Below are 57,671 nucleotides of genomic sequence, written 5' to 3'. Positions count from 1 at the left end.
TTCGACCCCTGTCTGCCCTGCGGCGTCCACATGTACGTCGGCGGCGGCAAGACCGTGAAGTCGATGCACGTGCCCACCGGCCTGAGCGGACTGGGCGGATGAGCGCGATGACGGAAACGGCACCCATCAACGCGGAGCGGACCGGACGACGGGTCGAGGAGATCCTGGACCGCATGGCCACGAGCGGCGACCCGGCCGTCACCGTGGCGGCGGAGGAACTCGTCCGGACCCTCATGGACTTCTACGGCGCCGGCCTCGCCCGTATGCTCCACCTGCTGTCCTCCGCCCCCGGCGAACCGACGGCGAAACTGCTCGGCGACGAACTGGTCGCGAGCCTGCTCGTCCTGCACGACCTGCACCCCGAGGACCGCGACACCCGGATCGCCAGGGCCCTCGACAGCGTCCGCGACCTCACGCTGGAGCTGGTGGAGTTCGAGGAGTTCAGCAGCACGCTGAGGGTGCGCGCCCGGGCCGACAGCGGCTGCTGCGGCGCCGGCACGGACCCCCGGCAAGCGGTTGAGGCGGCGCTCGCCTGCTTCGCACCCGAGGTCGTGACCGTCGAGGTGGAGACCGCACCGGCGGGACCCACGCTCCTGCAGATCGGTACGGCGCCGACGGGGACCCGATGAACACGACCACCGTCGGGGACCAACTGAGCACGACCACCGACGGGAACCCGATGAGCACGACCACCGCCGGACTGCGCAGATTCCGCACCGAACGCCCGCCGCGGCCGGAGCGTTGCGAACTGTGCGCGGTCGCGGTGCCGGAGGACCACCGCCACCTCGTCGACGCCGAGCAACGCGCCCTCGTCTGCGCCTGCACCGCCTGCGCGCTGCTGATGGAACAGCCGGGCGCCGCCGCGGGCCGCTTCCGCGCGGTCCCGGCCCGCTATCTCACGGACCCCGCCCACCGCCTCGACGAGCGGGCGTGGGAGGCGCTGCAGATCCCGGTCGGCGTCGCCTTCTTCTTCCGCAACGCCGCCCTCGACCGGCTGGTCGCCCTCTACCCGAGCCCGGCCGGAGCCACCGAGAGCGAACTCGACCCCGACACCTGGACGACGGTCCTCGGCGGCAGCCGACTCGCCCGCCTCCTCGAACCCGACGTGGAGGCACTGCTGCTGCGCCGCACCGACCACCGCGTCGACTGCCATCTCGTACCGATCGACATCGCTTACGAACTCGTCGGCCGTATGCGTCTGTTGTGGCAGGGCTTCGACGGCGGAGCCGAGGCGCGTGCCGCGCTGGAGGCGTTCTTCGCGGACGTCGCGCGCCGCGTCCGACCCATCGACATGGCGGACGACATGGCGGACGATACGGCGGACGAAGGGGTGCGGTCGTGACGGAGTTCTCCTTCGCCTGCATCGGCGCCCGCGCCGACCGGTACGCCGCCGGACCGACCCTCGTCCTCCGGCTGCGCGTCACCGCCGCCGACAACGCGCGCGTGCACGCCCTCGCGCTGCGCTGCCAGCTCCGTATCGAACCCGCCCGCCGCGGCTACGAGCCCGCCGAGGCCGACGCGCTGGCGGACCTCTTCGGCGAGCGCTCACGCTGGGGCAGCACCCTGCAACCGGTGCAGTTCGCCCAGGTCCCGCTGATGGTCCCGAGCTTCACCGGAGAGATCGAGGCCGACCTCGTCGTGCCCTGCACCTACGACATGGACATCGCCGCCGCCCGCTATCTGAACGCCCTCACCGACGGCGAGGTCCCCCTGCTGATGCTCTTCTCCGGCACGGCCTTCACCGGCGACGGAGGCTTCCGGGTCGAGCCGGTGCCCTGGGACCGCGAGGCGACGTTCCGGCTGCCGGTCGCCACCTGGCGGGAGATGATCGAGCAGCACTTCCCCGGCTGCGGCTGGATTCGGCTGCCCCGCGACACCATGGACGCCCTCCTCGCCCACCGCTCCCGGCACGCCCTGCCGTCCTGGGAGGCGACCATCGAGGCCCTGCTCGGCGACGGCGGTGGCGGTGGCGGTGACGTCCCGGGCCCGCCCGCGAGGGACCCGTTCCGCGCGCTCACCGGCACCACCGGAAGGAACGAACCGTGACCACGACCGCGTTCGCCCCCGAGACCGAGGAGCGGTTCGCCCTCGCCCGGCAGGTGGCCGACGCCGTCCTCTTCGAGGGCTATGTGCTCTACCCGTACCGTGCCTCGGCGGCCAAGAACCGGCTGCGCTGGCAGTTCGGGGTGCTGGTGCCGCCCGCCTGGGGCGCCGAGTGCGAGGAGTACGACTTCCAGCACACCGAATGCCTGATGGAACCGAAAGCGGGCGCGACCCTCTCCGTCGAGGTGCGCTTCCTGCACGCTCGACGGCGCACGGTGCAACGGGCCCGCCCCGACGGCGACTACGAAACCGTCCCCGAACTCCGCCTGGACGACCGGGTGTTGGTGCCCTGGGACGAGGGGAGCGAGGAACGCGTCGAGGTGGTCGCCCCGGTGGACCGACTCCTCGACGACGGTGTCACCCATCCCTTCCGGCTCCCCGCCCGGGAGGACACCGCACCGGTCCTCGACGCGGCCGGCCGCACCGTCGGCCGGCTGCTCCGGCGGCGCGAGGAGATCAACGGGACGATCCGGCTGACCGCCCGTGAACTCGACGGCCCCTACCGGGCTGTGCGGCTGACCGCCGTCGTCGAGAACACCAGCGACTGGACCCCGCCGGAAGGACAGGGCGCCGACCGCGACGTGGCGCTGCCGCACTCCCTGGTCGCCACCCACCTCCTCATGGCCCTCAGCGCCGGATCGTTCCTGTCCATGACCGATCCCCCCGAGTGGGCGAAGGGCGCGGTCGCCGCCTGCCGCAATCTGCACACCTGGCCCGTGCTCGCCGGCGAACCCGGCCGCGCCGATCTCGTGCTGTCCTCGCCGATCATCCTGGAGGACCATCCGGCCATCGCACCGGAGAGCCCCGGAGCGCTCTACGACGCCACCGAGATCGACGAGATCCTCGCCCTGCGCACCGCCGCCCTCACCGACGAGGAGAAACGCGAGGCCAGGGGCACCGACGAACGGGCCGCCGCCGTGATCGACCTCGCGGACTCGATGCCGCCCGAGGTCCTGGAGCGACTGCACGGCGCGGTGCGCGGCCTGCGCGAGGCGACCGGCCCCGGCCCCGCCGCTCCCGACCTCACGGCTCCTGACCTCACGGCTCCCGACCCCACCGCTCCCGCCCCCACCGCCCCGGACCTCGCCTTCCCCGACGAGCACGGCGTGCCACGGCCGGACACCCCCTGGTGGGACCCCGCGAGCGACGCGGGCTTCGACCCTTCGCGGGACCACGTGGTCGTGGACGGCCGCGCCCTCGCCAAGGGAAGCCGCGTCGAACTGCGCCCCGGCAGGCGGCGCACCGACGCGCAGGACATCTTCCTGCGGGGCCGCACCGCGAAGGTCGAGGCGGTGCTGCACGACGTCGACGGCGGCGTCCACATCGCGGTCACGGTCGACGGAGACCCGGGCGCCGACATCCGCCGCGAGCAGGGACGGTTCCTGTACTTCCAGCCCGACGAGATCACCCCGCTGGAGGACGGCACATGAACCTCCCCGCACAACCGGGCGTCCGGACCCTCGTGGCGGGCATCGGCAACGTCTTCCTCGGCGACGACGGCTTCGGCGTGGAGACCGCCCGCCGACTCGCGACACGCGAACTGCCCGCGCACATCGAGGTTGTGGACATCGGAGTGCGCGGCGTCCACCTCGCCTACCAACTCCTCGACGGCTACGACACCGTCGTCCTCGTGGACGCCACCGCACGCGGTGGAGCCCCCGGCACGCTGTACGTGATCGAACACGACCTCGCCGGCGCGAGCCCGGCGCCCGCCGCCCCCGCGCTGGACGGCCACCGGATGACCCCCGACACCGTACTGGCGCTGCTGGGCACCCTCTGCGCCGGGACCGGCGGCGAACCACCACGCCGGGTGCTGGTCGTCGGCTGCGAACCGGCCCTGCTGGACGAGGGCGTCGGCCTCAGCGCGCCGGTGTCCGACGCCGTACCGGAGGCCGTCCGGCTCATCGAGGAACTGATCGAGGAGCTGGTCGAAGAACTGTTGGAGAACGGTGAGCCGGGAGAGTCCGCGCCGCGGGCCACGGCCCGTGGGATCTCGACATGAGGAGAGACCGGATGAAGAAGATCGTCATCGCTGGAGCGTCCGCGGCCGCCGTGGTCGCCGTCTTCGCCGAGATGCTTCCCGACATCAGGCGCTACTTGCGCATCCGACGTATGTGACGTGTGCCCGACGGTCGGCGGCCGACGGTCGTCGACCGTCGGCTCCGTGCGATTGCGTCGAACGGCGTACCCCGCCACCGGTGACGGCGTGCCGGGCCGCACGGCCCGGTTGCGCGCGCCTGTAATGAACCCCGGCGTGAGGCAGGCTGCGGAAGGACGAAGAACCGATGCACGAGATGTCCGTCGCGCTCGCCGTCGTCGACCAGGTCGCCGAGGCCGCCACCCGCAGCGGAGACATCACGGCGGTGCGCACGGTACGGCTCCGGATCGGCGAACTCGCCGGCGTCGTACCCGACTCACTCGCCTTCTGCTTCGAACTGGCCTGCGCCGGAACCCTGTTGGAAGGTGCCGAACTCATCACCGAAGCGGTGCCGGGGCGGGCCCGCTGCACGCCCTGCGCCCATGAATGGGCGGTCGGCATGCCGCCCCGGCTGACCTGCCCCGAGTGCGGCGGGACCCGTACCGACCTGCTCGCGGGCCGGGAACTGCAGATCCTCGACGTGCGCTGGGAAGACGGCGACCCCGCGCACCCACCCACCCGCGAACCGATCCCCGAGGAGCGCTGAACCATGTGTCGTGTCGCCGACCTGCGGCAGGCGGTACTCGCGAAGAACGACGCGAGCGCCCACGAACTGCGCGACCGTCTCGCCTCCCGGGGCATCGCGGTCGTCAATCTGCTGTCCAGCCCGGGCAGCGGCAAGACCGCGTTGCTGGAGCAGGAACTGCTCAGAGCACGGGAGCGTGCCGTCCCGGTCGCGGCGCTGAGCGCCGATCTCGCCACCGAGAACGACGCGGTACGCCTGGCGCGTTCGGGCGTCCCCGTCAAACAGGTGCTCACCGACGGACTCTGCCATCTGGAGGCGGGGATGCTCGCCGGGCACCTCGACGGATGGCTCCCCGACGAGACCCGGCTGCTGTTCGTGGAGAACGTCGGCAATCTCGTCTGCCCGGCCTCCTACGACCTGGGGGAGACCCTCAGGGTCACCCTCGCCTCCGTGACGGAGGGCGAGGACAAGCCGCTGAAGTACCCCACCGCCTTCGGCCTCGCCCACCTCGTCGTCGTCACCAAGACCGACATCGCGGACGCCGTCGAGTTCGACGTCGGCGCGTTCCACGCCAACGTGGAGCAGGTCAATCCGGGGGTCGAGGTGATCATGACCTCGGCACGCCATGGACAGGGCGTCGGCGCGCTGCTCGACCGAGCGCTGGCCGCCGCGGACGGCGCACCCGTCCACGCGCCGGTCATGGCCCGCCGGCAGCCCCACCATCACGGCCACACCCACGCCCACGCCGATTCGGAGGCCACCGGCGCCATGGCCCACACCCACCCGTGAGCGCACCGCAGGCCCCGGCCGAGGTCGCGAAGGACACCCCGCAGGCCCCGGCCACCGTCGCCGAGGACGCCCCGCTACGCCGTCTGGTCACCGTCCGGGGAGTGGTCCAGGGCGTCGGCTTCCGCCCCTACCTGTACGGACTCGCCACCGAACTCGCCCTGGTCGGCCATGTGACGAACACGGCGGAGGGAGTCGTCGCCGAGGTCGAGGGCGCCGCCTCGGCCGTGACCCGGTTCTGCGACCGGATCGCCGCCCAGGCACCCCCACTGGCCCGCGTCGAGTCCGTCCACCACCGGGAGTTGCCCCCCGCCGGCGGCACCGGGTTCACCATCCTCCCCTCCCGCGCCGACGGACCGGCCCGCACCCTCGTCTCCCCGGACACCGCCACCTGCGCCGACTGCCTCGCGGAACTGGCCGACCCGGCGGACCGCCGCCACCGCCACCCCTTCGTCAACTGCACCCACTGCGGCCCCCGCTTCACGATCGTCACCGACGTGCCGTACGACCGGGCCAACACCACCATGGCCGGTTTCGCGATGTGCCCCGACTGCGCCCGGGAGTACGCGGACCCGGCCGACCGGCGTTTCCACGCGCAGCCCGTCGCCTGCCCGGCCTGCGGGCCACGTCTACGACTGGTCGCCGCCCGGGAGCCGGGGCCCGCCGGTGCCGCCGGGGCGGACCCGGTCACCGAGGCGCGCGCACTGCTGACGCGGGGCGCGATCCTCGCCGTCAAGGGCCTGGGCGGCTACCACCTGGCCTGCGACGCCACGAACCAGGAGGCCGTCGCCCGGCTGCGACGCAGGAAGGCACGCGGGGACAAGCCGTTCGCCGTCATGGCCAGGACCGCCGACGACATCCGGCACCTCGTCCGGCCGGCACCCGAGGAACAGAACCTCCTCGAAGGCCGGGCCAGGCCGGTCGTCCTGATGAGGCGGCACCCGCACCCGTCGTACGCCGCCGGGCAGCCGCGCCCCGCAGAGGCCGTCGCGCCCGGCAGCCCCGACCTCGGCGTCATGCTGCCGTACACCCCCCTGCACCATCTGCTGTTCGGCCTGCCCGGGGACGCGGACGGCCCCCGGCTGCTCGTCATGACCAGCGGCAACCTCTCCGGCGAGCCCATCGTCACCGACGACACCGAGGCGCTGGAGCGGCTCGGGCACCTGGCCGACGCCTGGCTCATCCACGACCGGGCGATCCATGTACCGTGCGACGACTCCGTGGTCCGCGTCTGCGACGGACGGCCCCTGGTGATCCGCCGTTCGCGTGGCTACGCCCCGCTGCCGGTCACCCTTCCCCTGACCGTGCGCCCCGCCCTGGCCGTCGGCGGAGACCTGAAGAACGCCTTCTGCCTGGGAGCGGGCCGCAGCGCCTGGCTGTCGGCGCACATCGGCGACATGGACGACCTCACGACACAGCGGGCCTTCGAGCGTGCGGTGGAGCAACTGGAGTCCATCACGGGGGTGCGGCCCGAGACCCTGGTGTCCGACCGGCATCCCGGCTACCGCTCCACCGGTTGGGCCGCCCGCGACGCGGCGCACCGGCCCGTCGTCCGCGTCCAGCACCACCACGCGCACATCGCCGCCGCGATGGCCGAGCACGGCCTGGACGGGACCCGGCAGGTGATCGGCGTCGCCTTCGACGGGACGGGGCACGGGGACGACGGGGCCGTGTGGGGAGGGGAGTTCCTGCTCGCGGACTACGACCGGTTCACCCGCTTCGGGCACCTCGCGTACGTCCCGCTGCCCGGTGGCGACGCGGCGGTGCGTCGGCCGTACCGCATGGCGCTCTCCCATCTGAGGGCGGCCGGCCTCGACCGGTCCGCCGACCTCGCCTGCACGGCCGCCTGCCCGCCCGAAGAACTCCGCCTCCTGGAGCGGCAGTTGGAGCGGGGGCTGAACTGTGTGCCCACCTCCAGCATGGGGCGGCTCTTCGACGCGGTGTCCTCGCTGGCCGGTGTGTGTCACCGGGCCGGATACGAGGCACAGGCCGCCGTCGAGCTGGAGGGCGCGGCTCTGCGCGCACCCGCCGAGGACACCGTCGCGTACACCTTCGCCCTGCACACGTCGCAGGAGGGGGTGGGCGACGGTGTCGTACGGGCCGATCCGGCGCCCGTACTCGCGGCGATCGTCGACGACCTGCGCGCGGGTGTCGGTCCCGCCGCGGTCGCCGCTCGCTTCCACCGGGGCGTGACCGGGATGGTGCGCCGGATCTGCGGACGGGCGCGGGAGCGGCACGGGGTGGAGACGGTCGCCCTGACAGGAGGCGTGTTCGCCAACACGCTGCTCTCCTCGGCCTGCGCCGCCGCCCTGCGCGAGGACGGGTTCACGGTTCTGCGCCACCACCTGGTGCCACCCAATGACGGCGGCCTCGCGCTGGGCCAGCTGATGGTGGCCGCCCGCGCCACACCCCACGACTGACCGACGCGCGACCCACAGCGAGGAGAGGCTCATGTGCCTGGCGGTACCCGGCAGAGTGCTGGACATCGAGGAACGGGACGGCACCCGGATGGCCACCGTCGACTTCGGCGGTGTGGTCAAGGAGGTGTGCCTGGAGTATCTGCCCGACCTCACGGTCGGTGAGTACGCCATCGTCCACGTCGGATTCGCCCTGCAACGGCTGGACGAGGAGTCGGCACGGCAGACGCTCGAACTCTTCGCCGAACTCGGCATGTTGCAGGAGGAGTTCGGCGACGCCTGGGAGATGGCGGCGGCGGAGGCCGGCCGGGAGCCGGTGGAAGGGGTGCGCGACCGGTGAAGTACATCGACGAGTTCCAGGACCCGGAGCTGGCACGCCGGCTCCTCGACGACATCCACGCCACGGTGACCCGGCCGTGGGCCCTGATGGAGGTCTGCGGAGGACAGACGCACAGCATCATCCGGCATGGACTCGACCAACTCCTGCCGGACCAGGTCGAGTTGATCCACGGTCCCGGCTGCCCCGTCTGTGTGACCCCCTTGGAGGTCATCGACAAGGCGCTGGAGATCGCCTCCCGACCGGAGGTGATCTTCTGCTCCTTCGGCGACATGCTGCGCGTGCCGGGCACCGGACGGGACCTGTTCCAGGTGCGCGGCGAGGGCGGCGATGTGCGTGTGGTGTACTCGCCGCTCGACGCGCTGAGGACCGCCCGGCAGAACCCGGACCGCGAGGTGGTGTTCTTCGGCATCGGCTTCGAGACGACGGCACCCCCCAACGCCATGACGGTCCATCAGGCCCGCGAGCTGGGCATCCCGAACTTCAGCATGCTGGTCTCCCACGTCCGGGTACCCCCGGCCATCGAGGCCATCATGTCCTCGCCGAGCTGCCGAGTGCAGGGCTTCCTCGCGGCCGGGCACGTGTGCAGCGTGATGGGCGTGGACGAGTACCCGGAGCTGGCGGAACGCTTCCGGGTGCCGATCGTCGTGACGGGCTTCGAGCCGCTGGACATCCTCGAAGGCGTACGCCGGACCGTACGGCAGCTGGAACGGGGCGAGCACACCGTCGACAACGCCTACGCCCGTGCCGTTCGCCCGGAGGGCAACCCGGCCGCCCGGGCCATGCTGGAGGACGTCTTCGAGGTCACCGACCGCGCCTGGCGCGGCATCGGGGTGATCCCCGACAGCGGCTGGCGACTGTCGCCCAAGTACCGCGAGTACGACGCCGAGTACCGCTTCTCGGTCGACGGAATCCGGACGGTCGAGCCCGCCGAGTGCCGTAGCGGCGAGGTGCTGCAGGGGCTGCTCAAGCCGCACGAGTGCGAGGCCTTCGGCACGCTGTGCACACCGCGTACACCCCTGGGGGCGACCATGGTCTCCAGTGAGGGGGCCTGCGCGGCGTACTACCTCTACCGGCGGCTGGACATGCCCGACGTGCCCACTACCACGAAGGTTCGGGAGGCGAGCCCCGTTGTCTGACACCACCGACCTCCCCGCCGCCCTCGACATCGAGGCGTGGACGTGTCCGGCGCCCCTGCGTGACCGGCCGCGTGTCGTGATGGGCCACGGCGGAGGAGGAGTCCTCTCCGCCGAACTGGTCCAGCAGATCTTCGCCCCGGCCTTCGGCGGCGAGACACTGGCCCAGATGGGCGATGCCGCCGTCGTCCCGCTCGGCGGCGCCCGGCTGGCGTTCTCCACGGACTCCTACGTCGTACGGCCGCTGTTCTTCCCCGGTGGCAGCATCGGCGACCTGGCGGTCAACGGCACGGTCAACGACCTGGCGATGAGCGGGGCACGGGCCGCCTATCTCTCCTGCGGGTTCATCCTGGAGGAGGGCGTCGAGCTGGACGTGGTCGGCCGGGTGTCCCGGGCGCTGGGCGCGGCCGCGCGTACCGCCGGGGTGGAGGTGGCCACCGGTGACACCAAGGTGGTGGAGGCCGGGCACGGCGACGGGATCTTCATCAACACGGCGGGCATCGGTGTCGTCCCGGCGGGCGTCGATCTGCGGGCCCAGCGGGTGGTGCCCGGCGATGTCGTGATCGTCAGCGGGGCCATCGGCGTCCACGGGGTGGCGATCATGAGCGTGCGTGAGGGACTGGAATTCGGGGTGGAGATCGCCAGCGACTGCGCGGCGCTCGGCGGCCTGGTCGAGGCGATGCTCGCCGTCACCCCGGATCTGCACGTGCTGCGCGATCCCACCCGGGGCGGTCTGGCGGCGGCGCTCAACGAGATCGCCGCAGCCTCCGGCGCGGGGGTGGCCATCCGGGAACGAGACGTTCCCGTCCCGCCCGCCGTGGCCAATGCCTGCGCCATCCTCGGCCTCGACCCCCTGTACATCGCCAACGAAGGCAAACTGGTGGCCTTCGTCCCGCGCGAGCACGCCGACGCCGTCCTGGAGGCCATGCGGGCCCATCCCCTCGGCGCGGACTCCGTGATCATCGGGGAGGCCGTCGAGGAGCATCCCGGCATGGTCGTGGCCCGGACCGGGCTGGGCGGAACACGGGTGGTCGACCAGCCGATCGGGGAGCAACTGCCGCGGATCTGCTGAGCGGAGCCAGGCACTGACCCGGCCGGGGGGCCCTAACCCGGGCGGCGGCGGGAGGGCGGGTCCTGTGGGTCCACGCCGGTCGTGGCTTGGGCGTCCTTGGTGCCGCTGGGGCGCTGGGAGCGCCCCCTGCGTCCGGTGTCGCGCATGCCCTTCTCGCCCGCGTCGCCGTACTCCTCGCCGCTCGTACCGTGACTCTCCACGGTGTCACCCGGTACGGACTTCTTCTCCTCGGCGGACTTCGAGCGGCCCCGGCCCTTCTCGCCCGCCCGCTCGGCATGGAACGAACGGTGGGCGCTCGGGTTCTCCTGCTGACGCGTCTCATCCACATCGGGCGCCCAGCCGTGCTGCCCGGTGCCCTCATGGCGACCGGGCCCCTTTCCGCGCTCCGGCCCGGACGAACGTGATTGCTTCGACATGGTCCGACCTGCCTGTTCCTTGTCGGTGTCGGTGTCGGTGTGGGTTTGCTGTCGTCGATGGTCGATGGGGGCGCCGCTCACACGGGCGCCGCGACAAGAGAAGTATCTCTTCTTATGAAATGTCGGGCATTGTGGGGCCGAGATGGGGTGTCCTACCGGTCCGATCCATCGGGCGCGTGAGCCGGATGCGCGGCGCCGTCGGTGAGGTGGGCGTGGATGATCGACCGGAAGTCCGGGTCGGGGTGCAGGCCCAGTGCGGTGGCGCGTCGGTTGTCGAAGACGGCCGGCCATGAGCCGACGATGGCCTCGACGGCGGGGTCGGGCTCGACGGTGACGAGATCGGCGACGGCATCGCCGGCCACCTGCCGGAGCGTGCTGAGGATCTCGGCGACGGAGACGGTCAGGGCGGGGAGGTTGACGGGCAGTCGGCCGTCGAGTCGGCCGGGACCGGGCCCCCGTTCGACCTGTGCGATGCGGAGGAGACCGTGGACGGTGCGCCGTGGTGAGGCCAGGGCCACCCGCAGGCCGGGGCGTACCGGGCAGACGGCCGGGAGCCCGGCGAGGGGCTCGCGGACGATCGAGGACAGAAAACCGGAGGCCGCCTTGTTGGGCCTGCCGGGCCGTACGGTGACGGTCATCAGCCGGGCGACGCGTCCGTCGATGAAACCACGGCGGGTCTGATCGGCGATCAACTGCTCGCAGACGAGCTTCTGCGCGCCGTAGCTGGACTGCGGCATGGCGAGGGTCGCTTCGCTGATCACGGGTGGGAGGGGAAGCGCGGCGTCGGAACCGTAGACGGCGAGGCTGCTGGCGAACACCAGTCGCGGCACCGCGCCACCGGCGGCCGACTGGGCGCGGGCGGCTTCCAGCAGGGCGCGGGTGGTGTCCACGTTGGCGCTCATACCGAGGTCGAAGTCGACCTCGCACTCCGCGGAGACGGCGGCGGCGAGGTGGAACACCACATCGACCGGCTCGGCGAACATCTCGTCGAGCCGGTCGGTCAACTCGCCGTGAACGACCTCCACCAGCGGATCACCGGCCACCGGATCGGGCGGGGCGACTCGGTCGGCGAGGACCAGCCGCCGGATCGGTGCGCCGTCGAACGTCCGGGTCCGGAGCAGAGCCGAGGCCAGCAGGCGTCCCAGGAATCCGGACGCGCCCGTGATGACGACCCTCACGGCCCTCTCCTCCCGCAAGCACCCCGACACCGGCTCTCGGCCGGCCGGAGCGACGACATACAGGTCTCGACGGAACAGTGTGGCATCCGGTCCGATCAGCCCGAGGACCGCTGGGCTTGTCGCCGGGCGTGTGGCGGGGGGCGATATCCAGAGCCTCGCCGCACCGCTCATCGGTGTGGCTCCGCGAGGGATGATCGGGGTATGACCCAGCGTGCCGATGACGGTTATCTCTTGGACAACCAGCAGGTCGAGGCGGGGGAGCGCTTCGATGCCCTGGCCTCCCTCTTCGACGCCTCCACCTTCCGTCACTTCGATGACCTCGGGGTCTCGGAGGGCTGGCGCTGCTGGGAGGTCGGCGCCGGTGGGCCCTCGGTGGTACGGGGCCTGGCCGAGCGGGTGGGCCCCACGGGCCATGTTCTGGCGACGGACATCGACACGTCGTGGCTCGCGACCTGGGACGGGGCGCCGCAGGTCGAGATACGCCACCATGACGTCGGGCGCGACGAGCCGCCGCCGGGGCCCTACGACCTCGTCCACGCCCGCCTGGTCCTCGTCCACATCGCCGACCGTGAGCGGGCGCTGCGTGCGATGGCGGGTTCCCTGCGCCCCGGTGGATGGCTGCTGCTGGAGGACGCCGACCCGGCGCTCCAGCCCCTGATCTGCCCCGATGAGTTCGGCCCGCCACAACGTCTGGCCAACAAACTCCGCCATGCCTTCCGCGCGCTCCTCGCCGAGCGGGGCGCCGACCTGTCGTACGGGCGCCGGCTGCCGAGGCTGCTGCGGGAGGCGGGCCTGGTCGATGTGCGAGCGGACGCCTACTTCCCGGTCACGGGTCCGGCCTGCGATGCACTGGAGGCGGCCACCGTGCGGCAGGTCCGCGACCGGCTGGTGGAAAGGGGGTACGCGACGCGGGCGGAGATCGACACCCATCTCGCCGACATCGCCGCGGGCGGCCTGGATCTGGCGACCTCCCCGATGATCTCGGCGTGGGGGCGCAAGCCCGGCCCCGGCCCCGACGCTGTCCGGCAGCGCCCGTCGTAGGAGGCCGGAAGCCGGCTGAGAAGCCCCCCGCCTCCGCCGGTTCCCTAGCGGGTGACCAGGCCGAACACCGGATAGATCTTCGGCTGGGGATCGGGGACACCGAGCTGGCGCGGGATCGGGAGGAGGGTCTCGCCGAACTGCTGGAACGGCCTCCTCCGACTCCCACTGAGCCGAACGGGGGCCCGCCTCGTGCCGGAGCGGATCGTCGCCGGCCACCAGCAGGGCGATACCGGTGGCCGGGACGGCGAACGCGGCGGTGTACGGCGGGGCCCCGGCGCCGGGGTCAGAGGTGGAGGCGTTCGGTGTAGGCCTCGGTCGGGGGATACGGGGTGGGGCTCGTCATGCCGGCCGACCAGAAGCCCGTGGTGCCGGGGATGGGTGTGACGTCGTTGAGGTACGGCGCCGGGGCCGTACCGGCCGGGCCCCGGACCATGGTCCAGGTGTCGCCGTCCCGGCGCAGATACGTACTGCGGGTCTGGTCCTGGTAGTTCCAGCCGGATATCCACGCGGCGCGGCCCTGCGCGTCGGCCGCGATTCCGGTCAGCGACCCGACGACGAAGCCCGCCTCCAGCCGGGTCCACGTGGTGCCGTCCCAGTGGCCGAGGGCGGGGTTTCCGGGACGGCCCGGCGGTCCCCCGGCGCCGGCCTCGGTGCCCACCGCCCATACGTCGTCCGGGCCGGCCGGGTGGAGATCGGCGATGCCCAGCCGCAGCCCCGTGATCGGCGGGAGGACCGTCCACGCGCCGTCCCAGCGGGCCACGAGCCCGGACCAGCCCCCGCCGTTCGACTGGTCTCCGCCCACCCAGACCTCACCGGTCGGGCGCACCACCACCCGGTACAGATACGCGCTCGCCACGGGCAGCGGGTCCAGCCACCGCCATCGACGCCCGTCACCGTGCAGCAGACCTGCGGCGCCGCCCCGGCTGCCGCAGATCCACACCTGTCGGCCGGGGCCGACCGCCACCGAGTAGAGCTGGACGTCCGGTTCGCCCATGCCGGGGAACGTGGCTTCCTGCCAGGTGGTGCCGTTCCAGCGCAGCAGGGGGCTGCCGTCGCCGGTGGGCCGGCCCACGCTCCACGCCGTGCCGGAGCAGTCTCCGGCGACGTCGGTCAGCCGTGTGTGAGTGAGGTGCGACAGATCGGTCTTCGTCCAGGCGCTGCCGTTCCAGAGCATGGCCAGCCCCCGGGCCCCGGACGGCCCGGCGAGGTTCTCCTCGCCCACGGCCCAGGCCAGTCGGGGGCCGGCGGCGGAGATACGGCGCAGTTGCGCGGCGGGGATGCTGCCGGGGGCGGCCACGGCCTGCCAACCCTGCGTACGGGCCGTCTCCTGCGTGCGGGGTGTCGGCGCGTCGGCCCGTGACTGAGCCGGGCCGAGCGCGAGCCCCGAGAGCGCGCCGAGCGTCCCTGCCACAAGTCGTCTTCGTCTCACAGCTGATCCTTCCGGGCGAATCGGTCGGTCGGGAGGGACCACCGTGGACCAGCGGGCCGGAGAGGTCCAGACATTCACACGACGAACCGCGTGATTCCTCTCCGGGAGGCGCAGCATCTCCCTGATGTCCTTGCTCGTTGACCCGCTGAGCCGCCGCACGACCATCGCGTCACCGTGGTGACTCCGTCCCGGCCCCGCCGAGCCGGGACGCAGCCGATCGGCCGTTTTCCGTGGCTCCTTGACCCCTTCACCGATGGAAAGCAGGGAAGAACGATGCGAGTTCCGATGACGATCGCCGACTTTCTGGACCGCGCGGAGCTGGGGTTCGCGGGCAGTCCGGGAGTGATCGACGAGCCCCGACAGCCCGCGACCCCGGTGGCGACAGCCACCTACGGGCAGTTGGCGCAACGCGTCCGGGCCTGGCAGGCGGGCCTGGACCGGCTGGGCGTGGGGGAGGGGGAGCGCGTCGCCGTGGTCGGCCACAACTCGGCGCGCTTGCTGGAGCTGCTGTTCGCCGTGCCGATGAGTGGCCGGATCTGTGTGCCCGTCAACTTCCGGTTGAAGCGGGAGGAGATCGACTACGTGGTGCGGCAGAGCGGTTCCTCGGTGCTGCTCGTCGACCCGGAGCTGCGGGACACGGTCGCCGATACCGAGGTGGCCCACCGGTTCGTCCTGGGGGAGGAGACGGAGACGGAGCTGATGCGTTTCGGTGTCGAGCCCCGCCCGTGGACGGACCCGGACGAGGACGCCACCGCGACGATCAACTACACCTCGGGAACGACCGCGCGCCCCAAGGGAGTTCAGCTCACCCACCGCAACATCTGGGTCAACGGGCTCACCTTCGGCCTGCACACCCGGGCGTGGGAGGGGGACGTGTACCTCCACACGCTCCCGATGTTCCACTGCAACGGCTGGGGGATGCCGTTCGTGATGGCCGGGCTCGGCGCCAAGCAGGTCGTCCTGCGCAAGGTCGAAGGGGCGGAGATCCTGCGCCGCGTCGAGGAGCACGGGGTCACCCTGATGTGCGGTGCGCCGGCGGTGTGGAACACGGTCGTGAACGCGGCGGCGGACTGGAAGGGCGAGATCCCGGGGCGTGACCGGGTCAGGATCGTGTGCGCCGGAGCCCCGCCGCCGAGCCGTCTGATCCAGCGGGTCGAGGAGGAACTGGGCTGGGAGTTCACCCAGATCTACGGTCTGACCGAGACCTCCCCGCTGCTGACGTTCAACCGCGCCCGGCCCGAGGACGCGGCCCTTCCGGCGGCGGAGCGGGCCCGGAAACTGTCACGAGCGGGGCTCCCCGCGCTCGGCGTGAAACTCGGACTCGCCGACTCCGGCGAGGTGCTGGCACGGTCGAACGTCGTCCTCGACGGCTACTGGAACAAGCCGGAGGAGACGGCGGACGCACTCGCGGACGGCTGGTTCCACACCGGCGACGGCGGGGCCATCGATGACGAGGACGGGCATCTGACGATCTCGGACCGCAAGAAGGACGTGATCATCACCGGTGGCGAGAACGTGTCGTCGATCGAGGTGGAGGACATCATCTTCAGCCATCCGGCGGTGGCGGAGGTGGCGGTCATCGGAGTACCGGACGACGCGCGGTGGGGGGAGACCGTCAAAGCCCTGGTGGTGAGGGCGGAGGGCGCCGAGGTGAGCGAGACGGAGATCATCGCGCACTGCAAGGAGCACCTGGCGGGATACAAGGCTCCGACGAGTGTCGAGTTCCGCGACACGATCCCGAGGACGGCGACGGGAAAGATCCAGAAGTTCAAGCTGCGGGCGCCCTACTGGGACGGACGCGACCGCCGCGTCAACTGACGTGGGGGCGGCGGCTCTTCCGGGGGAGTGCCTTCAGCCGGCGGGCCGTGGATCGATCCACAACGACTCGGAGGCGGCGCACAGTTCACCCTCGGCCGTGGCGAGCGCCACGCCCATCGTGTGCTTGCGGCCGGACTCCGACAGCAGCCACGCGTACACGATGTACGGCTCGCCCACGGTGACCGGCCGCAGAAGCGTGCCCGTCAGGGACGCGGTGACCGCGCCCGGTCGCAGGGTGCCCAGGAAGCGGCCCGCCCAGTGTCCCGGGCAGTCCAGGGCGCCCCACACCAGATGGGGCGGGAGCAGCCCGTCCGGGTCGGCGAACGCCCCCGGCGGGACCCAGGCGGAGGCCACGAGGTCGAGATCCGGTACCGGCGCGCAGTGCAGCCGCAGTCCGCGGCCCTCGGTGCGCAGGCCGCAGCCGAAGCAGTCGACCACCCCCGGCGGGGGCGCCGCCCGGAACCTCTCGGCCGCGTCGGCCGCCTCGTCCCAGGAAGGCGCGGGCGGCACGTCGAGCGGCAACTCGCCGGGTCGCGCGGCGGCGAGCGGCCGCCCGGCCTCGCCCAACTCCACGCCGCCGCCCGCCGTTTCCGCGATCCGTACGGGCACCCCGACCGGCACCGGCCCACGGAAGTCCACCCGTACCGCCGGCGCCCCGGACCTCCGCGCCAACACTCCGGCGACGTAGCCGCCGAAGGCCACCCCGGGGTAGCCGATGTACAGCTCCGGAACCACGATCGCGTCACTCGTCGTCATGATCCCCACTTCACCACACCAGGGACCGCGCGCCGCCGACCGACCGGCCGCCCCGGTGGCGCCCGGCTCCGGCCGGTTCCTGGTCCGCCGAGGTCAGCGGGGGCGGCGGTCGTACGTGCGGAAGGCGGCTCCGCCGGGGAGGACGGTGTGGTCGGTGAGGCTTCAGGACCCAGGGGAGGGGGAGGCGACCTCCAGGGCACGCAGTCGGCCGGTGTTGTCGAACGAACCGAAGCCGATCCTGCCGGAGGCGAGGGTGGTGTCGACGGCGGTCATCAGTGGCCGTTTCGAGCCGTCGACGTAGACCGCGATCTCGCCCGTGCTCGCGCAGCGCACCACCCGCACCTTGTGCCAGGCGGTGTCGGTGATGGCCGGCGCAGCGCCCGTCGTCCCGTTCCACTGGTCGTCGACGCGCAGCCGGTCGGCGTCGTCCACGACGAAGACGCCGTTGTGGGGGTAGACCGTGTTGTCCTGCGACAGGTGGACGTAGGAGAACCTCGTGTCCGACTGATGGCCGAAGACGATGATCACGTCCCGGTTGGTGATCTCGACGGGGGTGTCGATGCGGACCTCGGCGTCGATCCGTACGTCGCCGTACTCCTGGCCCGCCGTCAGCACCGCGTACTCGAAGGGGCGGCGCGGGCCGGGGCGCTGGACCCCGGCCTCGGCGAGGACGGCCTCGCGGCCCGGGAACCGCCACTTGGACGGGGTGACGGGAGCCCAGTTCCGGCCGTCCATCACATGGGTGAGCCGGGAGCCGTCGGTGTCGCAGGAGGCGAACGTCCGGGTGCCGGTGACCTTCCAGATCCTGCCGTTGGCCTTCGACAGCAGATACAGCTCGCCCTCGGCGTCCTGTCCGAAGTGCAGGTCCACCCGGGCGTTCTGGGCCAGGTCCCGCATGGTGACGCGCCTGCCGCCCGCGTCGTACAGCATCAGGTCGTACAGCTGCGCCAGTTCCTCGCCGCCGCGCCGCATGTCCTTGGTGTCGGCGAACAGCAGACGTCCGTCGACGATGTCCCCGAAGACGTACGCGCCGCGCAGCGCGGGCAGGTCACGGCCTCGGTAGACGAAGCCGCCGACGACGGCCCGGCCCACGTCGGAGGTGCAGTCCCAGTCGGCGGGCGGGTCGTGGTCGTAGGCGGCGACGGGATAGGTGTAGCCGTACTTCTCGTCGTCCTCGGGCAGGGGGAGGATCTGGTCGCAGGGGTCGGCGGCCGTCCTGTCGAAGACGAAGGGGCCCTCGCGTTCGCTCCAGCCGAAGTTGTCGCCCGCGCGCACCTCGTAGACCGACTCGACGGCGTGCTGGCCGATGTTGCCGAGGTACATGCGGTGGCCGGCCGCCGGGTCCCAGCTGAAGCGGTGCGGGTCGCGCAGACCGTACGCGTAGATCTCGCCGAGCGCGCCGGGGGTGTCGGTGAACGGGTTGCCGGCCGGGATTCCGTACCCGCCGTTGGCGCTGTTCGTGCCGCGTGGGTCGATGCGCAGGATCTTGCCGTGCGGCAGGGAGAGGTCCTGCGGCTCGGTGTTCCTGACGCCCTGGCCGCCGTCGCCGACGGCGAGGTAGAGCAGCCCTCGGTCGCGGTCGTGGGGACCGGCCGTCGGGTTGAAGTCGATCTGCTGGATGCCGTGGATCGGGCCGGCGAAGCCGATGCGCAGGACCTCCCGGCGGGTGCCGGCGAAGGTGTCGGCCGAGGGGTTGCCGGCGGTCCACTCGGTGACGATGCCGTGGTAGACGGTGGCCGCCTGCTGCCGGTAATCAGGTACGGCCGTGGCGGCGGAGGCCAGTTCGGTGTGCACGGTGTAGAAGCGGCCGTTGCGCCGGAAGCCGGGGTCGAAGGTGACGAACCCGAAGCCCTGGCCGAGACCCCGGCTGGCGAAGAACGCGGGGGAGAAGGTGGCGGCGATGTCCAGGTAGAGCTGGGGGCTGGCGCCGTCCTCGACCAGGTAGAGCTTGCCGTTGAGGTCGGGTACGGCCTTCCGGCCGGAGCGGTCGGGGAGTTCGCTGAGGTGGTTGATACGGGCGTGCCGCATCAGCCGGGGGTCGGTGACCGGGCCGGGCGGCGGATCGGTCTTCGGGAAGGAGGCGTACTCCTCGACGGTCAGCCCGATGCCGGACGCGGCGGGCCGCTCGGGGATGGGGTCGGTGAGGGGGCCGGAAGCCGCCGCGAGCGCCGTGCCGGGGAGGGCGACCAGGGCCGACAGCAACAGCGCCAGGACGACCGGGGGGATCAAGGGGATCAAGGGGATCAGTGAGCGGGCTCGGGGTCCGGCGCCGGGGGATGCGGACATGTGAAGGGCACTCCTTTGTCGACGTGGGGTGTCGGTGGGCTGTCGACCTGGGTCGTCAGCGGGGGGCCACCAGCCGGTACTGGGCCCGTATCCGGTCGCCGCCGACCGCGCTGTCCAGGAACATCAGACTGTCCACGCGGCAGTCGCAGGGATTGCGCTCGGCGGTGTTCTGCGGAAAACTGCCGCCGATCTTGATGCCCCGGGGATCGGTGGGCGAGGCGCGGTGCGGGCCCGGCCCCGAGAGGTCCCAGGGATCTCCGGGAACGGTGTGGAAGCCCTCCAGCCGCCGCCCATCGCGGTACAGCGCCATCGCTCCCGTGTCGAAGTCGAAGGTGGCGGCGAGGAAGACCCACTCGCCGACCGGCAGCAGGGCCCGCCAGTCCCGCGAGGCGGCGAACGTCTGCGAAGCCGCCCCGTCGACGCGCCTGCCGAGGGCGACGAGCCGCAGTTCGCCGTTCACCTCGATGATCTCCAGCAGGCCCCGCACCGCGTGTCCGTCGGAGTCCCCCGACAGCACCCCGGCCAGGCCCACGGCACCGTAACGGTCGTCCGGGGCCGCCGTGTTGCTGTTGAGCCCCGGGTTCGGGCCGGTCATCTTGAACCAGCCCATCACAGTCATCCCCTCGACCGCGTTGAACGCCCGGAGCGTCGGCACGCCCGAAGGCCCGTACACCCCCGCCTTCCAGTCGTCGTCGCCCTTGGATTCCGGATCGATCTGCCGCACCTGGAGCGAGGCCCGGCTGCCCCGGTGCGCTCCGTCCTTCGCGCGCATCGCCGCTCCGCCGCCGACCAAGTCGATGTCGGTGCGGGAGAAGCCCAGGTCACGTTCCCTCGCTGGGTTGCCGTGGACCGGGTGCTCGAAGTCGTAGTACGCCGCCAGGTGGGGGCGGAGGGAGGGGTGTACGGCTCCGGCTCCGGCTCCGGCTGCGGGAGGTGCTGCTGCCGTGGTGGTGAGGGCGGTCAGCAGTGCGGCGACTCCCGCGAGCGTGTTCTGTCCGCTGCGCATCAGCATTCTCCTCGGAGTCATCGGCGCGCGGGCCGGCCGCCCAGATACAGTTCGCCGAGCCGAGGGTCGGCGAGCAACTCACGTGCCGGGCCCGCGACATGGACCCGGCCGAGGTCGAGGACACAGCCGGTGTCGGCGGTCTCCAGGGCGCGTCGCGCGTTCTGTTCGACCAGCAGGACGGCGATCCCCGCGTCCCGCATCCGCACGATCTGCTCGAAGACCACCCCGGTCGCCCTGGGATCGAGACCCATGGACGGCTCGTCGAGGAGCACGACCCGGGGTTCGACCATCAGTGAGCGCGCGAACTCCACCTGCTTCTGCTGTCCGCCGGAGAGCAGCCCGGCCAGGCTCGTCCACCGCTCGGCCACGACCGGGAACAGCGCCCGTACGAAGTCGGCCCGCTCGGCGAGGAGCGCCTTGTCCCGCAGGGTGTAGCCGCCGAGCAGGACGTTCTCGGCGACCGTCATCTCCCGGAACACACTGTGACCTTGGAGGACATGGGCGACTCCGGCGGCGAGCATCCGCTGCGGTCCATGGCCGGTGACGTCCTCGCCGTCGACGAGAATCCGGCCCGAGCGGGGCGAGAGGAGACCGCTGGCCACTTTCAGGACGGTGGACTTGCCCGCGCCGTTGGGGCCGACGAGGCAGACGATCGCCCCGGCCGGCACGCGGACCGTCAGCCCGCGCAGGACCAGTGCCGCCCGGCCGTATCCGGCGCGGATGTCGTCGAGTTCGAGAAGGTACGCCGGGTCGGTGCCGGTGTTGGTGGCCGAGTGGCTGCCGGTTCCGGTCGCGGTGTCGGTCTCGGAGTGGGTGTGAGAGTCAGACGCCAAGGTATGCCCCGAGGACTCGTTCGTCGGACTGGATCAGTGCGGGCGGGCCCTGTGCGATCGGCCGGCCGCGGTCGAACACGACGACGTGGTCACTGAGACTCATGACCATGTCCATGTTGTGCTCGACGATCAGGAACGTCCGCCCCTCGGCGTTGAGTTCGCGGACCAGATCGCCGATGCGGTCGATGAGCGCCGGGTTGACCCCGCCCGCGGGTTCGTCCAGCAGGATCAGCTCCGGATCGCTCGTCAGGACGCCCGCCAGCTCCAGCAACTTCTGCTGGCCCCAGGAGAGTTGGCGGGCCTCCGCCCGCTCCAGGTGCTCGATGCCCATCCGGGTCAGCCAGTACCGGGCCCGCTCGGTCTCCGCACGCGTGCCCGAGCGCGCGAGCTGTCCGGTGAGACCGCGCGGGCGGACGGCGGCCAGGAGGTTGTCCAGCACGGTCATCCGGGGGAAGACCCGGCAGAGCTGGAAGGAACGCCCGACGCCGGCGCGGGCGATCCGGTGCGGGGGTCTGCCCGTGAGGTCGAGGCCGCGGTAGGTGACGCGACCGGAGTCCGGGCGGATCATCCCGGTGACACAGTTGAAGAAGGTCGTCTTGCCCGAACCATTGGGCCCGATCAGGGCGTTGACCTTGCCGTGGTGGAAGGTCACGGTGGCCGAGTCGAGCGCGGTGACGCCACCGAAGGCCTTGGTGAGCCCGGTGGTCGAGAGGCTCGGCTCGGGCTCCGCCTCAGGTGCTGATTCAGGTGCCGCTTCGCTCACCGTTCCTCACCTCCGTTCCATCGCGTCCGTCACGCCCGTCGATCTCCCCGCGCCCGTCGATCTCCTCACGCCCGTCGGTCCCTTCGCGCCGCTCCCGCAGCTCGGCCGCGGTCACCTCCCGGATGGAGGCGTCACCGGTCGGGCGGAACCGGCGGAGCAGGGCGCCGGCGGCCGGGATGACGCCGTCCGGCATGAACGTCACGACGACGCCGAGGAGCAGCCCCGCCACGACCAGGTGCAACGGTGTGTCCCCGTACTCGACCTTGGAGTACTCCAGGGCGTACCCGACGATCAGCGCCCCCAGCAGCGGCCCGTACAACTGGCGTACGCCGCCGAGCAGGGCCATCAGCACCATGTACGCCCCGCTGAGGATGGAGAACTGGAAGACCGGGTCGAGGTCGCCGAACCACAGGGCGTACAGCCCGCCGGCCAGCGCGGTGAAGGCGGCGGAGACGACGAAGACCACCAGCTTGTAGGCGAAGGTGGGGATGCCGAGGGACTGGGCCTTGTCCTCGTCCTCGCGGATCGCCTTCAGCCCCATGCCGAACCGTGAGCGGTCGATGACCCACCAGACCAGCAGCGCCGTCGCGAGCAGCGCCAGGAAGAGGAAGTAGAAGGTCCGGTGGTGCTCGGCGCGCGGCATGCCCGGGAACGGGCGCGGTACGACCAGGCCTCGGGAACCGCCGGTGAGGGAAGCCCAGCTCTGGAAGACCAGCAGCAGGATGAGGACGAGGGCGATGGAGACGATGACGAAGGAGGCGCCGCGCACCCGCAGGGCGGCGTACCCGACCGGAACGGCGAGTGCCGCCACCATCGCCGCCGCGACGAACAGCGCGACGAAGGGCGGGAGTTCGCCCTTGGCGGCCAGCAGTCCGGTCCCGTAGGCGCCGAGTCCGGCGAACGCCCCGTGTCCGAGGGAGACATAGCCGGTGAAGCCGCCGACGAAGTTCCAGGAGGTGGAGAGCACCGCGTAGTTGAGGATGGCGATGCCCACGGTGATCTCGTAGGGGCTCGGGGCCATGGACGGGAAGGAGAGGGCGACGAACGCCGCCACGAGGAGGGCGCCGAGATGGACGAACCCGCCTGGATGCACGAACCCGCCTGGACGTACGACCCTGAGGTCAGAACCTCTGCGCAAGCCGCCCCCCGAAGAATCCCTGCGGCCTGACGGCCAGCGTGGCGAAGAGCGCGACGTAGAACACGGTCTGCGCCCAGGTGGTGGACAGCTCCAGTTGCAGCAGGCTCTGGAGGATGCCCAGTGTCATGGCGGCGATGGCGGCGCCCGGCACACTGCCGAGTCCGCCGACGACGATGATGGCCATCAGCGGGCCGATCCAGTGCCAGTGCAGCGACGGGTAGATGGTGGTGTCGAGGGCGAGGGCCGTGCCGCCGACGGCCGCCGTGGCGAGACCGAGCCCGAACCCGTAGCCGGCGATCCGGTCGGTGTCGATGCCGAGCAGCCGGGCGGCGTCCGGGTGCTGGATGGTGGCGCGCAGGGCCTGGCCGAACCGGCTGTGCTTCATGAGGAGGTACAGGCCGAGCAGGGCGAGTGCGGCCAGACCGAAGGCGATCAGCTTCACCACCGCCACGCGTGCCCCGAGGAACTCGATGCTCGCCGAGCTGTAGCCGAGCCGGATACGGCGCTGGGTGCCGCTGAACGCGTACCCGAGCAGCCCCTCGATGACCAGGGCCACCGCGAACGTGAGCAGCACGGACATCATGGTGAGCGTCGCCGGGCGGAGCCGGGTCAGCAGCAGCCGTTGCATGGCGACGCCCGCGGCGAAGAACAGGGGCACGGTGACGACCAGGGTGAGCAGAGGGTCGACGCCGGTCTCCCGGTGCGCGAACCAGGCGAGGTAGGCGGCGAGGATCAGGAAGGCGGAGTGGGCGATCATCACGACGCGCATCACACCGAAGTAGAGGGTGAGGCCCGCCGCCAGCAGGGCGTACAGCCCGCCCAGCAGCACACCGAGGACGACGCTCTGGAAGACGAGGCTCGCGGAGGGCATCCCCGCCTCACCACTTCGGCTTCGGATAGATCAGCTCGGCTTCCTTCTGCGCCTCGGGAAGCACGATCTGTATCTCACCGCCGACCCACTGCTGGATCATGTGCGCGCTCTGCGGACGCCCCTTGTCGTCCCACTTCAGCGGCCCCACGACGGTCTCCACCTCATGGCCGCGCAGCCACTTCACCAACTCGCTCTGGCAGTCCGGGTCCTGGGAAGCGCACCCGGCGGCCTCGACGGCGGCGGCCACCACCTGACCAGTCGTATAGGCGTTGGCCTGGTCCTCCTCGGGTGCCTCGCCGAACTGCTCGGTGTACTTCTCGACGAACTCCTTGTTGCTCGGGTAGTCGGCCCTCTGGGTGTAGCCGGTGGGCGCGAGTATCCCCTCCGTCTTGTTGCCGATGGCCTTCGCGAACTCCGGTTCGGTCGGCGCGGTGGAGAAGGCGGCCAGCTTCGGCTGGTAGTCGAGCTGCTGCAGGGCGACGATCAGATTGACGCCGTCCTGGTACTGCGTGCCGCCCACCACCATGTCCGCCTTCGAGTCGGCGATCTTGGCCGCGATATTGCCGAAATCGGTGGTGTTGGGAGGGTAGACCTCGTCGGCGACGGTCCTGATGCCGCCCTTCTCCAGCTTCTCCTTCAGCCCGTAGGCGGTTCCCTGGGCGAAGGGGTCGTCCATGGCGGCGTACGCCACCGTCTTCGGGCGCTCGTTCTCCGGCAGGGCCAGGATGTGGTCGGCCAGGTGGTTGTAGTGGTCGTCGGCGACGGCCGGAGCGGCGTAGAAGAGGTTCTCGAAGCCCTGTTCGAAGACCTCCGGTGCCGCGCCCGCCGGTTCGACGAAGAGCATCCCGTACTCCTCGGCCACCCGCGCGGACGGGACGACGAGCCGGGTGGAGAACGGCCCGAAGAGCAGATCGACCTCGTGCCTGCCGATCAGCTGCTCGTAGTCGGAGACGACACGGTCGGCGCTGGACTGGTCGTCGAGGATCTTCAACTCGACCTCGCGGCCCAGCAGTCCGCCCTTGTCGTTGACGATCTTCGCCCAGGCCTTGTAGCCCCGTTCGACGCCCTTGCCGGGTTCGGAGAAGTCCCCGGTGAGCGGTAAGGAGACTCCGATCACGATGGGGTCGTCGGCCGAGTCCTGGGAACCGGCGCCCGAACCGCAGGCACTGGCGGCGAGCACCAGGGCGAGCGTGCCGGCGGCGACCCCTGCTGGTCTGCCTGGTCTGCGGTGCGTTACGTGGCTGCGGTGCGTTCTGGTCATCGCGTGACACCCCTCGTGGCGTGCGTGTGGTGGCGATCGGGCCCGCGGTAGACGTAGCGCGGGGCGTCGGCGGACGGAGGATCGATGGGCGGCTTCTGGGGCGGGGTGCGCGGCGCCTCCGAGAAGCTGCGCGGCCCCTCCGACAGGGCGCGCGGCCCCTCCGACAGGGCGCGTGGCCCCTCCGACAAGGCGCGTACGAGCGCGTGGTCGGGGGAGAGCGCGCAGGCGGGGTCGGTGCGGGCGGCGTCACCGGTGAGCGCGTGGGCCTGGCAGCGGCAGCCGCCGAAGTCGATCTCGCGGCGGGGACAGCCACCGCAGGGCCCGCTCATCCACGCGGTGCCGCGATAGCGGTCGAAGGCCGGGGAACTGTTCCAGATCCATTCCAGGGACCGGTCGCGTACGTTCGGTACGTCAGGGCCCAGCAGGTCCCGGGACGCGGGGCACGGCAGGACGGCGCCGTCCGGGGCGACGGTCAGCGACACCGCTCCCCAGCCGCCCATGCAGGGTTTCGGCACGCCGTCGAAGTAGTCCGGCACGACCCACACCAGCTCGGTGGTGCCCGCCAGCCGCTCCCGGTGGTGCTCGACCGCCTCCCGGGCGCGGGAGAGCTGGTCACGGCCGGGCAGCAGCGCGGCGCGGTTGCGCAGGGCCCACCCGTGGAACTGCGCGTTGGCCAGCTCGATCCGCTCGGCACCCCAGGCCACACCCAGCTCCACGATGTCGTCGACGGCGTCGAGGTTGTCGCGGTGCAGGACGACATTGAGGCCCAGCGGCAGGCCCGCCTCGCGCACGAGGGCGGCGGCCCGTTCCTTCGCCTCGAACGACCGGCGACCGGCGATCCGGTCGGATGCCGTCGGATCGGCGTGCTGCACCGACAGCTGGACGCTGCGCAGCCCGGCGGACACCAGCGCGGACATGCGCGCCGCGCTCAACCCGACGCCGCTGGTGACCAGTTGGGTGTAGATCCCGGCCGACTCGGCGGAGGCGACGACAGCCGGGAGATCGCGGCGGAGCAGGGGCTCGCCACCGGAGAGATGGGTGTGCACGACACCGAGGTCCGCCGCTTGCCGGAACACCGCGTCCCACTCCTCGGCGGAGAGTTCGTGGGAACGGCGCGTGAGTTCCAGGGGGTTGGAGCAGTACGGGCAGTGCAGCGGACAGGCGTGGGTGAGTTCGGCCAGCAGGGCCCAGGGCGCCGGCGGAGCCGTGCCCGTGAGCGGCGGACTCGTCATCGCAGCCAGCCCTCCTCGCGTACGCGGTCGAGGAACGGGGGGACTTCGGCCGCCACGGGGGCGCCCGGGAAGCGTGCCGCCAACTCCTCGACGATCTCGTCCACATGCCGGCGGCCGTCGCAGAGCCGGAGGACATCCGCCGCCCGGCCACTGAGGACCACCACCCGTTCCGGCAGGACCAACAGGTCCGCCCCGCGCACCCGGTCGTGGCGGAGTACGACCGAACGTGCCAGCGCCGGCCGCCATCCGGTCGCGGTCACGGTCACTGCCGCTCCTTCCGGTCGCCGTGGTCGATTGCGTCCAGCAGCGACCACAGCACGTCGCACTTGAAGGCGAGGGCCGCGACGGCACGCTCCTGGTCGGCCTCGGTGCGGGCCCAGTCCAGGACGAGGCCCAGTGCCTCGCCGCTGTCCTGGCGGCCCTGGGTCTCGCGGGAACGGAAGTAGGCGAGACCGTCGGCGTCGATCCACCGGTAGTGACGCTCGAACGCGGCGATGCGCGTACGCATGATGCCCGGCGCGGACAGCTCGGTGAGGGACGCCGCGATGGCTTCCAGCGGGGAGCGGAGCCGGCAGAAGTTGACGTATCCGTCCACCGCCAGCCGTACCCCGGGCAGCACTCCCTCGCCGGACAGCAGCTCGGACCGGTCGAGTCCCGCGGCCTCGCCCAGCCTCAGCCACCGCTCGATACCGCCCTCGCCCTCGGCCCGGCCGTCGTGCTCCTCGATCCGCCGCAGCCACATACGGCGCAGCCGCGGAGTGTCCAGCTTGGCCAGGATCAGGGCGTCCTTGACGGGGATGTGCCGCTGGTAGTGGAACCGGTTGAGAATCCAGCGGCGCAGCTCGTCCGGACTCAACTCCCCTTGGTGCATACGTACGTTGAAGGGGTGGCGGTCGTGGTAGTGGTCCCGGGCCACGGCTCTGAGCCGATCCTCGAAGCGCCCTTCCCCGAAGATCGTCGCCGTACCCGTGCCGATGCCTGCGCTCACAGTGCGATCACCATTCCGTCTCCGGCCACCTCGATGCCCCGGTCGGCCAGCCGCTTGTGCTGCGGTGCGCTCGGATCGACGAGGGGATTCGTGTTGTTCAGATGGGTGTAGAGACAGCGGGCGCCGAGCGGCGCCAGACGCTCCGCCGTGCCGCCCGGCCCGTCGATCGGGAGGTGCCCCATACCGGTCGCGGTGCGCGGGGAGATACCCGTGCGCCGGGGTTCCTCGTCGTCCCAGAACGTGCCGTCGACGATCACACAGTCGGCCTCGGCGACGGCGGAGTCCAGGGCGTCCGGCCAGGCGGCGAGCGCGGGCGCGTAGACGGCCTTCGCCCCGGTGGCACGGTCGGTGAGCAGCAGCGCGACGACCCACGGATCGCCTTCGGGGCCGGGCAGGTCCGCCGCGTAGCGGGGGCGTTTGCCGGAGACGGGGATCGCGCTGATCGTGACGGCCGAGTCCTCCGTGAGCGGTTCGGACCGCTCCTCGGGCAGTTCGCGCCAGGTGAGTGGGGTGTAGGGGCCGAGGACGGCGTCCAGCCGCAGCCCGGTGAGCAGTGCCTCGCGCACGGCGTCGGTCGCGAGCAGCTCCAGTCCACCGGCACCGGCTTCGCGCAGCCGGGCGATGCCGAGCGTGTGGTCGAGTTCGGCGTCGGTCAGGATCAACCCGGCGATCGGGGTCCGGCGAGAACCGGGGCGGGTGCCGGGGGAGGGGGCGGCGACGGGGACGGAGTCCGAGTCGGATTCCGAGTCGGAGTGGGAGTGGGGGTCGGGAGGGGAGACGGAGAGGGGGCGGAGTGCGGGGCAGTTCTCGATCTGGTCGCCGATGTCCGGTGTGGCGTTGACGATGAACCAGCGGTCCTCGGACGCCTGTACGGCGAGTGAGGCGTGGTGGCGGCGCCATGTGGGGTGGGCGCGCGCCCCGGAGCAGCCGGGGCACGCGCAGTTCCACTGGGGTACGCCACCGCCCGCCGCGGTGCCGAGCACGTGCAGCAGCACGGCGGCGGGCTAACGGTTGCTCAGGACGTAGGCGGTGACCTCCAACGCGGTCTCGACGACCACGAAGTCGGGGGTCTGCCAGCTCGGCGCCTCTTCGTGGACGGGTGGCGTCTGAACTTCCACCGCCTGCTGTACGGATTCGGTCATGGGCCGTACCTGCCTTCCGATGTGGGGGACCGGTTGTGCCTGGCGGCCAGGTGGTGCTGTGTTCGGGTGGTGCTGTGTTGCAGAATCGCGAGCATCGTCCACCCGGGTCAATGGGGCGACAGAAAATGCTCCGATCTCTTGTTGGACGAAAACGAAAACGCCAAGGTCGGTCGCTATTGGTACTTGACCGTCCCTCGTATACCTCCTACCTTCCGGTGAGCTGACTACTTATCAGGTTCCGGTTGCTTCACGGCTTCCTGACACCCCCCACAGCGAGGAGCTCGCCCATGCGCGGATTCCGAACCATCACATCAACCGCTGCCGCGGCCGTGCTGACCGCCGGTCTCCTCGGTACGGCGGCCGGCACCGGAAACGCCACGGCCCGCACCGACGGCGGCGTCGCCTCGGTCCCGTCGGCCATCCGCACCGTCTCGTCCGGCTGGACCGTCCCCTGGGGCCTGAGCTGGCTGCCCGACGGGTCGGCGCTCGTCACCGAACGGGACTCCTTCAAGCTCTTCAGGCTCACCCAGGCGGGCACGAGGACCGAGATCGGCACCGTGCCCGATGTCGTGACCACCAACGGCGAGGGCGGCCTCCTCGGCGTCGCCGTCTCACCGACCTGGAACAGCGACCACCACGTCTACCTCATGCACTCGGCGGCCTCCGACAACCGCATCGTCCGGATGACCTACGACGGCTCCACGCTCGGCGGCTACACGGTGCTCGTCACCGGCATCGCCAAGAACAAGTACCACAACGGCGGCCGCCTCAAGTTCGGCCCGGACGGCCACCTCTACGCCACCACCGGCGACGCGCAGAACGGCAACCTCGCCCAGGACAGGAACTCCCTCAACGGGAAGATCCTCAGGATGACGAAGGAAGGCAGGCCCGCCCCCGGCAACCCGTTCGGCACCCTCGTCTTCTCCCTCGGCCACCGCAACCCCCAGGGCATCACCTGGGACGCCCAAGGCAGGCTCTGGGAGGCCGAGTTCGGCAACAGCAAGTACGACGAACTCAATCTGATCGAGTCCGGCAAGAACTACGGCTGGCCGGTCTGCGAAGGCGGCTGCTCCACCTCCGGCATGACCAGCCCCAAGCGGCAGTGGACGGTCAGCGAGGCCTCCCCGAGCGCGGTCGCGTACGCCGACGGCGCCCTCTACCTGGCGGCACTGCGCGGCGAGCGGCTGTGGCGCGTTCCGGTCAGCGGCACCAGCGCCGGTACCCCCGTCGCGTACTACACCACCCAGTACGGCCGGCTGCGCACGGTGGAGAAGGTCCCCGGCAAGAACGCCCTGTGGCTGGCCACCACCAACGCCGACAACAACGGAGGCGAACCGGACGGCGCGGACCGGGTGTTTCAGGTCGATCTGCGGTAAGGGCCCGTGCGACCGGTCTTCTCCGCCACAGCCCCCAACTGGGGTACGACCGTGGGCTCGTCCCCGGGGTCGGGGCGCCACAGGGAGCACGGGACGAGGCCCGGCTCCAGGAGCGTGAGGCCGTTGAAGTACTCGCCGATCCGTTGGCTGTCGCGCGCGGTGACCGGGGGTTTGGCGTTGGCGTTCCAGAACGCCATCGCCTCCCATTGGAGGTCGCCGCCGAACTCGGGGTCGGTGGTGGGATGCGTCAGCACGAGAAAGCTGCCGGGCGCCAGCGGTTCCAGCAGCCGCGCGGTGATGGCCCGCGCTTCCGTGTCGTCGAGGACGAAGTTGAGGATGCCGAGCAGCATCAGCGCGACGGGCTCGGTGAAGTCGAGTGTCTCGCCGGCGATGCGCAGGATGGTGTCCGGGTCGTGCGCGTCGGCGTCGATGTAGGTTGCGGCACCCTCCTTCGTACTGGTCAGCCGGGTGCGGGCGTACGCGAGAACGGTGGGGTCGTTGTCGACGTACACGATGCGCGAGGCGGGCGCGACGCGCTGGGCGATCTCGTGGGTGTTCTCCAGAGCGGGCAGGCCGGTGCCGATGTCGAGGAACTGGCGTATCCCCCGCTCCTCGGCCAGGTGACGCACGGCACGGATGAGGAACCGCCGGTCGGCGGACGCGATGTCGCGGATCACGGGGATCATTCCGGCGACGTGATCACCGACCTGACGGTCGACCTCGTAGTTGTCCTGGCCGCCCTGCCAGTAGTTCCAGACGCGGGCGTTGTGCGCCGTGCCGGTGTCGGCCTGCTTGCCCGGGACCTCGGTGGCCTGCTTCTCGCTCACGTCAACCTCTCCTCGTAGGCCCAGGAATCCTAGGGCGGCGACCAGTTGGGGCGCCATGCGGTGTGATGCGGTGCCCTCGCGTACCGGTGGTCCTCGACGGGCCGGTGACGCTTCGGGGCCGGGACCGTGTCCTGGGGCCATCAGGGTGGTCGCAGGTCGTGTCGAGTCGATGGGGGCCGGGGCGGCTGGCCATGCTGGGCCGTCAGCGGCGTCCGTCCCGGCGACAAGGAGCAGGCCATGACGAACGACCCGGTCGAACGATTCCTCGCGGCACTGGACCCCGAGCATCGGGACGATGTCGGCGCCAGGCCACGCGAGCAGCAGGAACAGCTCGCGGCGGCCTGGGAGCGGGAGCTGGACGCCGACACCGAACTCGACACCCTCGACGAGCTCTCCCCTCCGGCCGCCGAGGCCGAAGCGGCCCGCCGCGTCATGGCCCGCGAAACCGACTAGGTTCCGGGAAACCCGCCGGGTTCGCCGGCCTTCCCTCTCCCCGCGCCGGGACGATCGCACGGTCGCCGCGGGGGTGTGCACCCGAACGCCGCCGAGTGCACACCCACCGCCGACCACCGTGCGGCGAGGCCGCGTTACAGGGCGCGCCGCAGGCGGTCCGCCATCAGCTTGACGAAGCGGGACGGTTCCTTGGGCCGGCCGCCCTCGGCGAGCACGGCCAGGCCGTGCAGGAGTTCGGCGGTCTCGGCGAGGGCCGTGCGGTCCTCGCTGTCCTTGTACGCCTGGTTGAGGCCCTTGACGAGCCCGTGGTCCGGGTTGAGCTCCAGGATGCGCTTGGCGCGGGGCACCTCCTGACCCATGGCGCGGTACATGTTCTCCAGGGCCGGGGTCAGATCGTGCGCGTCGGACACGACGCACGCCGGGGAGACGGTGAGACGGGAGGACAGCCGTACGTCCTTGATGTCCTCGTCTAGCTGCTCCTTCATCCAGCCGAGCAGCCCCGCGTAGTCCTCGGCCCGCTCCTCCCGCTCGGCGTCGGAGGTGTCCTCGTCCTTGGCGTCGAGGTCGACCCGGCCCTTGGCCACGGACCGCAGACTCTTGCCCTCGTACTCGCCGACGGCATCCGCCCACACCTCGTCGACGGGGTCGGTGAGCAGCAGCACCTCGATGCCCCGGTCCCGGAACGCCTCCATGTGCGGGGAGTTCTCGATGCTCTCCCGGGACTCGCCGGTGAGGTAGTAGATGTCCTCCTGGCCGTCCTTCATCCGCTCCACGTAACTCTTGAGCGTGGTCGGCTCGGAGTCGTGGTGGGTGGTCGGGAACGAGGAGACGGCGAGGAGGGCGTCCCGGTTCTCCGAGTCGGTGACCAGGCCCTCCTTGAGGACCGTGCCGAACTCCCGCCAGAACGTGGCGTAGCGGTCCTGGTCCTTGGCCATCAGGTCCTTGACCGTGGACAGGACCTTCTTCGTCAGCCGTCGCCGCATCATCTCGATGTGCCGGTCCTGCTGAAGGATCTCGCGGGACACGTTGAGCGAGAGGTCCGCCGCGTCGACGACACCCTTGACGAAGCGGAGGTACGGCGGCAGCAGCGCCTCGCAGTCGTCCATGATGAACACACGCTTGACGTACAGCTGTACGCCCCGCTTGGCGTCCCGGGTGAACAGATCGTGCGGGGCGTGGGCGGGCAGGAACAGCAGGGCCTGGTACTCGAAGGTGCCCTCCGCCTGGAGCCGGATCGTCTCCAGCGGATCGCGCCAGTCGTGGCCGATGTGCTTGTACAGCTCGTGGTACTCGTCGTCGGACACCTCGTCGCGCGAGCGCGCCCACAGCGCCTTCATGGAGTTGAGCGTCTCGGGCTCGGGCGCCTCGGCGCCGTCCTCCCCTGTGGGGGAGGGCTCGGGCACCATGCGGACCGGCCAGGTGATGAAGTCCGAGTACCGCTTGATGATCTCCCTGATCTTCCACGGGGAGGTGTAGTCGTGCAGCTGGTTCTCGGGGTCGGCCGGCTTGAGGTGGAGGGTGACGGAGGTGCCCTGCGGGGCGTCGTCGACCGTGTCCAGCGTGTACGTGCCCTCACCGCGCGAGGTCCAGCGGGTGCCCTGGCTCTCGCCGGCGCGGCGGGTCAGCAGGGTGACCTCGTCGGCCACCATGAAACCGGAGTAGAACCCGACACCGAACTGACCGATGAGCCCCTCCTCGCCGGCCGAGTCCTTCGCCTCCTTCAGCTCCTCCAGGAACTTGGCGGTGCCGGAGTTGGCGATCGTCCCGATGAGCCGCCCGACCTCGTCGTAGGACATCCCGATGCCGTTGTCCCGCACGGTCAGTGTGCGGGCGTCCTTGTCGACATCGATATCGATGTGCAGATCGGACACATCGGCGTCGAGCGTGTCGTTCCACAGCTTCTCCAGGCGCAGCTTGTCCAGCGCGTCGGAGGCGTTGGAGACGAGCTCCCTCAGGAAGACATCCTTGTTCGAGTAAACCGAGTGGATCATCAGCCGCAGCAGCTGACGGGCCTCCACCTGAAACTCAAACGTCTCAGTCGGCATGGTCGCGTGTACCTCACGAATCCTGTCGTCCGGAACTGGCGGTTGCCACACTAAAACACCACGTCAGGGGCAGTGGTCGAAAGCCGGACAACGGCCGCTGCCCAGCCGGGGGCCGAAACGGCCGACCGGGGCGGCCAGGGCGTGCGGTGTCCCGCCGGCAGAGGTATGACGGACAGGTGGCCCGGCGGAAGGCGCCCGGAGCGCGGCATGCGCCGCCGCCGTAGGGAGCGTGGGCATGTCTGAGCGAGAGACCCCGACGGGGAGCGGTCGGCAGGACGGCATCACTGCCGCTCCTGGTGGGCTGCTGGACGTGCTGCGGGTGGCGGCCCTCGTCCTCGGCAGCGACGGCCGGATCGCGCTGTGGAGCCCCGAAGCCGAGTCGCTGCTCGGCTTCACCGCCGCCGAAGCGCTCGGCCAGGACGCCGGCCACCTGCTCGTGGCCCCGGAGAACCGGACGCGGGCCCACGAACTGTTCGACCGCGTACGGACGGGGGCGCGCTGGGCGGGGGTCTTTCCGGTGCGGCACAAGGACGGCTCCACACGCCGCGTGGAGTTCCGCACCATGCAGTTGCGCGACGCCCGCGGCGACATCCACGCCCTCGGCCTGGGCACCGACGCCGAGACCGTACGGAACGTGGAGCGGGACCTGGCCCTGTCCCACATCCTCGTCAGCCAGTCACCGGTCGGCATCGCGGTCTTCGACACCGATCTGCGCTGGGTGCGTGTCAATCCGTCACTGGAACGCCTCAACGGTGTCCCCGAGGAGGCGGTGCTCGGCCGTAGGGTCGGCGAGGTGCTGCCCGCCCTCGACGTGGAGGCCATCGAGGCGCGGATGCGGCGGGTCCTTCGGACCGGTGAGCCGCTGCTGGACCAGCAGACCGTCGGCCGGACCGCCGCCGACAGCGAGGAGCACGCCTACTCGGAGTCGTACCACCGGATCGAGGACGCAGGCGGGCGGGTGCTGGGCCTGGCGATGGCCATCCTCGACATCTCCGAGCGGCAGCGGGCGGCGGCCGAGGTCGCCAAGGCACGCGAGCGCCTGGCCGTGATAGCCGACGCCGGTGTCCGCATCGGCACCACACTCGACCTGCGCCGCACCGCACAGGAACTCGCGGACGTGGCCGTGCCCCAGCTCGCCGACCTCGCGGCCGTCGACGTACTCGACGCGGTGGTCGACCCCGGCGGCACGGCCGCGCCACGGGCCGACGGCTCCCTCGACCTCTGGGAACTCGCCCTCAGCACGAGCAGACCCAGCGAAGCGCTCACGGCCGAGGAGCCGGTCGGGGACCCGGTCGGAGATCCGGTCGGAGAGCCTGCCGTGTACAGCTCGTCCCGGCTGGTCGCCCAGTGCGTACGCCAGGCACGGCCGATCCTGCTGGAGCAGGTCGACGACACGGCGATACGCCGTATCGCCAGGGACGACTCCGGGGCCGAGAGGCTGCGGAGCGCCGGTGTCCACTCCTATCTGGCCGCTCCGCTGATGGCCCGCGGCGAGGTACTGGGTGCGCTCAGCCTGTGCCGCACGGGCAACCCCCGGCCGTTCGACGACCAGGACCTCGCACTCGCCACCGAGCTGGCCGCGCGCGCAGCGATCTGCATCGACAACGCCCGGCTGTACGGACGTGAACGCGACATCGCGCTCACCCTCCAGCGCAGCCTGCTGCCGCAGGAGCCACCGCACCACGGCTGTATGGAGGTCGCCTCCCGCTATCTGCCCGCGATCAGCGAGGTGGGCGGGGACTGGTTCGATGTGCTTCCGCTCAAGGACGACAAGGTCGGCCTGGTCGTCGGCGATGTGATGGGCAAGGGCGTGCGCGCCGCGGCGATCATGGGCCAGCTCCGCACGGCCACCCGCGCTCTCGCCCGGCTGGATCTGCCCCCGGCCGAGCTGCTGTACCACCTCGACGACCTCGCCGCCTCGCTCGGCGACTCCGACTCACTGGCCACCTGCCTCTACGTCGTCTGCGATCCTCGGCACGGCCGGTGCGAGGTCTCCCGCGCGGGCCATCTCCCGCCGGTCGTGGTCGAACCGGACGGGAAGGCCGCGCTCCTCGACATCGCCGCCGGGGTGCCGCTCGGGGTGGGCGGTGTGCCCTTCACCGTGGGGCAGCGGGAACTCGCCGAAGGGACACTGCTCGCGCTGTTCACGGACGGCCTCGTGGAAAGCCACGCCACGCCCATCGACACCGGGCTGCGAAGCCTGCTCCGCCTGCTGGACGGCACCCGCCTCCCCCTGGAGGAGACATGCGACCTGCTGCTCGGCGCCCTCAACCGCGAACCGGACGACGACGTGGCCCTGCTCCTGGCCCGCCGCAGGAGGTGAGGCCGTCCCCACAGCCTCACCCTGAGCTTTCCCGCTTTGCCGCCGTCCAGCAGCTTCCTACGAGCATCCGTACTTCGGCCGCTCCGCCGTCACCACCCGGGCGCGCGGCGCGGGCAGGAGCAGGGTCGTCGGTACGGAGCCGGACGCGGACACCGGCGCCGCGCTCGTCGACCGGGCCGTGCGCGCCGCCGACCCGGTGCGGGCCGGGCAGCGGGCGACGGCCCGTGGACGCCGGTGGGGCGGGCCCGAGTCCGTCCGGGGCGGCTCCGCGTCCGCGACGGACGGAGTCAGTGTGCACATCGTCCGCAACCGGTCCTGGCAGCCGACGACGGTGACCGCCGCCACGGCGATGCGAGACATGGTGTCGCCCCGGAGCCTCGGCCGACGACTCCGTGGACCTCGGGCCGTGGGACGTACGGGTGCTCGCCGAGGTGACCGGACCCTGAACGCCGGGATCGCGCGGGGACGTGCCGCCGCGTCAGCGCGCCGGCCCATGGGCGGCGCGGCCAGTACGGTGAACGCCGCCCATGGGTGAGCGTGCGCCTTCGGTGATGTGAAGGACTGGCTGGATCAGCGAGCAGGCGGGGGGCTTGGGCTGCTCCTGTCCGGCGGGTCACAGCGGTGACGGCGGTCGTGGCCCGTCCCGCGCACATCGCCCCTGGGCCATCTGCTCGTTGTCGTCGTCGTTACGGCCCCGTCGCCACCGGCCGGGAACATCACGTCTCGGCGGCCCCCGAACTCTCGCGGATGATCAGGTCCGTCCCCGCGAAGGTCGGGGCGGGAGTCCGGTAGTCGCTCTCCAACTGGCCGCGCAGCAGCTCGAAGGCGTCGCGGCCCAGGCCCTGGAAGTCCATGCGCACGGTGGACAGGGCGGGGGTGAGGAACTCCGAATGCGGGGCGTCGTCGAAACCGATGACGCTGACGTCCTGCGGCACCGACCGTCCGGCGTGGTGCAGGGCGCGCAGGACGCCGAGCGCCAGATCGTCGTTGCCGCACAGGACCGCCGTGACCCCCGGGTCCTCTGCGAGCCTTCGGCCCTCGTCGTAGCCGACCTGGGCGTCCCAGCCCTTGCCGCCGTGAGGTTCGGGCGGGGTGATCCCGGCGGCCTCCAGGGCCGCGCGCCAGCCCTGGGCGCGCGGGCCTTCCGAGCGCCGGGTGCCCAGGGACGTCGGGATCGCGACGTAGTGGACGGTCTCGTGACCGAGGTCCAGCAGATGGGTGGTGGCGACGCGGGCCGCCTGGCGGTCGTAGCCGACGACCAGCAGTCCGCCGCCGTCGGCCGCGGCCGTGGAGATCGTGCGGTTCAGGTCGTCGTCGGGGGTCAGCACCTTGACCACCAGCGTGTAGGCCGCGGCGCGTGCCGCCTCCTCCAGGCCCTGAAGCGTCGCTGCATAGCCGTGGAGGGTCGTGTTCGACATCAGCACGGTGACGGACCGGGTCACCCCACTGGCCAGCGCGAACGCGGTGGCGCTGCGTCGGAAGCCCAGCCTCTCGATCGCCTCCTGGACGCGCTCTCGCGTGGCCTCGCGCACGCTCGGGTGGCCGTTGATGACTCTGGAAACGGTCTGGTAGGAGACACCGGCCGCCTGGGCGACGTCCCGAATGCTGGCCGCTCTGCGCGGTTCCTGCCCGGCCGTCGAGGGGCCGTCGGGGCTTGTGTGACCGGTCACATCCATGCAAGGATTGTGAGCGGTCACAACGCCACCCGTCAAGCCACGGGCGTCGGCGTCGCCCGGCAGCCGCACCCACTGGACGAGATGCGCCCTCCCCTGCCGCATCGGCTGAGCGCCGGTGTGGAGGCCCGTGAGGGAACGCACCCTTCGACGCTCCGTGAAACCCGGTGAAGTTCCGTGAAGCCCAGTGAAACCCCGTGGAAGGAAGACGCGTTGACTACTGCTGTCGAAGTCGGCGGCGCAGATGGGAAGTCCCTTCTCTGGTCCCATGACGCGCTCGGGTTGCACGCCATCGCGGATTCCGCCGGGTCGGTCAGGCTGGGGGCACCGGGCCAGGCCTGGGATTCCCTGCTTCCCCTCGTCGAGGTCACCGCGACCGGCCACGGCCGTATCTGGTCGGGGGAACGCTTCATCGACAGCGCCATCGGCAGCCGGCTGACCTACCGCGGCCACACGGTGACCGAGACCGAGGGCTCGCAGTGCACGACCATCCGCCTGACGGACCCGGTGACCGGCCTCACGGCCGACATCGCTCTGCGGACCCGCCCCGGCAGCGGCTTCCTCCGCTCGCGGGTACGCCTGACCAACGAGGGGAGCGCACCCCTTCGGCTGGAGAGCGTGTCGACCCTGACCCTCGGCGGCATCGCGGACGGCACCGGTTCCCTCGACGGACTGACCCTGCACCGGGCGGACAACGACTGGCTCGCCGAGTGCCGCTGGCGGCACAGCCCGCTGCGCGACCACGTCGTCCGGCTGAACCGGTCCGCCCACGGCCACGAAGGACGCGGCTGCTTCGAGCGCCACTCGCAGGGCAGCTGGTCCACCGGCAGGCATCTGCCGATCGCCGCGCTCACCGACCCGACGGGCGGCGCCTGGCTCTGGCAGATCGAGTCCAGCGCGGGCTGGCGCTACGAGACGGGCGAACGCGAAGGCGCCGCCTACCTCGCCCTGTTCGGGCCCGACGACGCCCACCACCAGTGGCGCCACACACTCGCCCCCGGTGAGGAGTTCAGCACCGTACCCGCCGTCCTCGTCCGGACCCGGGCCGGCGGTCTCGACGCCGCGTTCGGCGAACTCACCGACCACCGCCGCCGGATACGCCGCGAGCACACGGATCACCGCACCCTTCCGGTGATCTACAACGACTACATGAACACCCTCATGGGGGACCCCACCACCGAGAAACTGCTGCCGCTCATCGACGCGGCCGCGGCGGTCGGCGCCGAAGTGTTCGTCATCGACGCGGGCTGGTACGACGACGACGCCCAGGGCTGGTGGGACGCCGTCGGCGCATGGGAGGCCGCGCCCAACCGCTTCCCCGGCGGCATCGAGGAAGTCCTGGGCGCCATGCGGCGGCACGGCATGACGCCCGGACTGTGGCTGGAACCGGAGGTCGTCGGGGTACGCAGCCCCCTCGCCAGAACCCTGCCGGACGAGGCGTTCTTCCGGCGCGGAGGCCTGCGCGTCACCGAGCACGGACGGCACCATCTGGACCTCCGCCACCCCGCCGCCCGCGCTCACCTCGACCGTGTCGTGGACAGACTCGTCGGTGAATGGGGCGTCGGGTACCTGAAGTTCGACTACAACATCAACGTCGGGCCCGGAACGGAGTCGGGCCACGAGAGCGCGGGCGCCGGACTGCTCGGACACCACCGCGCCCATCTCGACTGGATGAACTCCCTCCTCGACCGCCACCCGAACCTCATCCTGGAGAACTGCGGCTCGGGCGGACTGCGCATGGACTACGCCCAACTGGCCGTGGCACAACTCCAGTCCACCAGCGACCAGCAGGACCTGCTGCGCTACCCGCCCATCGCCGCCGCGGCCCCGACGGCGGTGACCCCCGAGCAGGCCGCGGTATGGGCCTACCCCCAGCCCGGCCACACCGCCGACGAGATCGCCTTCACCCTCGCCGGGGCGCTGCTCGGCCGTATCCATCTCTCGGGCTTCCTCGACCGTATGAACGACGACCAGTTGGGCCTCGTACGCTCGGCGATCCGTGTGTACAAGGACATCCGGCCGGAGATCGGCCAGGCACACCCCTTCTGGCCGCTCGGACTTCCCGCCTGGGAGGACGACTGGATCGCCCAGGGACTCCGCGGCCGGGAATCCACCCTGCTCACGGTGTGGCGAAGGCAGTCCGCCGACCAGGAACGCACGCTCACCATTCCCCACCTGCGCGGCGCCCACCTCGTGGCGGAAGTCCTCCATCCCGGCGACGCGTCCGCCGGCGCCGTCGACTGGAACGACGGGGCGGCGACGCTGACCGTCTCCCTGCCCCGACCCAACACCGCCGTTCTCCTCCGGCTGGGCGCCGCCCGCTGACCCGGGGCGGCGGACGGACAGGGCCCGGACGGGGCCCACTCGACCGCAAGGGCGTAGCTGTTCCTGTGGCATTGACGCCTTCTTGGCGGGGGACCGGCATGAAGGACAGGACGAAGACTGCCGGAAGTCGGCAATGCGGCAGAGACATGGCGTCGGCAGAATAGGGCGGGAGGGGAGCACGCGGGACGGTCCTGGTGCCGGACACCGGCAGTGATTCGGCACCAGGACCCTGAGAGCCTGGGTCATATCCCCGGTCGAGCGCCGTGCGCCCGACCGGGGATATGACACAGGCTCTGAGCGGGCAGCCGTGGTCGACACGCGGACGCCGCCGGCCCGGAGTTTCGCGGTGGCCAGGAAGTCCCGAACTCCCTGTTCGGGTGCGGACTCCCGAAGCCTCACGGCTCGTCGGCTCCCTCGTCGACCTCGTCTTCGTCTTCTCATCTGCCAAGGACGTTTCCATGGATGCCATCACCGTGGGCATCGGCGTGCTCGTCGCCGGCTGCCTCCTCGCCGTACTCGTCGTCTCCCGGCTGTTCCGCAAGGTGGAGCAGGGCAAGGCGCTGATCGTCTCCAAGATGCGCAAGGTCGATGTGACCTTCACCGGGCAGGTCGTCCTGCCGGTGCTGCACCGGGCCGAGGTGATGGACATCTCGGTGAAGACCATCGAGATCACCCGGGCCGGCAAGGAGGGGCTGATCTGCCAGGACAACATCCGCGCCGACATCCGGATCACGTTCTTCGTGAAGGTCAACAAGACCGTCGAGGACGTCATCAAGGTCGCGCAGGCCGTCGGTACGGCTCGGGCGAGCGACCGCGACACCCTGCAGGAACTGTTCCACGCGAAGTTCTCCGAGGCGCTGAAGACCGTGGGCAAGCAGCTGGACTTCACCGACCTGTACACCAAGCGGGAGGAACTGCGGTTCCGGATCATCGAGGTGATCGGTGTCGACCTCAACGGCTACCACCTGGAGGACGCGGCGATCGACTACCTGGAGCAGACGCCGCTCACCCAGCTCGACCCGGCCAATGTGCTCGACGCCCAGGGCATCCGGAAGATCACCGAGCTGACGGCCGTGGAGCACGTACGCACCAACGAGGCGCAGCGGGGCGAGGAGAAGGAGATCACCCGGCAGAACGTCGACGCCCGTGAGGCGATCCTGGAGCTGGAACGCCGGCAGGCCGACGCGGAGATCAAGCAGCGGCGGGAGATCGAGACCGTACGGGCCCGTGAGGAGGCCGAGACGGCTCGGGTGGTGGAGGAGGAGCGGCTGCGGGCGCAGTCCGCGTTCCTCAGGACCGAGGAGCAGCTCGGTATCCAGCGGGAGAACCAGGCCCGCGAGGTCGCGGTCGCCGCGAAGAACCGTGAGCGGGTCATCGCGGTGGAGGGCGAGCGGATCGAGAAGGACCGGCTGCTGGAGGTCATCGCACGCGAGCGGGAGACGGAGCTGACCCGGATCGCGGCGTCGAAGGAGGTCGAGGCGGAGAAGCGGGAGATCGCCGAGGTCGTCCGGGAGCGGGTCGCGGTGGACCGTACGGTCGCCGAGCAGGAGGAGTCCATCAAGCGGCTGCGTGCCGTGGAGGAGGCCGAGCGGCAGCGGCAGGCCGTGGTCATCGCCGCCGAGGCGGAGGCACAGGAGAGGCTGGTCAAGGACATCAAGGCCGCGGAGGCCGCCGAGCAGGCCGCCGCCCACCGGGCCGCCGAGGAACTCACCCTGGCCGAGGCCCGGTTGAAGACCGCGGACCTCGACGCACGGGCCAGGCTGCGCCTCGCCGAGGGCGTTCAGGCGGAGGCGGCGGCAGCAGGGCTGGCCGCCGTCCAGGTCCGGGACAAGGAGGCCGAGGTCATCGAGAAGGCGGGCCGTGCGGAGGCCGAGGCCACCGAGGCGCGGATGCGGGCCGAGGCGGAGGGGGCCCGGGCCAAGGCGCTCGCCGAGGCGGAGGCCATCGCCGAGAAACTGAAGGCGGAGGCCCGGGGGCTCACCGACAAGGCCGCCGCGATGGCCGCGCTGGACGAGGCGTCCCGTGGCCACGAGGAGTACCGGCTGCGGCTGGAGGCCGAGAAGGACATCCGCCTGGCCGGGTTGGACGTACAGCGGCAGGTCGCCGAGGCGCAGGCCACCGTGCTCGCCACCGGGCTGGAGAACGCCGACATCGACATCGTCGGCGGGGAGTCCGTCTTCTTCGACCGGCTGGTCGGGGCGATCGCGCTGGGCAAGGGCGTCGACGGTCTCGTCCAGCACTCCGAGACCGCGCGGGCGTTGGCCGGGCCCTGGCTGGACGGAACGTCGAGTTTCACCGACGACCTCGGCCGTGTCCTGGGCTCGGTGTCCACGGCCGATGTACGGGACCTGACCGTCTCCGCACTGCTGATGAGGCTGATGAGGACCGGCGGCGCCGACTCCACCGCCCTGAGGCAACTGCTCGACAGGGCCGGCGAACTGGGCCTCGCCGACACCCCGCTCACCACCCTGAACGGCCACAACGCCAAGGCCTGACCGACCCGTGGTCCGGAGCCGCCGCGCGAGGGGACGGCGGCTTTGGACCACGTCTTCCCCGACTTCCCGAAAGGGGCACCATGACCACGGGCCTGGACACCGGCCTGACCACCGGCCTCGACACGGGTCCGGACACCGGCCTGGACACGGGCCCGGACACCGGCGCGTACGACGTGCTGCGTGACCGCCTGGCCGCGCGGGCCGCCGAACTCGCCCGGCGCGCGGAAGCGCTCAACGCCCGCCGCGCCGAGGAGTTCGGCTCCACCCGGCTGGAGCTGACGCGCACCGCGCGGCTGCGCACCGAACCGGCCTGCGTGCCCCGCGACATCGTCACCGTCGGAGACGCCCTGCTCCTCGGCCACCACGCCACCCCCGGCACGGGCACCGGCACGGAGACGGAGACGACCGTCGGTGACGTCCTCACCCTCCACGACCGTGACCTGAACCCGCTCCCCGAGGACGCGGTGCCCGGACTGCTCGACGACCCGGTCTTCCTCCGGGAGTTCGCGTCCCTCCACCGCTACTACCGCCACGCCCGCCTCCTTCAACTCCGCCGCACCGAGAGCAAGTTGCTGGCCGTCTTCCGGACCGGCGAAAAGGCCGGTGACATCCGCGTCCTCGGCTGGGCGCTGACCGACGACGGCAGGGCGACCTTCCTGGACGCGCGCGGCGAGCGCGGCGATCACCACGACGTATACCCGCCCGCGCACGACTTCGACTGGACGGAGACGACCCGCGAGGACCATGTCCTGGGCCGGCACCCGCATATCTCCATCGAGGGCGAGGTGTTCGTCGCGACGGTCGGCGGGACGCTGACGATCAAGGTCGAGGACGACACCGAGACGGGCGAGGGGATTCACGCCGAACCGGTCGCCGAGCCGTTGCAGTCCCTCGCCGACGCCGACCTCGCGTACGCGCGCGTGGGAGCGCTCATCCTGCTGCGAGTCCTCCCCTACAAGGAGGACGTCCACCGCTACCTCGTCTTCAACACGCTCACCAGGACCGTCGTACGCCTCGACGGCATCGGGCGGGCGTGCCGCCGCCTGCCCGAGGACCACGGCATCGTCTTCCCCGGCGGCTACTGCCTGGCCACCGGAGCGCACAAGACCTTCGACGGCGTCGCCGCCTCCTCGGACATGGCAGCCCTGGAGTTCGAGCGCGTGGTCCGCTCGCCCAACGGCGAGGACGTGCTCTTCGCGTTCCACGCGCGCGTGGAGGGCCGCGGCCTGCTGCTGCCCTACAACGTGATCCGCAAGGAGATCGAGGCCCCGCTGTCCTGCCGGGGCTGGGCCCTCTTCGACGACGGCACCCTCGCCGTCCTGCGGGCCGACGGCACCGAACCCCGGCGCGTCCACCCGCTCCAGCTGTGGACCTCCCCGTACGTCTCCGACACCCACGCCGCCGCCCGGCCCGTCGGCACCGGTCCGCTGGCGCGGGTCGGGAACGCCGATCTCGTCCGGGGCATCTCCGACTGCCTGTCCATCGCGGGCGCCGTCGCCGAGACCACCCCGACCGGCGAGGTCTACCAGGCGCTCGCCGCCGCCTGCGTCCGCGCGGCCGACTCCCACCACTGGCTGCGCGATCCCGAACTCGGCGATCTGCACGAGCCGCTCACCCAGGTGAGGGCCACCGCCGAGCAGGTGCTGGCCGAGTTCGAGACCGTCCGGACCCTCACCCGGCAGGCCGCCGAAGCGCTCGCCGAAGCCGCCGCGCGGATCGCCGCGGTCGTACGACGGCTGCGCGGCGAGGCACCCCGCACCGCCCTCGCCTGGCTGACCGGCCTCACCGAACTCCGCCGTGCCCAGGGCCACTTGCTCACCCTCAAGGACCTGCGGTACGCCGACATCGCGCGCATCGACGCACTCGCCGCCGAGGCCGGGGCCGACCTCGCCGGCTTCGGGCAGCGGGCGGTCACCCACCTCGCCCGCGAGGACGCCTTCGCCGGCCACCGGGCCGACATGGAGCGCCTCGCCGCGGACGCCCAGACGCTCACCACCGTCGCCGAGGCCGCGCCGCTCGCCGCCCGCCTCGACGACCTCGCCGAGCAACTGCGCACGGTGACCGAGGTCGTCGCCGGACTGGACATCGGTGACGCCACCCTCCGCACCCGGGTGCTGGAGCGGATCGCCGAGGTCGTCGGCGGCGTCAACGCCGCCCGCGCCACCCTCGACGGCCGCAGCCGCGAACTGGGGGAGCGCGAGGGGCGTGCCGAGTTCGCCGCCGAGTTCGCCCTGCTCGGCCAGATGGTCACCGGAGCGCTCGCCTCCGCCGACAGCCCCGAGGCGTGCGACGACCACCTCGCCCGCGCACTCGTACGGGTGGAGGACCTGGAGGCGCGATTCTCGGAGTCGGCCGAGCACGACGACCTCCTCGGGGAACTGTCGGACAAGCGCGACGAGATCCACGAGGTGTTCTCCGCCCGCAAACAGAACCTCGCCGACGCCCGCGCCCGCCGGGCCGAGCGCCTCGCCGACTCGGCCGACCGCGTCCTCGGGACGATCACCCGCCGTACCTCCACGTTCACGGACGCGGACGCCGTCGCCACGTACTTCACCTCCGACCCGCTGCCCGCCAAGGTCCGCCGTATCACCGGTGAACTGCGCCAACTCGGTGACCGGGTCAGGGCGGAGGAACTGGACGGCGGCCTGACGTCCGCCCGCCAGGAGGCGCTGCGGGCCCTGCGCGACCGTACCGACCTCTACGCCGACGACGGCCGCAGCCTCCGCCTGGGCACCCACCGTTTCGCCGTCAACACCCAGCCCCTGGACCTCACCCTCGTCCCGCACGGCGATGGCCTGGCCTTCGCGATCACCGGCACCGACCACCGCTCCCCGGTCACCGACCCCGACTTCGCCGCGACCCGCCCCTACTGGGACCGCCCGCTGCCGTCGGAGTCCCCCGAGGTCTACCGCGCCGAACACCTCGCCGCCCGCCTGCTCGACGAACACGGCCCGACGGCCCTCGCGGAGGCCGACGACCTGCCCGCCCTGGTCCGGCGGGCGGCGCAGACGGCGTACGACGAGGGCTACGAACGCGGTGTCCACGACCAGGACGCGACCCTGATCCTCACCGCGCTGCTGCGCCTGTACGAGGCCGCCGGCCCGCTCCGCCACGAGCCCGCCGCCCGCGCCGCCGCCCTGCTGTTCTGGGCCCACGGCACCACGGCCGAGGAACGCGCCTCCTGGACCCGGCGCGCGCGGTCCCTGGCACGCGCCCGCGACACCTTCGGCCCCACCACCGCGATCGACGACCTACGCGCGGAGCTGGCGCAGGCGATCGGCGCGCAGGCGCACAGCACACCACCGCTCGCCGAATCAACGCCCAGCGGCGTCGCGGCACTCGGCACCGCCCCGCCCACCGCACCAGCGTCTGCCGCCGCCTACCTCTTCGACGAGCTGACCGACGGCCCCGACGGCTTCGTCATCAGCGCCGGAACCCGCACCCTCCTCGACAAATTCCGCCGTACGGTGGGCACGTCGGCCTACGACGACGACCTCGCCGCACTCGACACCCTCACCGCCCGCAGGCAACTCGTCGAGGCATGGCTGACGTCGTACACCACCGCGACCGGCACGGACATCACCCCCGGTGATCTGGCCGAGGCGGTCGCCGCCGAACTCTGCCCGGACCTGGCCCGCTACGAGTCCGACGCGCCGCTGACCGCCACCGTCGAGGGCCTGCTCGGCACCCACCCACGTATCACCGCCCGCACCCTCACCCTCCGCGTCGACGAACTCCTCGCCCGCACACGGGAGTTCCGCACCCATGAGGTCCCCGCCCACCGCGCGTACCAGCGCCGCCGTACGGCACTGGTGGCCGCCGAGCGCAGCCGTCTGCGCCTGGACGAGTACCGGCCGCGCGTGATGTCGTCGTTCGTCCGGGGCCGGCTCGTCGACGAGGTCTACCTCCCCCTGATCGGCGACAGCCTCGCACGGCAACTCGGCACCACGGGCGGGACCGAACGCACGGACACCGGCGGTCTGCTGCTGCTCATCTCCCCGCCCGGCTACGGCAAGACGACGCTCATGGAGTACGTCGCCGACCGGCTCGGGATGATCCTCGTCAAGGTGAACGGCCCCGCACTGGGCCGCGCGGTGACCTCCCTCGACCCGGCCGAGGCCCCCAACGCCACCGCCCGCCGGGAGATCGAGAAGATCAACTTCGCGCTGGAGGCGGGCAACAACACCCTTCTGTATCTGGACGACATCCAGCACACGTCCCCCGAACTCCTCCAGAAGTTCATCCCCCTCTGCGACGCCACCCGCCGCATCGAGGGCGTACGGGACGGCCGGCCACGCACCTACGATCTGCGCGGCAAGCGCTTCGCCGTCTGTATGGCGGGCAACCCCTACACCGGGTCCGGCGGTCGCTTCCACATCCCCGACATGCTCGCCAACCGGGCCGACGTATGGAACCTCGGTGACGTCCTGACCGGCAAGGAGGACGCCTTCGCGCTCAGCTTCATCGAGAACGCCCTCACCGCCAACCCGGTCCTCGCCCCACTCGTCGGCCGCGACCGCGCCGACCTCGACCGGCTGATCCGGCTGGCCGAGGGCGACCCCACGGCCCGCGCCGACCGCCTCACCCACCCGTACGCGGCGGCCGAGCTGGAGCGGATTCTGGCCGTCCTGCGCCATCTGCTGACGGTCCGCGACACGGTCCTCGCGGTGAACGCCGCGTACATCGCCTCGGCGGCCCGGTCGGACACGGCCCGCACGGAGCCGCCCTTCCTGCTCCAGGGCTCGTACCGCACCATGAACAGGATCGCCCAGCGTGTCCAACCGGTCATGAACGACGCCGAGGTGGCCGCCCTGATCGACGACCACTACACGGCCGAGGCCCAGACCCTCACCGCCGGCACCGAGGCCAATCTGCTGAAGCTGGCCGAGCTGCGCGGCACCCTCACCCCCGAACAGGCCGTTCGCCGGGCCGAGTCGAAGGCCGCGTACGTGCGCGCCCACGCCCTCGGCGGCGGCGCGGACGACGACCGGCTCTCCCGCGCGGTCGCCGCCCTCGGGCTGCTCGCCGACCGGATCGCGGCGGTCGAGACGGCGATCAACCGGGCCGTCGGCCCGAGCCGCCCGCAGACCAACCCCACGGTCCGGCCGCTCCCGGAGTTCCGCGACGACGGGCGCTCCGACACTCGCCCGGCCGACGGCTAGGCACCGGGTCCGCGTGTCCGGAGCTGTGGCTGTCGGCCGAGGAGTTCGGCGAGGCCCTGGCGGGTCGCGGCGAGGACCACGCGGTCCTGTGGGCGCAGGACGTAGCCGGGGTGGAGGTCCCAGACGAGTCCGGCGGGCCGGCCGGGATCGTCGTGGGCCGGGGTGGCGGCGAGGTCGGGCACGCGGTCGTCGGGGGCGGCGGTGTCCAGGGCGAGGACGCGCCAGGCACCGGGGCGGAAGGACTCGGCGATGGTGCGCCCCTCCAGTTGCGGGTGCCCGGCGACGATCAGCGCGGCGAAGAGGAGCACGCGGCGTTCGACGGGGATGGCTCCCAGGATCTGCCGGCCCATCATGGCGCCGGCGAACGCGGGCGCGGCGAGGGTGGAGACGCTGCGGCTGCGGGTGAGGGCGTCGGGGTGGGCGGCGCGCAGGGTGCGGTGGACGGCGGTGGCGAAGTCGTCGTCGTACAGGCGCAGCACGACCCGCAGGTCGGGCTTCACGGAGCGGGCGTACAGGGCGGCTTCGAGGTTGGTGGTGTCGACGCTGGTCAGGGCGAGCAGGGCGTGGGCGCGGTGGACGCGTGCCGCTTCCAGGACGCCCTCCTGGGTGACGTCGCCGAGGACGGTGGGCACCCGTAGCCTGCGGGCGAGCGGGATACCGCGCGCCTCGGGGTCCTCCTCGACGCACACCACGGGGATGCCGAGTTCGTGCAGCCGGGACAGGACACGGGTGCCGATCTTGCCGAGGCCGAGCAGGACGACATGGCCGGACAGGGCGCGGGGCGGTCGGCGCAGCGCGGAGGCGGTGCGGAAGGTGCCGAACGCCTCCAGGGCGGCGGCGAGCAGCACGGGCAGGAAGAGCAGACCGGCCAGACCCGCGAGGAGCTGGAGGATCTGGCGGGCCGTGGACTCGTCGAGAGCGGGGTCGTTGATGGCGAACAGGTCGAGCAGGGTGAGATAGGCGGCGTGCAGCGGCTGCTCGCCGGTGGTCGCCCAGGTGGCGACGGCGAGGCCGAGCGCGCAGATCGCGAGTCCGGCCAGCGACCAGCGCAGCCGGGCCGGGAACAGCGTGCCGAGCGGCAGTCCCCGTCCGGTCAGACGGCCCGGTGGGGGAGCGGTGCCGGTGTGGGTGACGGCCTCCAGGACGACCGTGCCGTGGCCCGTGGCGGCGGCCACCGTCCGGTCGTCGGGCAACAGCGTCGGCCCCTCCCGGCCGCTGGCGTCCGAACCCTCCGTGCCCGCCGGGTCGTTGGTGGTCGAGGACAGCAGGGCGAGCGTGCACAGACCCGGGTCGGCGGCCTCGCCCCGCCCCGGAGGGGTGCGTTCCACCGCGCGCAGCAACAGCCCGTCGGCCTGGATGACCTTGCTCGTGCCCGCGACGGCGGTGGCCGCGAGTGCCGGGGCCGCGGTGTCCGCGTCCGACAGAACGGTGGTGGAGGTGTCCAGCTCCGCCGGGTCCAGACCGGGCACGGCGAGGGCGGCGGCCTGGTCGAGGAGTTCCTCCAGATGCTGGCCGAGCTTGCGGTTGTAGAGCCGGATGACCAGACGCAGCCGGGAGTTGAGACGGCGGGCGGCCAACGCGGCACGGATATTGGCCTCGTCGTCGTCATACACCAGGGCCAGCGCGGCGGCCCCCCGCACACCGGCCTCCTCCAGCACACCCTCGTCCGGCTCGGCGGCTTCGAGGACACGCGGAGCGCCGGGGCCGCCGTCCGCCCGGGTCATCGCGGTCTGCACCCGGCCGAGCAGCGACGACGCACGCCCCCGCCCGCCGCCCGTGGGGGCTACGCGTCGCGAGGCCGGTACGACGAGGGTGACCCGCTCCCGGTACACCGTGGTCAACTCGGCGGCCAGCCGCTCGGCGAGCGCGTCGTCACCACACACGATCATGTGCCCGGACACGGTGACACCACGAGCGGCCTGAGGGAAGACGGTCATACGGTCCGGTCCTTTCCGCGCGGCCGAAGAGGGAGTTCGCCCCGGACCGCCGACCAGACTTCCCGGCACACCACCCGAATCCTATGCTTTCTTGACGTGGTGTTGACATGCCCTTGATGCGCAACTCCGGGCTCCGCACCCTGCCGGGTTCCGGCAGGGAGAGCGGCGGTGACGACGTCCCGCGTGGGCCGGCACGGCGGAACGTGCGCTAGAAAGGGCGTCAACGGCGTATCAAGATCAGGGGGACGTGGATGGCGGGGCGGCACGTTCCGGAGGAGTTCGCGGAATACCTGGAGGGGTACGCCACCGTCCTTGAGGACACCGCCGCCACCGGTCGCCGACTGACCCGGGAGGAACTCGACTCCCGCCGCGGCCTCGGTGAACGGGCCGCGGAGGCCGGTCTGGGGCTGCGCGCCCTGGTCGCCGCCCACCTGGCCGCCACCCGCGCGAACTGGCCGACGGACCAGCGCGCCACCGTGGACAGCGTCCTCGCCTCCGCGGCCCAGGCCCTCGACGCGTTCGCCGAGGGCTACGAACGGGCGCAGCGACTCGCCGTACGCCAGGAGGAGGCCGCCCGGCGGGAGTTCATCGACGATCTGCTGTACGGCCGCAGCGATCTCGGCCGGCTCGCCCAGCGCGCGGAGCGCTACGGGCTGCGGCTGTCCTACGAGCACGCGGTCGCCGTGGCACGCGGCACGGCCGTGTACGACGAGGGCGACCCGGTGCTGCGGGAGGTGGAACGCGCGCTGATAGGGCGGTTCGGCGATCGCAGCATCCTGCTCACCACCAAGGACGGCAGGCTCGTGTGCATCGCCCCCGGCGACCAGGAGGACGTGCTCGCCCACTTCGCGAAGCAGGCGTTCGCCGCGACCGGCGGCGGCCAGGTGGCGATCGGCCGCCCCCAGCCCGGCGCGGCGGGCGTGGTCCACTCCTACGAGGAGGCCCTGAACACCCTCGACCTGGCCGAACGCCTGGAACTCGACGATCCCGTGCTGCGCGCCGCCGACCTCCTCGTCTACCCCGTCCTCACCCGCGACCGACAGGCCATGGCCGACCTGGTCGTCAGCGCCCTCGGCCCGCTGCGCGGCGCCCGTGGCGGAGCCCAGCCGCTCCTCGACACCCTCACCGCCTACTTCGACTCCGGCTGCGTCTCCGCCGAAGCGGCCCGACGGCTCTCCCTGAGCGTCCGCGCGTTCACCTACCGCCTGGAACGCATCCACAAGCTCACCGGCGCCGACCCGTCCGACCCGGTCCACCGCTACACCCTCCAGACCGCGGTGATCGGCGCCCGCCTGCTGGACTGGCCGACCAAGCCGTTCTGACGCGACCGACCGAACCCTTCTGAGACGAGGACGGCAGGAACCGAAACGCCCGCTCACCAGCCCGTCAGCAGCAGATGGTTGAGGAGCAGGGCCAGGGCGGCCTGCGAGGTCAGCCAGGCGCGGGAGCGGTCGAGGTACGCGCCGGCCGCGAGGAGCCATACCGCGAACGGCAGCCAGATGCGTTCCGTCTCCGCCTTGCTCATCCCGGACAGGTCGGCGGCCACCACCATCAGCAGGGCCGCGCACAGCAGCAGCCCCAGCCGGCGCCCGGCGGTGGGCGTCTCGTGCCACCGGGCGAGCAGGGCGCCCGTCCTCCGCAGCCCGGCGACCGTGGCCGGACCCACCACCAGGACCGCGCAGGCGAGATTGGCCCACACCCAGTAGCCGTACGGACGGAAGCCGCCGGCGCCCTGGTGGTAGCGCTCCACGAGCAGGCGGTACGCCTCCCACCAGTCGAAGCCCAGAGCCGTGAACACCACCGGGACCACCAGGAGCCCGGCGATCGCGTACGGGAGGACCGGCAACCGCCGCGAGCCGAGCAGCAGGACGGCGGCGGCCGGCATGGCGAAGAGCATGAAGCCGTACGACAGATAGAGGGCGAGACCGAGGAGGAGACCGGCGGCGAGCGCGGCCGCTCTCGGGCGGTGGCCCGTCACCGCGAGGGCGAGGAAGGCCATGGCCCAGGCGGTGACCGCCGCGAAGTAGCCGTCCGCCGACGTGCCCGCCCAGACCGCCGCCGGGGCCAGGACGAGGAAAGGGGCGGCGCGGCGGGCCAGTTCCTCGCTCGCCAGTGCCCGCACGGTGATGAGAACGGCGGCCGCCGTGGTCGCCCCGACGATGATGACGAAGACACCCGCCCACGCACCGCCGCCCAGGCCGATCCGGTCGAGGAGGACGAAGGTGAGGGGGGCCGCCGGGGGATGGCCGGCGACATGCGGGGGCCAGTGGTCGGGGGAGCCGAGCAGGATGTGGTCGGTGAAGGTCCGCAGGGTGGCCGGGATGTCGTCGAAGCGGTCGATGACCTGGAGGTACTCGTACCTGGTCGTCAGCCGGCGGGCGATGCCGCGGTGCCAGCCGTCGACCAGGGCCAGGGAGAAGGTCCAGGCCGCCGCAGTGCCCCAGGAGACGAGCAGCAGCCGGTGCCAGGGGAGGCGGGCGGTCAGGGAGGGGCCGTACGCCACCACGGCCACGGCGACGGCGATCGCGGCGGGGGTGCCCGGGCCCGTATGGGGCAGCCAGTTGGCGTACAGCGGCGGCCGGCCGACGTGCAGGACGTCATCGGCACGCTTGATGGCGCCGCCGACCAGCGCCGCCGTCACCACCAGCAGCGCGGCGGCGGCGACGGCGTACAGATCGCGGCGCAGTTCGCGATGGGGCTCACGGGGAGGGCCGGGGCGGGGCGCGCGGGGAAGGTCGAGGAGAGGATCGCGGTTCACGTGCGACGACGCTAGGCCGGACGGCGGCCCGGCGGCCCCCGACAGGCGCGGACGTCAGCCTTTCGTCATGAGTCGCACGGCCTCCGACCGGCCGCTTCGGACCTAACGTCGGGCCATGGCACGGTTTCCCTCCACACGCTCCTCACCTTCCTCACCCTCCTCACCGTCCTCGTCCGCTTCCCCCGCCTCCCCCGGCTTCTGGCGCAGCCCGCTGCGCGGCCCCTGGTTCACCTCGCTCCTCGGTGTGGTCCTGCTCGCCGGGACCACGGTGCTGTTCGTCACCGGACTGCTGTCGTACGCCGCCTACAACCCGGACCTGTCGCCGGTGAACGACAAGACCCCCGACAAGGGCATCCTCGGGTTCTACCTCTTCGCCTGGCCGACGGACCCGCACTGGCTGTACCGGCTGAACCAGGGCGTCCACGTCACGCTCGGGATCGTGCTCATCCCCGTCCTGCTGGCCAAGCTGTGGTCGGTGGTGCCGAGGCTGTTCCAACTGCCGCCGGCCCGGTCCCTCGCCCATGCCCTGGAGCGGGTCTCGCTGCTTCTGCTGGTCGGCGGCGTGCTGTTCGAGTTCGTGACGGGCATGCTCAACATCCAGCTCGACTACGTCTTCCCCGGCTCCTTCTATCCGCTGCACTTCTACGGGGCGTGGGTGTTCTTCGCCGCGTTCGTGGTGCATACGGCGCTGCGGGCGCCGACGGCCGTGCGCAATCTGCGCCGGATGCGGGGGCGGGGGAGCACGGGGGAGGGGGCCGCGCCGCCGGACGCGTCGGACGGCGCCTCGCGGCCGGTGCCTCCGGAGGGGGCTGCGCCGCCGGTCTCCTCGGAGGAACCCTCCCTGGTGTCACCGCATCCCGCCGAACCGACCGTGTCGCGGCGCGGAGCCGTATGGCTGGTCGGCGGTGGTTCGCTGCTGCTCCTCGGGACGACCGTGGGCCAGAACTTCGACGGCCCGCTGCGGCGCACGGCCCTCCTCGCCCCGCACGGCGGTGCCGAGCCCGGCAGTGGGCCGAACGGCTTCCAGATCAACAAGACCGCCGAGTCCAGGGGGATCAGCCCGGCCGAGACCAGCGAGGAGACATGGCGGCTGACCGTCACCGGGCCCACGGGCACCGTCCGGCTGAGCCGCGCCGAACTGCTCGAACTCCCCCTGCGCAGCGCGGCGTTGCCCATCGCCTGTGTGGAGGGCTGGTCCACCTCCGACCAGTGGTGGCGTGGCGTACGGCTGCGGGACCTCGCCGCCCTCGTCGGGTACGAGCCGGACGCGGCGCCCGACGTCCTCGTGGAGTCCCTCCAACGGCGCGGCGCCTTCCGCCGAGCGGCCCTGCGCGCCAACCAGGTGCGCGACGCCCGTTCCCTGCTCGCCCTGGACGTCAACGGCGAGCCACTGTCCCCCGACCACGGCTACCCGGCGCGGATCATCGTGCCCGCCGCGCCCGGTGTCCTCAACACCAAGTGGGTGACCCGGATGACGTTCGGAGACCTGAAGTGACGCGAGGACCTGGGGCGCCCCGGAGACCTGGAACGAAGAGGCTCCGCCTCCGCGTCGGCAGCCCCTTCCAACTGCTGCTCCTGGCCTGCTCGTTCGCGCTCGCGGGATACGCGGGGGTGCGACTGCTGGCCGACGACTGGTTCCAGGTCGCGCTGTGGTTCGTGGGCGCGGCGGTGGTCCACGACCTCGTACTGCTGCCGCTGTACGCGACGGCCGACCGCTCGCTCGTACGGGCGGCGGGGGCGACCGGGCACCGGGACCTGGCGGTGTACGTGCGCGTACCCGCCGCCCTGTCCGGCTTGCTGCTGCTGGTGTGGTTCCCGCTGATCAGCGGCCGGGTGGCGGACCGTTACGAGTCCGCCACCGGACTGTCGGCCGACGGCTTCGCCGCCCGCTGGCTGCTGATCACCGCCTTGCTGTTCGGCGGTTCGGCGCTGGTGCTGGCGCTGCGGGTCCGGCGGCGGGCGCGATTGCGCAGGGCGACGAAGGAACGCCCGCCCGCCGTCCACTGACCTGCGGCACGCCACCCGAGAGGACGGGCGTGCCGCAGCAGCGCCGGGGTGCCGAGCCGGGCCCAGGGGAAAGCGCCCCCGGGCCCGCCACCGCTCCCGACTCCACCGCCGGCCGTGGCCCCGGCTCCGCCTCCCGCCCCGACGCCGTTCACGAGGTGGACCTCGACGCGTTCGTCCACGTCCACCGGGACCGTCTCGGCGATCAACAGGCCGCCGGGGCGCAGCAGTTCGGCCAGCCGGGCGAGGAGGGCGCGGGGGTCGCCGCCGATGCCGAGGTTGCCGTCGAGGAGCAGGGCGGTGTCCCAGCGGCCCTCGCCGGGCAGCGACTCGAACACCGAGCGCCTCAGTGCTCGGCCGCCGAGCCGCAGGGTGTGGGCGACGGCGGCCTGGCTGACGTCGATGCCGAGCACGGGTCGCCCCCGGGCGGCGAGTTCGGCGACCAGCCGCCCCGGCCCGCACCCCACGTCGAGAACGGCACCCTCGCACAGCCCCAGCACCTCCAGGTCCACGGTGTCGGCGCGGGCACACCACCGCTCCACTTCCAGGGGCAGCAGCCAGCCGTCCGCGCGCCGCAGAAACAGAGGCCCGCGCCCGGCGCGCAGGGCGTCGGCGTAAGGGTCGCCGGACCAGGTCGGCCGCGAGGCCTGCTGCCGTACGCCGTTCGCGGGGCCGTGTATCGCCGTGAGCCCACCCATCGGCCGTTCCCCTCTCCCGTCGGCCACCCCCGTCTCCCTCATCGGCCGCTGACCGCCCGCAGCCGGGCCAGTTCCGCCGCGAACCGGGTGCGCGGCGCGAGCGCGGCGACGGTCTCGGCGTCGTCGGCGGTGTCGACGTCCCGCAGACGGGGCAGGTCGCGGACCCGCAGCCCGGCGGCGACCAGCCGGGCGCGTTGGACGGCCCCGGTGACGGGCGTCGACATGGGCACCCCGCGCAGGAGTTCGGGGTCCGGTTCGGCGAGTCCGAGGGCCCAGAAGCCGCCGTCCTCGGCCGGACCGAACACCGCGTCGCCCCCGGTGAGGTCCACCGTCAGCGACTCCGGGGTGATCTGCGGGGTGTCCATGCCGATGAGCAGGGCCGGGCCCTCGCAGCGCGCGAAGGCGTCCGCCAGCCGCTCGTCCAGCCCGCCCGCGCACTGCGGTACGACGTCGAAGCCCGGCGGCAGCCAGGGGCCGGGCCGCCCGTCCAGCACGAGGACACGGCGCAGGGCGGGCGTCGCGGCCACCGCCCGCAGGGTGTCCGCGAGGGCCGCCTCGGCGAGCGCCGCCGCCTCGACGGGAGTGAAGGGCGGGGTCAGCCGGGTCTTCACCCGCCCCGGCCTGGGCTCCTTGGCGATGACGAGGAGGGTGGTCATCAGCGTCATCGGCGTACCCCTTCCGCCGTGCCGTCGTACGTGTCCCCGCATGTGTCCTCGTGCGGGTCCCGAGGCGTCTGCTTGTGAGGGTCCTCGTCCTCCCGGGCGGGCGGTTCACGCAGGACGCGGCTCATGTCCCGTACCGCGTGCCAGGTGCCGCGCCAGGTGCCCGTCACTTTCGAGTCCCCGGTGCGCGGCAGGTACGGCACGTCGTGCTCGGTCACCCGCCAGCCCGCGTCGGCGGCGCGTACGACCATCTGCAACGGGTAGCCGCTGCGCCGGTCGGTGAGGCCGAGGGCGAGCAGTGGCTCACGGCGGGCGGCGCGCAGCGGGCCGAGATCGTGCAGCCGCAGCCCGGTACGGCGGCGCAGCATCAAGGCGAGCGCGAGATTGCCGGCCCGGGCGTGCGCGGGCCATGCGCCCCGCGCCCGCGGGCGGCGCCTGCCGAGGACGAGGTCGGCCTGTCCCTGCCGTACCTCCTGGACGAAGGGGACGAGCAGCGACGGGTCCAGCGACGCGTCGCAGTCGCAGAAGCAGACGATGCCGGCCGTGGCGGCGGTCAGACCGGCGTGGCACGCGGCACCGAAGCCGCGGCGCGGTTCCTGGACCACGGTCGCGCCGAGCCGTCGGGCGATGTCCGCCGAGCCGTCGCTGGAGCCGTTGTCCACGACCAGCGCACGCCAGCCCGCCGGGATACGGGCCAGTACCCAGGGCAGGGCCTCGGCCTCGTCCAGGCAGGGGAGCACGACATCGACGTCCGGGCGGGGACGCTGGGCATCGACATCCGGGCGGGAACGCGCGGCATCGGCGTCCGGTGGTGGTGGGGGAGAGGTCGTCACGGCTTCACCCTACGAGGACGAAGTTCACATATCGGGCCTCGCCTCCTTACGGAACGCTGACGTCGGGCGGCTGCCGGGACGGTGGGGCGGCGCGGGGGCCGGGCGTGGTGCGAGGCTGGGCGCCATGGAACAGCAAGCAAGTGCAAGGGCGGCGGCGCGTGTCCTCGTGGTCGACGACGACCCCACGGTCGCCGAGGTCGTCGCCGGGTACCTCGACCGCGCCGGATACGTCGTCGACCGTGCCGGTGACGGTCCGGCCGCGCTGGCCCGCGCCGCCGAGCACCGGCCGGACCTGATCGTGCTGGACCTGATGCTGCCCGGCATGGACGGCCTGGAGGTGTGCCGCAGAATGCGGGCGCGCGGCCCGGTGCCGGTCATCATGCTCACCGCGCGCGGCGACGAGGACGACCGAGTCCTGGGCCTGGAGGTGGGCGCCGACGACTACGTCACCAAGCCGTTCAGCCCCCGCGAACTGGTCCTGCGCGTCGACTCCGTACTGCGCCGCGCCCGGCCCGCGGCGAGCGCCGGCCCCCTGGGCACCTTGCGCTCGGCGGGCCTCGCCGTCGACCCGGCCGCCCGTCGCGCCACCAAGAACGGCGCCGAACTCGCCCTGACCCTGCGGGAGTTCGACCTCCTCTCCTTCTTCCTCGGCAACCCGGGCCGCGCGCACAGCCGCGAGGACCTGATGCGCGAGGTCTGGGGCTGGGACTTCGGCGACCTGTCCACGGTCACCGTCCACGTCCGCCGACTGCGCGGCAAGGTCGAGGACGACCCGGCCCACCCCCACCTGATCCAGACGGTCTGGGGCGTCGGCTACCGCTTCGACCCCACCGGCGCCCCGATCCGGCCTTTGGCCGACGGCGACACCACCCGGCCTTTGGTCGACGGTGGTCCCGCGCGGCCCTTGGTCGACGGTGGTCCCGCGCGGCCCTTGGTCGATGGCGGCTCCTCCGGCAGCCCGGCCGCCGGGGGCCCCATCGGGCTCTTGGACGGCGGTGGTTTTTCCCGGCCTTTGGTTGGCGGTGGTCCCGCGCGGCCTTCGGCCGATGGCGGCTCCTCCGGCAGCCTGGCCGCCGGGGACCTCATCCGGCCTTTGGCCGGCGGTGGTCCCACTCGACCCTTGGCCGGTGGCGACTTCACCGGCAGCCCGGCCGCTGAAGACCCCGCCCGGCCTTCGGTTGGCGGTGGTCCCATGCGGCCCTTGGTCGGTGGCGGCTCCTCCGGCAGCCCGGCGGCCGGGGCTCCTACCCGGCCCTTGGCCGGTGGCGACTTCACCGGCAGCCCGGCCGCTGAAGACCCTGCCTGGCCTTTGGTTGGCGGTGGTCCCATGCGGCCCTTGGCCGGTGGCGACTTCACCGGCAGCCCGGCCGCTGAAGACCCCGCCCGGCCTTCGGTTGGCGGTGGTCCCATGCGGCCCTTGGTCGGTGG

The 57,671-nt window shown here is 72.0% G+C and carries 48 protein-coding genes and 1 pseudogene (1 of these 49 running past the window's edge); 24 read left to right on the top strand and 25 right to left on the bottom strand.

Annotation, left to right across the window (positions count from 1 at the left end; all coding sequences use genetic code 11):
* From ACWD4G_RS33870 to hypE, 13 genes are all read left to right on the top strand, one after another.
* On the top strand, positions 1-102 hold the final stretch of the coding sequence (locus ACWD4G_RS33870; RefSeq protein WP_451300322.1) for a nickel-dependent hydrogenase large subunit. 1,680 nt of this gene lie to the left of the window's left edge; only the last 102 of its 1,782 coding nucleotides appear in the window; the start codon falls outside the window, past its left edge; the stop codon is at positions 100-102.
* Positions 99-629 carry a hypothetical protein gene (locus tag ACWD4G_RS33865; RefSeq protein ID WP_451300320.1) on the top strand — a complete coding sequence of 177 codons (531 nt, stop codon included), beginning with the start codon at positions 99-101 and terminating at the stop codon, positions 627-629. The genes ACWD4G_RS33870 and ACWD4G_RS33865 overlap by 4 nt, the downstream gene beginning before the upstream one ends.
* 50 nt (positions 630-679) lie before the next feature.
* Positions 680-1,342: a DUF5947 family protein gene (locus ACWD4G_RS33860; protein ID WP_451300407.1), complete on the top strand. Its 663-nt coding sequence runs from the start codon at positions 680-682 to the stop codon at positions 1,340-1,342.
* On the top strand, positions 1,339-2,046 hold the full coding sequence (locus ACWD4G_RS33855) for a DUF6084 family protein (RefSeq protein WP_451300318.1): 708 nt from the start codon (positions 1,339-1,341) through the stop codon (positions 2,044-2,046). The genes ACWD4G_RS33860 and ACWD4G_RS33855 overlap by 4 nt, the downstream gene beginning before the upstream one ends.
* Positions 2,043-3,533, top strand: a complete 1,491-nt coding sequence (locus tag ACWD4G_RS33850; RefSeq protein WP_451300316.1) for a hypothetical protein — start codon at positions 2,043-2,045, stop codon at positions 3,531-3,533. The genes ACWD4G_RS33855 and ACWD4G_RS33850 overlap by 4 nt, the downstream gene beginning before the upstream one ends.
* The gene (locus ACWD4G_RS33845; protein WP_451300314.1) at positions 3,530-4,105 is read left to right on the top strand and encodes a hydrogenase maturation protease; all 576 of its coding nucleotides are present in this window, start codon (positions 3,530-3,532) and stop codon (positions 4,103-4,105) included. The genes ACWD4G_RS33850 and ACWD4G_RS33845 overlap by 4 nt, the downstream gene beginning before the upstream one ends.
* Before the next feature lie 11 nt (positions 4,106-4,116).
* Positions 4,117-4,221, top strand: coding sequence for a DUF6893 family small protein (locus ACWD4G_RS33840; RefSeq protein ID WP_451300312.1), 105 nt, complete (start codon positions 4,117-4,119; stop codon positions 4,219-4,221).
* Between the two features lie 167 nt (positions 4,222-4,388).
* Positions 4,389-4,787 carry a hydrogenase maturation nickel metallochaperone HypA/HybF gene (locus ACWD4G_RS33835; protein ID WP_451300310.1) on the top strand — a complete coding sequence of 133 codons (399 nt, stop codon included), beginning with the start codon at positions 4,389-4,391 and terminating at the stop codon, positions 4,785-4,787.
* A 3-nt stretch (positions 4,788-4,790) separates the two neighbouring features.
* Complete coding sequence (gene hypB / locus ACWD4G_RS33830; RefSeq protein WP_451300308.1) at positions 4,791-5,555, top strand: hydrogenase nickel incorporation protein HypB; 765 nt, start codon at positions 4,791-4,793, stop codon at positions 5,553-5,555.
* Positions 5,552-7,972, top strand: a complete 2,421-nt coding sequence (hypF, locus tag ACWD4G_RS33825) for a carbamoyltransferase HypF (protein ID WP_451300306.1) — start codon at positions 5,552-5,554, stop codon at positions 7,970-7,972. Before hypB ends, hypF begins: the two co-directional genes overlap by 4 nt.
* A 31-nt stretch (positions 7,973-8,003) precedes the next feature.
* On the top strand, positions 8,004-8,309 hold the full coding sequence (locus ACWD4G_RS33820) for a HypC/HybG/HupF family hydrogenase formation chaperone (RefSeq protein ID WP_451300304.1): 306 nt from the start codon (positions 8,004-8,006) through the stop codon (positions 8,307-8,309).
* On the top strand, positions 8,306-9,445 hold the full coding sequence (gene hypD, locus ACWD4G_RS33815; RefSeq protein ID WP_451300302.1) for a hydrogenase formation protein HypD: 1,140 nt from the start codon (positions 8,306-8,308) through the stop codon (positions 9,443-9,445). Before ACWD4G_RS33820 ends, hypD begins: the two co-directional genes overlap by 4 nt.
* Positions 9,438-10,514, top strand: a complete 1,077-nt coding sequence (gene hypE, locus ACWD4G_RS33810) for a hydrogenase expression/formation protein HypE (RefSeq protein ID WP_451300300.1) — start codon at positions 9,438-9,440, stop codon at positions 10,512-10,514. Before hypD ends, hypE begins: the two co-directional genes overlap by 8 nt.
* 32 nt (positions 10,515-10,546) lie before the next feature.
* Here the strand turns inward: hypE and ACWD4G_RS33805 are convergent, their stop codons facing one another.
* Both ACWD4G_RS33805 and denD read right to left on the bottom strand, forming a co-directional pair.
* The gene (locus ACWD4G_RS33805) at positions 10,547-10,930 is read right to left on the bottom strand and encodes a hypothetical protein (RefSeq protein ID WP_451300298.1); all 384 of its coding nucleotides are present in this window, start codon (positions 10,928-10,930) and stop codon (positions 10,547-10,549) included.
* A 152-nt stretch (positions 10,931-11,082) separates the two neighbouring features.
* The gene (gene denD, locus ACWD4G_RS33800; protein WP_451300296.1) at positions 11,083-12,108 is read right to left on the bottom strand and encodes a D-erythronate dehydrogenase; all 1,026 of its coding nucleotides are present in this window, start codon (positions 12,106-12,108) and stop codon (positions 11,083-11,085) included.
* Between the two features lie 201 nt (positions 12,109-12,309).
* Between denD and ACWD4G_RS33795 the strand changes: the two genes are divergently transcribed.
* The gene (locus tag ACWD4G_RS33795) at positions 12,310-13,149 is read left to right on the top strand and encodes a methyltransferase (RefSeq protein ID WP_451300294.1); all 840 of its coding nucleotides are present in this window, start codon (positions 12,310-12,312) and stop codon (positions 13,147-13,149) included.
* Between the two features lie 283 nt (positions 13,150-13,432).
* Here the strand turns inward: ACWD4G_RS33795 and ACWD4G_RS33790 are convergent, their stop codons facing one another.
* Complete coding sequence (locus tag ACWD4G_RS33790; RefSeq protein ID WP_451300292.1) at positions 13,433-14,578, bottom strand: hypothetical protein; 1,146 nt, start codon at positions 14,576-14,578, stop codon at positions 13,433-13,435.
* A 273-nt stretch (positions 14,579-14,851) separates the two neighbouring features.
* On the opposite strand from ACWD4G_RS33790, the gene ACWD4G_RS33785 reads away from it, so the two are divergent.
* On the top strand, positions 14,852-16,396 hold the full coding sequence (locus ACWD4G_RS33785) for an AMP-binding protein (RefSeq protein WP_451300290.1): 1,545 nt from the start codon (positions 14,852-14,854) through the stop codon (positions 16,394-16,396).
* A 33-nt stretch (positions 16,397-16,429) separates the two neighbouring features.
* Here ACWD4G_RS33785 and ACWD4G_RS33780 read toward each other — a convergent pair whose 3' ends face one another.
* The 13 genes from ACWD4G_RS33780 to pqqA form a co-directional block, all read right to left on the bottom strand.
* Positions 16,430-17,152 carry a hypothetical protein gene (locus ACWD4G_RS33780; RefSeq protein WP_451300288.1) on the bottom strand — a complete coding sequence of 241 codons (723 nt, stop codon included), beginning with the start codon at positions 17,150-17,152 and terminating at the stop codon, positions 16,430-16,432.
* Positions 17,153-17,314: 162 nt separating this feature from the next.
* Positions 17,315-19,438, bottom strand: coding sequence for a PQQ-dependent sugar dehydrogenase (locus ACWD4G_RS33775; RefSeq protein ID WP_451300286.1), 2,124 nt, complete (start codon positions 19,436-19,438; stop codon positions 17,315-17,317).
* 55 nt (positions 19,439-19,493) lie between these two features.
* Positions 19,494-20,444 carry a LamG-like jellyroll fold domain-containing protein gene (locus ACWD4G_RS33770; protein ID WP_451300284.1) on the bottom strand — a complete coding sequence of 317 codons (951 nt, stop codon included), beginning with the start codon at positions 20,442-20,444 and terminating at the stop codon, positions 19,494-19,496.
* Between the two features lie 17 nt (positions 20,445-20,461).
* Positions 20,462-21,277, bottom strand: a complete 816-nt coding sequence (locus tag ACWD4G_RS33765; protein ID WP_451300282.1) for an ABC transporter ATP-binding protein — start codon at positions 21,275-21,277, stop codon at positions 20,462-20,464.
* A complete protein-coding gene (locus ACWD4G_RS33760; RefSeq protein WP_451300281.1) occupies positions 21,267-22,040 on the bottom strand; it encodes an ABC transporter ATP-binding protein in 774 nt (257 codons plus the stop codon). Before ACWD4G_RS33760 ends, ACWD4G_RS33765 begins: the two co-directional genes overlap by 11 nt.
* Complete coding sequence (locus ACWD4G_RS33755; protein WP_451300279.1) at positions 22,021-23,133, bottom strand: branched-chain amino acid ABC transporter permease; 1,113 nt, start codon at positions 23,131-23,133, stop codon at positions 22,021-22,023. Before ACWD4G_RS33755 ends, ACWD4G_RS33760 begins: the two co-directional genes overlap by 20 nt.
* A gap of 28 nt (positions 23,134-23,161) precedes the next feature.
* Positions 23,162-24,049, bottom strand: coding sequence for a branched-chain amino acid ABC transporter permease (locus tag ACWD4G_RS33750; protein ID WP_451300277.1), 888 nt, complete (start codon positions 24,047-24,049; stop codon positions 23,162-23,164).
* 7 nt (positions 24,050-24,056) lie between these two features.
* Positions 24,057-25,310 (bottom strand): amino acid ABC transporter substrate-binding protein, encoded by a 1,254-nt coding sequence (locus tag ACWD4G_RS33745; RefSeq protein WP_451300275.1) that lies wholly within the window; start codon positions 25,308-25,310, stop codon positions 24,057-24,059.
* Positions 25,307-26,542, bottom strand: a complete 1,236-nt coding sequence (pqqE, locus tag ACWD4G_RS33740) for a pyrroloquinoline quinone biosynthesis protein PqqE (protein WP_451300273.1) — start codon at positions 26,540-26,542, stop codon at positions 25,307-25,309. The genes ACWD4G_RS33745 and pqqE overlap by 4 nt, the downstream gene beginning before the upstream one ends.
* The gene (gene pqqD, locus ACWD4G_RS33735) at positions 26,539-26,802 is read right to left on the bottom strand and encodes a pyrroloquinoline quinone biosynthesis peptide chaperone PqqD (RefSeq protein WP_451300271.1); all 264 of its coding nucleotides are present in this window, start codon (positions 26,800-26,802) and stop codon (positions 26,539-26,541) included. The genes pqqE and pqqD overlap by 4 nt, the downstream gene beginning before the upstream one ends.
* Positions 26,803-26,804: 2 nt before the next feature.
* Entirely contained in the window at positions 26,805-27,530 is a 726-nt protein-coding gene (pqqC, locus tag ACWD4G_RS33730) for a pyrroloquinoline-quinone synthase PqqC (RefSeq protein ID WP_451300269.1), read from the bottom strand.
* Positions 27,527-28,525 (bottom strand): MBL fold metallo-hydrolase, encoded by a 999-nt coding sequence (locus ACWD4G_RS33725; protein WP_451300267.1) that lies wholly within the window; start codon positions 28,523-28,525, stop codon positions 27,527-27,529. Before ACWD4G_RS33725 ends, pqqC begins: the two co-directional genes overlap by 4 nt.
* A 9-nt stretch (positions 28,526-28,534) precedes the next feature.
* The gene (gene pqqA, locus ACWD4G_RS33720; protein WP_451300265.1) at positions 28,535-28,672 is read right to left on the bottom strand and encodes a pyrroloquinoline quinone precursor peptide PqqA; all 138 of its coding nucleotides are present in this window, start codon (positions 28,670-28,672) and stop codon (positions 28,535-28,537) included.
* Positions 28,673-28,959: 287 nt separating this feature from the next.
* Here pqqA and ACWD4G_RS33715 point away from each other — a divergent pair, with 287 nt between their 5' ends.
* A complete protein-coding gene (locus ACWD4G_RS33715) occupies positions 28,960-30,048 on the top strand; it encodes a PQQ-dependent sugar dehydrogenase (protein WP_451300263.1) in 1,089 nt (362 codons plus the stop codon).
* On the opposite strand, the gene ACWD4G_RS33710 is transcribed toward ACWD4G_RS33715, so the two are convergent.
* The gene (locus ACWD4G_RS33710; RefSeq protein WP_451300261.1) at positions 30,030-30,875 is read right to left on the bottom strand and encodes an SAM-dependent methyltransferase; all 846 of its coding nucleotides are present in this window, start codon (positions 30,873-30,875) and stop codon (positions 30,030-30,032) included. The two genes, ACWD4G_RS33715 and ACWD4G_RS33710, sit on opposite strands and share 19 nt — an antisense overlap.
* 237 nt (positions 30,876-31,112) lie before the next feature.
* On the opposite strand from ACWD4G_RS33710, the gene ACWD4G_RS33705 reads away from it, so the two are divergent.
* On the top strand, positions 31,113-31,328 hold the full coding sequence (locus ACWD4G_RS33705; RefSeq protein WP_451300259.1) for a hypothetical protein: 216 nt from the start codon (positions 31,113-31,115) through the stop codon (positions 31,326-31,328).
* Between the two features lie 134 nt (positions 31,329-31,462).
* On the opposite strand, the gene htpG is transcribed toward ACWD4G_RS33705, so the two are convergent.
* The gene (htpG, locus tag ACWD4G_RS33700; RefSeq protein WP_451300257.1) at positions 31,463-33,373 is read right to left on the bottom strand and encodes a molecular chaperone HtpG; all 1,911 of its coding nucleotides are present in this window, start codon (positions 33,371-33,373) and stop codon (positions 31,463-31,465) included.
* A gap of 235 nt (positions 33,374-33,608) precedes the next feature.
* On the opposite strand from htpG, the gene ACWD4G_RS33695 reads away from it, so the two are divergent.
* Positions 33,609-35,696, top strand: coding sequence for a SpoIIE family protein phosphatase (locus ACWD4G_RS33695; protein WP_451300255.1), 2,088 nt, complete (start codon positions 33,609-33,611; stop codon positions 35,694-35,696).
* 57 nt (positions 35,697-35,753) lie between these two features.
* Here ACWD4G_RS33695 and ACWD4G_RS33690 read toward each other — a convergent pair whose 3' ends face one another.
* Together ACWD4G_RS33690 and ACWD4G_RS33685 are read right to left on the bottom strand one after the other, a co-directional pair.
* On the bottom strand, positions 35,754-36,056 hold the full coding sequence (locus ACWD4G_RS33690; RefSeq protein WP_451300253.1) for a hypothetical protein: 303 nt from the start codon (positions 36,054-36,056) through the stop codon (positions 35,754-35,756).
* A 356-nt stretch (positions 36,057-36,412) separates the two neighbouring features.
* Positions 36,413-37,372 (bottom strand): LacI family DNA-binding transcriptional regulator, encoded by a 960-nt coding sequence (locus ACWD4G_RS33685; RefSeq protein WP_451300251.1) that lies wholly within the window; start codon positions 37,370-37,372, stop codon positions 36,413-36,415.
* 210 nt (positions 37,373-37,582) lie between these two features.
* Here ACWD4G_RS33685 and ACWD4G_RS33680 point away from each other — a divergent pair, with 210 nt between their 5' ends.
* The 3 genes from ACWD4G_RS33680 to ACWD4G_RS33670 all read left to right on the top strand — a co-directional run bounded on the left by ACWD4G_RS33680 (position 37,583) and on the right by ACWD4G_RS33670 (position 47,351).
* Positions 37,583-39,694 (top strand): alpha-galactosidase, encoded by a 2,112-nt coding sequence (locus tag ACWD4G_RS33680; RefSeq protein ID WP_451300249.1) that lies wholly within the window; start codon positions 37,583-37,585, stop codon positions 39,692-39,694.
* Between the two features lie 458 nt (positions 39,695-40,152).
* Positions 40,153-42,189: an SPFH domain-containing protein gene (locus ACWD4G_RS33675; protein ID WP_451300405.1), complete on the top strand. Its 2,037-nt coding sequence runs from the start codon at positions 40,153-40,155 to the stop codon at positions 42,187-42,189.
* Positions 42,190-42,269: 80 nt separating this feature from the next.
* A complete protein-coding gene (locus tag ACWD4G_RS33670) occupies positions 42,270-47,351 on the top strand; it encodes a DNA repair ATPase (protein ID WP_451300247.1) in 5,082 nt (1,693 codons plus the stop codon).
* Here the strand turns inward: ACWD4G_RS33670 and ACWD4G_RS33665 are convergent.
* A complete protein-coding gene (locus ACWD4G_RS33665; RefSeq protein WP_451300245.1) occupies positions 47,348-49,288 on the bottom strand; it encodes an NAD-binding protein in 1,941 nt (646 codons plus the stop codon). The genes ACWD4G_RS33670 and ACWD4G_RS33665 overlap by 4 nt on opposite strands.
* Before the next feature lie 251 nt (positions 49,289-49,539).
* Between ACWD4G_RS33665 and ACWD4G_RS33660 the strand changes: the two genes are divergently transcribed.
* On the top strand, positions 49,540-50,610 hold the full coding sequence (locus ACWD4G_RS33660) for a PucR family transcriptional regulator (protein ID WP_451300244.1): 1,071 nt from the start codon (positions 49,540-49,542) through the stop codon (positions 50,608-50,610).
* Between the two features lie 53 nt (positions 50,611-50,663).
* On the opposite strand, the gene ACWD4G_RS33655 is transcribed toward ACWD4G_RS33660, so the two are convergent.
* Positions 50,664-52,046, bottom strand: coding sequence for a hypothetical protein (locus ACWD4G_RS33655; protein WP_451300242.1), 1,383 nt, complete (start codon positions 52,044-52,046; stop codon positions 50,664-50,666).
* Positions 52,047-52,161: 115 nt separating this feature from the next.
* On the opposite strand from ACWD4G_RS33655, the gene ACWD4G_RS33650 reads away from it, so the two are divergent.
* Positions 52,162-53,541 carry a molybdopterin-dependent oxidoreductase gene (locus ACWD4G_RS33650; RefSeq protein WP_451300240.1) on the top strand — a complete coding sequence of 460 codons (1,380 nt, stop codon included), beginning with the start codon at positions 52,162-52,164 and terminating at the stop codon, positions 53,539-53,541.
* A gap of 349 nt (positions 53,542-53,890) precedes the next feature.
* On the opposite strand, the gene ACWD4G_RS33645 is transcribed toward ACWD4G_RS33650, so the two are convergent.
* The 3 genes from ACWD4G_RS33645 to ACWD4G_RS33635 are packed head-to-tail and all read right to left on the bottom strand — an operon-like array spanning position 53,891 to position 56,150.
* Complete coding sequence (locus ACWD4G_RS33645; RefSeq protein WP_451300238.1) at positions 53,891-54,748, bottom strand: class I SAM-dependent methyltransferase; 858 nt, start codon at positions 54,746-54,748, stop codon at positions 53,891-53,893.
* Between the two features lie 38 nt (positions 54,749-54,786).
* Positions 54,787-55,404 carry a TIGR04282 family arsenosugar biosynthesis glycosyltransferase gene (locus tag ACWD4G_RS33640; protein ID WP_451300403.1) on the bottom strand — a complete coding sequence of 206 codons (618 nt, stop codon included), beginning with the start codon at positions 55,402-55,404 and terminating at the stop codon, positions 54,787-54,789.
* 5 nt (positions 55,405-55,409) lie between these two features.
* Positions 55,410-56,150, bottom strand: a complete 741-nt coding sequence (locus ACWD4G_RS33635) for a glycosyltransferase family 2 protein (protein WP_451300401.1) — start codon at positions 56,148-56,150, stop codon at positions 55,410-55,412.
* Positions 56,151-56,367: 217 nt separating this feature from the next.
* Here ACWD4G_RS33635 and ACWD4G_RS33630 point away from each other — a divergent pair.
* Positions 56,368-57,078: pseudogene (locus tag ACWD4G_RS33630) on the top strand (response regulator transcription factor); the annotation flags it as partial.
* Positions 57,079-57,671 lie beyond the last annotated feature (593 nt).

The sequence above is a fragment of the Streptomyces sp. NPDC002643 genome, from assembly GCF_053592555.1.
Note: the sequence above shows the minus strand (reverse complement) of the source record. Positions and strands in the feature narration are given on the sequence as shown.

What these genes read in the sequence shown, in the direction of transcription:
- ACWD4G_RS33835 (WP_451300310.1), top strand. Translation starts at nt 4,389, where the DNA reads ATGCACGAGATGTCCGTCGCGCTCGCCGTCGTCGACCAGGTCGCCGAG.
- ACWD4G_RS33795 (WP_451300294.1), top strand. Translation starts at nt 12,310, where the DNA reads ATGACCCAGCGTGCCGATGACGGTTATCTCTTGGACAACCAGCAGGTC.
- ACWD4G_RS33865 (WP_451300320.1), top strand. Translation starts at nt 99, where the DNA reads ATGAGCGCGATGACGGAAACGGCACCCATCAACGCGGAGCGGACCGGA.
- ACWD4G_RS33860 (WP_451300407.1), top strand. Translation starts at nt 680, where the DNA reads ATGAGCACGACCACCGCCGGACTGCGCAGATTCCGCACCGAACGCCCG.
- ACWD4G_RS33650 (WP_451300240.1), top strand. Translation starts at nt 52,162, where the DNA reads ATGGCACGGTTTCCCTCCACACGCTCCTCACCTTCCTCACCCTCCTCA.
- pqqA (WP_451300265.1), bottom strand. Translation starts at nt 28,672, where the DNA reads ATGACCGAATCCGTACAGCAGGCGGTGGAAGTTCAGACGCCACCCGTC.
- htpG (WP_451300257.1), bottom strand. Translation starts at nt 33,373, where the DNA reads ATGCCGACTGAGACGTTTGAGTTTCAGGTGGAGGCCCGTCAGCTGCTG.
- ACWD4G_RS33785 (WP_451300290.1), top strand. Translation starts at nt 14,852, where the DNA reads ATGCGAGTTCCGATGACGATCGCCGACTTTCTGGACCGCGCGGAGCTG.
- ACWD4G_RS33670 (WP_451300247.1), top strand. Translation starts at nt 42,270, where the DNA reads ATGACCACGGGCCTGGACACCGGCCTGACCACCGGCCTCGACACGGGT.
- ACWD4G_RS33780 (WP_451300288.1), bottom strand. Translation starts at nt 17,152, where the DNA reads ATGACGACGAGTGACGCGATCGTGGTTCCGGAGCTGTACATCGGCTAC.
- ACWD4G_RS33660 (WP_451300244.1), top strand. Translation starts at nt 49,540, where the DNA reads ATGGCGGGGCGGCACGTTCCGGAGGAGTTCGCGGAATACCTGGAGGGG.
- ACWD4G_RS33695 (WP_451300255.1), top strand. Translation starts at nt 33,609, where the DNA reads ATGTCTGAGCGAGAGACCCCGACGGGGAGCGGTCGGCAGGACGGCATC.
- ACWD4G_RS33775 (WP_451300286.1), bottom strand. Translation starts at nt 19,438, where the DNA reads ATGTCCGCATCCCCCGGCGCCGGACCCCGAGCCCGCTCACTGATCCCC.
- ACWD4G_RS33690 (WP_451300253.1), bottom strand. Translation starts at nt 36,056, where the DNA reads ATGTCTCGCATCGCCGTGGCGGCGGTCACCGTCGTCGGCTGCCAGGAC.
- ACWD4G_RS33820 (WP_451300304.1), top strand. Translation starts at nt 8,004, where the DNA reads ATGTGCCTGGCGGTACCCGGCAGAGTGCTGGACATCGAGGAACGGGAC.
- ACWD4G_RS33845 (WP_451300314.1), top strand. Translation starts at nt 3,530, where the DNA reads ATGAACCTCCCCGCACAACCGGGCGTCCGGACCCTCGTGGCGGGCATC.
- ACWD4G_RS33665 (WP_451300245.1), bottom strand. Translation starts at nt 49,288, where the DNA reads ATGACCGTCTTCCCTCAGGCCGCTCGTGGTGTCACCGTGTCCGGGCAC.
- ACWD4G_RS33640 (WP_451300403.1), bottom strand. Translation starts at nt 55,404, where the DNA reads ATGACCACCCTCCTCGTCATCGCCAAGGAGCCCAGGCCGGGGCGGGTG.
- ACWD4G_RS33645 (WP_451300238.1), bottom strand. Translation starts at nt 54,748, where the DNA reads ATGGGTGGGCTCACGGCGATACACGGCCCCGCGAACGGCGTACGGCAG.
- pqqE (WP_451300273.1), bottom strand. Translation starts at nt 26,542, where the DNA reads ATGACGAGTCCGCCGCTCACGGGCACGGCTCCGCCGGCGCCCTGGGCC.
- ACWD4G_RS33840 (WP_451300312.1), top strand. Translation starts at nt 4,117, where the DNA reads ATGAAGAAGATCGTCATCGCTGGAGCGTCCGCGGCCGCCGTGGTCGCC.
- ACWD4G_RS33705 (WP_451300259.1), top strand. Translation starts at nt 31,113, where the DNA reads ATGACGAACGACCCGGTCGAACGATTCCTCGCGGCACTGGACCCCGAG.
- ACWD4G_RS33805 (WP_451300298.1), bottom strand. Translation starts at nt 10,930, where the DNA reads ATGTCGAAGCAATCACGTTCGTCCGGGCCGGAGCGCGGAAAGGGGCCC.
- ACWD4G_RS33675 (WP_451300405.1), top strand. Translation starts at nt 40,153, where the DNA reads ATGGATGCCATCACCGTGGGCATCGGCGTGCTCGTCGCCGGCTGCCTC.
- ACWD4G_RS33750 (WP_451300277.1), bottom strand. Translation starts at nt 24,049, where the DNA reads ATGCCCTCCGCGAGCCTCGTCTTCCAGAGCGTCGTCCTCGGTGTGCTG.
- ACWD4G_RS33715 (WP_451300263.1), top strand. Translation starts at nt 28,960, where the DNA reads ATGCGCGGATTCCGAACCATCACATCAACCGCTGCCGCGGCCGTGCTG.
- ACWD4G_RS33685 (WP_451300251.1), bottom strand. Translation starts at nt 37,372, where the DNA reads ATGGATGTGACCGGTCACACAAGCCCCGACGGCCCCTCGACGGCCGGG.
- ACWD4G_RS33770 (WP_451300284.1), bottom strand. Translation starts at nt 20,444, where the DNA reads ATGCGCAGCGGACAGAACACGCTCGCGGGAGTCGCCGCACTGCTGACC.
- hypB (WP_451300308.1), top strand. Translation starts at nt 4,791, where the DNA reads ATGTGTCGTGTCGCCGACCTGCGGCAGGCGGTACTCGCGAAGAACGAC.
- ACWD4G_RS33745 (WP_451300275.1), bottom strand. Translation starts at nt 25,310, where the DNA reads ATGACCAGAACGCACCGCAGCCACGTAACGCACCGCAGACCAGGCAGA.